This window comes from Pseudarthrobacter sp. HLT1-7 (assembly GCF_059383435.1).
Genome location: NZ_JBWZCH010000024.1, coordinates 1 through 43,634, shown reverse-complemented (window position 1 = coordinate 43,634; position 43,634 = coordinate 1). Strand labels below are relative to the sequence as shown.

Sequence of the window (43,634 nt, the reverse complement as noted above, 5' to 3'; positions counted from 1 at the left end):
CGGCGAATTCGCCGTCGCCCATGAAGAGAAAGCGAAGCAGGTGGTGACGGGTTGCCTTCGGTCCGGCAAAAGTAGATGTGCGGCATCAGGCCGGTCACGGCCGGATCTGCAGGAGGGCGGAGGCGATAATGTTGGGAACGACGGGTCCGTGGACTTCCAGGATCCTGTAGCCGTGCTGGCAGTAGAACGCAGCAGGTGTCGTTGAGTCCCATAACGGGTAGCCAGCGGATGTGACCATGACCTATGTGGAACGTCTAGCGGGACACATTGAGAGTCGATCTCAGGTGAAGGCGAATATCGGTCCATGAATCGCTCGCGAGAGCACGCGATGATTCGGACTCTGCATGCGTCGAAGGAGCCCGTTTGAACAACGCTCAGCGGATCAGCACGAAGCACGTGAACAGCAGCCGCACCCACAGTGACGCCCGCGACATGCTGCCGCTGGACGGGTGGCGACGAAGCCGGTTTAATAATGTGCGCTCGGTCCCCGAGCGTGTCAAGCGCCGGGTCCAAGCCATCCGCCGCATCATCGGACGCCTCGGTTTCGTGCATCCTGAGCGGGAGAACCACGGTTGTCCCGCTGGCCGACGGCATTGTCAGTGTCGGATGCTCGTGGCAGCGTGAGTGCATGGCGATCGAGGTGCGTGCAGCAACGGTGTTCAACGACGTGAAGACGATGGTGGGGCCCAAGCGCCCGGATGCGAACGTGTGTTGGTGCCTCAGCTATCGCATTCCATCGAAAGAGAACATCGCGCTGCGAGGGCAAGATCGCGGGGAACTCGTGCAGCGCTTGTGCCGGCAGGAACCGCCGCCCGGGGTGCTCGCCTATGAAGGCGACGAGGTGGTCGGCTGGGCTGCCGTGCACCCGCGAGCCGACACGGGCTTCGCGCGCAACCGAAAGATTCCGCACGTGGACGACATCGAGGTGTGGTCGGTCTGGTGCATCCGAGTGCGGCCGGGGCATCGCGGCAAGGGCATCTCGCATCGTCTGCTTGCAGGCGCCGTCGAATTCGCGCGCGAGCAGGGCGCTCCCGCGATCGAGGGATACCCGGTCGACAACAAGGGCAAGAAGGTCGACCTCACCATGGCATATGCCGGCACCCGCAAACTCTTCGAACGGGCGGGCTTCACGAAAGCGGCTGACACCGACTCGGTGCTGAATGGGTTCCCCCGCATCCTCATGCGTCTCGAACTGCACTGACGTCAGCGCCATGTGGAGAAGTTTCGGCTTGAGCCCGCGAGCGGCGTTACTGGGCTCGTCCTGCATCGCGCCGTCGATCTTCAGATCGGCGCCGGCCTCGGTAAGACCTCGCCGCCACGTCGAAGTCGTACTCCCGGAGCCGAAGCGGACGCGGGGTCGAAAGCGGTGAAAGTCAGCTCGGACGCGGCAACCCGAATACGCCAGAAATGGCCGAGATATACGACCCCTGTCCGGCACCAAGCGCGACAGGAGATACGGGTGCGGTATCGTCCGGACGTGATTCTCGAGCACAAATCCAGGATCCACGAACACCTGCCCTCCCCTTTCCCTTCGCCGGTGATCTCTCTCGCCGTTCATCGCATATCCGACGGCGGAGGACATGACCGACCTGAGAGAGCCCAGGGGCTCAGCCAACAATGCGCTTGTCACCGTTCGGTGACATAATGGTTGACAGCAAAGGGAGGACGCCATGAGATCCGGAACCAGCATCGACACGCCCGCGGCAGTCGGAGCGATGATCCGTGCCCGGCGCCAGGAACGCGGGCTGTCGCAACAGTCCCTCGCCGAGGCCGCTGGTGTGTCCAGGAAATTCCTCATAGATCTGGAGGCGGGCCACGAACGCGCCGAACTCGGCAAGACCCTGGCCATTCTGGCGGCCCTGGGCCTGTCACTGGAAGCCACCGACCCCATCCCCCGCGGCAGGGACCACGACCCGGCACGGCGGGACTACGCCCAAACCTTCACCGAGCTGATCGGCTCAGGCGACCATGAGTTCGCCATCAAGATGCTCGCCGACTACGCCTCCGCGTCCTTCAAAGCCGGACGACCGCTACTGCAGCGCAGCCCACGGCTCAAGGAGCCACACTGGTCCGCAGCCCTGGCCGGCATCACCAACTACACCGCGCACCGGCTCCACCAGCCCGCGCCGTCCTGGACCAGACGCATCAAACCCCTCAACGCAGCATGGATGCCCGCAGAGTCCTACCGGAGCATCCGCGAACCCATGAAGCAACTCACCATGTCTGAAACACCGCCGGAACTCGCCGCCATGAACGTCTTCATCCGCGAACGCAGCCTGGCCACCGCATGACCGGCGGAGAACTAAACGCCACACAGATCCGCGTTCTCCTCCAGGAACTCGGCCGGCGGCTGCAGGCCCGAGGCATCCACGGCGACGTCAAACTCGTAGGCGGCGCCGCGCTCATCCTGCAAGGAATCGGCAACCGCCCCACCGCCGACATCGACGCCAGCTACGCCGACAGCGCTGCCGTCAACGCCGTCGTCACAGAAATGGCCACCGTCAAACGTTCAAGGGCAGAACGTTCACCGTCTACAAGATGACCCGCTGCGCTTTGTGGCTCGGTAGGCGGGGCTCTGTTTCCGTCGACGTCGTTGATGCGAAGGTACGTTCCTTCGTTGCGCTTTATGAGTCGTCGGGCGGTCACTGTTCGGCTTCAACCAGACGATGGAGCCGTTGAAGGTCACCGCGTCCACGACGCCGCGATCAACCAGATGATCGCCTAGGTGTATCCGAATTCGGAGGCCTTACAGAGACGCCCATTTTTGGCCCCCGCGCCTGTGGTCGCCGGAACAGATCTCGGGTATGACTCATGGCGACTCTCCTCAGGTAATTTCCGCGGCCTCGCGGTAGCGCTGGAGTACATGCGCCGCATAGTCCGCGTGTATCAGTCTTGTTGTTCCGGTCTTCCACACAGGGAAGGCGCCGAGGAGCGCCGCGGCTGCTTGCCGCGCGGCGCCGTCAGCGACGTACTCTCCGGGTTCCGGAACGCTGACGGGGAGTCCGAAGACCGCCGCGACGACGTGCTGCACAGCTTCGGAGCGTGCGCCGCCGCCGACAAGGATGACGCGCCGGGCGGTGATGCCGAGGTCAGTAAGGGCTTTGAGCCCGTCGGCCAGGGAGCAGGCCACGCCTTCGACTGCTGCGCGGGCGAGGTTGGCCGGGGTGAAGTTGGCGAGGGTTACGCCGTGCAGTGATCCTGTCGCGTCCGGGAGGTTGGGCGTGCGTTCGCCTTCGAAGTAGGGGACGAGAACCAGGCCTTCGGCTCCCGCAGGTGCTGAAAGGGCGAGGTCCGACAGCCCGGAATGATCCACGGCGAGAAGGCGCGCGGTGGCATCGAGAACGCGGGAGGCATTCAGGGTGCAGACCAGCGGCAGGAAGTATCCTGTGGCGTCGGCGAAATTCGCGACCAGTCCGGAGGGATCGGCCACGGGCCGGTCAGCGACGGCGAACACTGTGCCTGAGGTGCCAATGGATACCACCACGTCACCCAGGCCGGCATTCACGCCCAGGGCTGCAGCGGCGTTGTCGCCGGCACCCGCGCCGATGAGGGCGCCGGAAGGTGTTTTCACTTTCGAGTCCAGAGGCCCCAGGACCTCGGGCAGAGCTGGGACCTGCCCGAGGAACCTTTCTAGGACGTCAGGTAAGTAGTTGCCGGTGGCGGGTGACCAGTATCCGGTGCCTGAGGCGTCGGAACGGTCAGTGCAGAGCGCTGCGATCCCTGCGATGCCGCTGCCGGGTCCATACCCGGCCAGGCGCCAGCTAAGCCAGTCGTGCGGCAGGCAGACGGCGGCCGTTCGGGCCGCGTTGTCGGGTTCGTTGTCGGCGAGCCAGCGAAGCTTGGTCGAGGTGAGAGAAGCGACAGGGACAGTTCCCGTCGCTTGTGCCCAATACACTTCACCACCGGCTTCGCTGATCAGTGCCTGCGCGGCGGCGGCGGAGCGTGTGTCGTTCCACAGCAACGCCGGGCGGACCACTCCCCCGTCGGAGTCCAGGCAGATCATTCCGTGCTGCTGGGCTCCGACGGAGATGGCGGTAACGTCGTCGATTCCGCCTGCCATTTCGATGGCATGCTGGAGGGCGGACCACCATGCCTCGGGATCCACCTCGGTTCCCTCTGGGTGGGGTGCCGAGCCTTGTCGGAGCAGGGCGCCGGTTTCGGCGTCCCGAATGACGATCTTGCAGGACTGGGTGGAGCTGTCCACACCGGCTACCAGGGGCATCGTTGCCTTCTTTCGAGTCGCGAAGTGTGACTACGAACGGGCGTCCAGGGCTTCGAGTGCCGCCCGTGCCCCGCCGCTGTGGAGGTCGTTCAGGGCCAGGGTATAGGCGGCAACGAACTCCGGACTGTCGATCAGGTCACCAAAGACCTCCCGGTCGGAGATGAACGCCAGCGGTTCCTCGCGCTGCCGCGAGGCGGCGGCCATCAGGGGCTCTTTCAGACGATCAACCACCTCGATGGGGTTCCCATGTTCATCGGTGCCTTCGTCATAGCGGGCCCAGCTCGCCACGATCGCCGCCGAGCGGTGAATCTCTCCGTCCTGGCCGAGGTTGATCCGGATGACGGGAAGCAGCCATTTGGGGATCCGGTCTGAGCTTTCGGCGCACAGTCTGGCCAGGGTGTCCCGGATGTGTTCGTTGGAGAACCGCTCGATCAGGGTGTGCTTGTAGTCGGTGAGGTCGATGCCGGGGACGGGCTGGAGCGTGGGTGTGGCTTCCTTGTCCATGTAATCGAGCAGGAATTGGGCGAACAAAGCGTCCTGGGCGACTTCGTGGGCGTAGCGGTAGCCGGCAAGGTAGCCGAAGTAGCACATGCCCTGGTGGCTTGCGTTCAGCAGCCGAAGCTTCATCAGCTCGTACGGTTCGACATCCTCCACGAGCTGCACTCCGGCCTCTTCGAAGGGAGGCCGTCCGAGGCTGAAGTGATCCTCGAGCACCCATTGCTCGAACGGCTCGCACACCACGGGCCAGGCGTCCGCAAATCCGAATTCCTTGGCGACGGCCGCGCGGTCGGCGTCGGTGGTGACCGGTGTGATCCGGTCCACCATGCTGTTGGGGAAGGGAACTTTCTCCGCGACCCAGGCCCCAAGCTCGTGGTCCTTGAGGTTGGCGAAGGCGGTGAACATCTTCCGGGCCACGTCGCCGTTGCCTTGGATGTTGTCGCAGGACATCACGGTGAACGGGGCCAGCCCGCGGGCCCGCCGCCTGGCCAGGGCTTCCGTAACCAGACCGAACGTAGTGCGTGGCGCAGTGCCGGGCTGGAGGTCATGGATCACCTCGGGGTTCTCGGAGTTGAAGTCGCCAGAGACGTGGTGGAAGTTGTAGCCGCCCTCGGTGACGGTCAATGAGACGATGCGAATTGCCTCCGAAGCCATCTTTTCGATGACGGCTTCGGGGTCCTCGGGGGCGAAGAGGTACTCAATGATCGAGCCGATGACGCGTCCATCCCGGGTTCCGTCCGGGTTCTTCACCACGAGGGTATAGAGGCAGTCCTGGTTGTCCATCACAGCCTTCATGCGGGCGTCTCCGGGCAGCACCCCCACACCGCAGATGGCCCAGTCGTGGGCTTGGCCGGCCTTCATCAGCCGATCGAGATACATGGCCTGGTGGGCGCGGTGGAAACCACCGACGCCGAAGTGGACGATGCCCGCGGTCAAGCCGGTGCGGTCATAGCCGGGTGTGGCCAGGCTCGCGGGGGCAGTGGCTGCGGTGCTGTTGTTCAGGGTTTGCATGATGTCAGTGCTCCTGGGCTGGTGATGGGGCGGGCAGCGGACCGAGCTCTACCGATCGTGGTGGATTCGCACCCGGTCGTGAGCAGGTGATCGCTGCGGCGCGGTTGGCATAAGCGGCGAGTGCGTGCAGCTGATCCAGGGTCAGGGTCTGCAGTCGTTGCCTGCCGTCCACCCCGAGCGCTTCAAGTTGAGCGAGCCCGGAGAGAAGCCCCGCCATGAACGAGTCGCCGGCCCCTACGGTATCTGCCACGCTGACGGGTTCGGCTGCCATCTCCACCCGCCCCTTCCGGGACAGGATGACAGGGCCGGAGGCGCCGCGCGTCATGGCGACGACTGCCGGCCCGAGCTCCAACCAGACCTGCAGGGTTTCCTCCGCTGTCCGGTCCGGATAGAGCCAGCTCAGGTCTTCGTCGCTGGCTTTGACAATGTCGCTGGCCGCCACGAACACCTCGGCCTGGTGGCGGGCTGCGGCCGCATCAGGGCTGATCGCGGGCCGGCAGTTGGGGTCGTAACTGATAGTCGCGTGCTCGCGGGCTGCCTCCACGAGGGTAAGGGTAGTCAGGTTCCCTGGTGGGAGCATAGTCGCGATCGATCCGGTGTGGACGTGGGTGGAAACATCGACGGCGGCCAGGGCAGGCAGGGAGGCGCCGTTGATCTCCCAGGTGATGGAAAAGATGTACTCGGCGGCGCCATCGGGACCCAGCGTGGCGAGGGCCGTCGACGTCGGGGTGGCTCCGCCGTTGATCACGTGGACGGCGTTCGAAACTAGGTGCTCTTCAATCAGGAGCCCGTACCGGTCTGCGGCGAAGTGGGTCACCAAGTTGGTTGATAAGCCGAGGCGGGCAGCCCCCACGGCCACGTTCAGGGGGCTTCCGCCGGGGTGGGACGCGGTTGTCCCTGCCGGGCGGGGGTCGGTGATGATGTCAACCAGGGATTCGCCGATGACGGTCAGGACGGTTCCCCTCTGGGTGGGACGGGGATAGGAGGTGGGGATATTTACTGACATGGCTGCTTCCTTGCAGTATTTCGAATCGTTTAGGACCAGGGGACAATTCGGTCCGCCTCGGAGCGGGTGGCCTCAATTAGTTGGGCGTTGGTTTCATCGCTTCCGTGCGCCCACGCTTCGGCGACGGCCCGGTCCTTGCCGAACAGGACGTGTCTTTCCACCAAACGGGACAGGCGCAGGGTAGCCGGGGTGTCCAGGAACCACACCTCGTCCAGCTGCGCTCGGACCGTCCGCCATCGTGGCTCGTCGGCCAGCAGATAGTTTCCCTCCGTGATGACGAGCGGGACGGAAGCAGGGACCGCGATGGACGCGGCCACCGGTTCGTCTATGGAGCGACGGAATTCCGGTGCGTAGACTACCGGTTCGTCCGCCCGGGCCAGGCGCTGCAGCAGCGAGAGGTATCCGCCGACGTCGAACGTGTCGATTGCGCCCTTGCGGTCCTTCAACGGCGTCCCGTCGATGACCCTGTTGCCAAGGTGGAAGCCATCCAGTGGAACCACGACCGCTGAGCCGGGGCCCAGGCTTTCGCGGAGGCAGGCCGCGAAGGTGGATTTTCCCGAACCAGGCGCACCTACGATACCCAGTAACCTCCTTCTTCCCGGGGCAATGCGCAGCCGAAGGTCCGCCACTGCCTGTTGGACCTGCGGTGCAAGGAGGGCTTGGTCCCCGGGTAACACAATATTACCGACCCTTCTCAACGGCCGGGATAGACGACGGCCTTGAGCTGGCCGGGCTGCCTGCCCGCCTTAAGCGCGTCTTCGGAGTCGGCGAGGGCGAACCTGCCGGTGACCAGGATGTCCAGGTCCACCTTGCCGTCGGCGATGAGCTGGATGGCCAGCGGCCAGGTATTGGTATAGCGGAACACGCCGGAGAGCCAGATCTCCCGGTTCTGGATGTAGGAGACGGGCAGTTCGACGTCGTCGGCCCCCAGCCCCACCAGGATGACCCGCCCTGCGGGTCCCACGGCTTTGATGCCGGAGCGGACGGCCTGCGGCGCTCCGGAGGCATCGATGAACGCGTCCACGTCCAGGCCTTCACCGCTGTCGGTCCTGGCGTTGAGTGCGTGGGTGGCGCCGTGTTCGAGGGCGAACACCAAGCGGTCTTCGGCGATGTCTGTGATGTAGATTTCGGTGGCACCGTAAGCGCGGGCGGCCTGGGCGGCGATGATGCCGATCGGACCGGCCCCGGCGATCAGGACGCGGCTGCCGGGCTTGATGCCTGCGCGTTCGCAGGCCCAGAGGCCGACGGAGAGCGGCTCGATGAGGGCGGCCGCCTCGTCGCTGACGCTGTCCGGGATGTCGTACGCGAAGTCACCCTGGATGGTGACGTATTCGGCGAACGCGCCGTCGATCGGCGGGGTGGCGTAGAACTCGATGTCGGGGCACAGGTTGTACCGTCCGGCTTTGCACTGCTGGCACGTGCGGCAGGGCCGCTGGGGCTCGACGGCGACCCGCCGGCCGATGCGGGCGGGGTCGATGGCGCTTCCGACGGCGGCGATCCGTCCGGAGAGCTCGTGGCCGAGGATCAACGGGTGGTCCACGACGTACTCGCCGATCCGGCCGTGCTCGTAGTAGTGGACGTCGCTGCCGCAGACGCCGACGGCGGCGACCTGGACCAGGACCTGGTCGTCGTCGAACTGCGGGACGGGCAGGGTTTCCATGGCCATCACCCCTTGGCGCTTCAGGATGGCGGCGCGCATGGTGGCCGGCAGCACCGGCTGTCCGAGCGACTGGGACTGTGCGGTTGATGTTGTCATGAGATTAGTCCTTGAAAATTGGGCTGGAGTGAGCCGGTTACTTGACGGCGCCGAGTGATAGGCCCTGTACAAGTTTGTCCTGGGCGGCGAAGCCGGCGAAGAGCACCGGGAGCGAGATGATGACGGCTGCTGCGCAGACTTTGGCGAGGAAGAGGCCCTGGCTGGAGACGAAGCCGGTGAGGAAGACCGGGGCGGTGCCGGCCATGACGCCGGTGAGGACGCGGGCCAGGAGTAGTTCGTTCCAGCTGAAGATGAAGCAGATCAGGGCGGTGGCGGCGATACCGGGCATGGCCACGGGCGCGACGACCTTCTGGAGAGTGAGGAGCAGGCCGGCGCCGTCGATCTGGGCGGCTTCGAGCATTTCCACGGGCACTTCGGCGAGGAAGGAGCGCATCATCCACACGGCGATGGGCAGGTTCATCGAGGTGTACATCAGGATCAGGAACCAGATGTTATCCAAAGCACCGACGTTTTTGGCGAAGAGGTAGAGCGGCAGGATCGCGGCGACCACGGGCATCATCTTGGTGGAAAGGAAGAAGAACATCACGTCGGTCCACTTCTTCACCGGCCGGATGGAGAGCGCATACGCGGCCGGGATCGCCAGGACCAGGACGAGCACCGTGGAGAGGATCGAGGCGGTGGCCGAGTTGATCAGCGGCGGCCACGGGCTGACTCCGGAGCTTGCCCCGAAGAACTCTTTGTAGGCGTCGAGCGTGAGGTTCGCGGCGAGGGACGGCGGGTTGGTCGCGGCGTCAGTTTCGGAGTGGAACGAGGTCAGGATCATCCAGAGGACGGGAGTGGCGAAGAGCAGGGCCAGCAGCCAGGCCGCGATCCCGGCGGCCGTATTGTTGCGGGTGGGGTCCATGCGGGACTTGCCGCGACGGCGTGAACCGGTGTTGAGGGCTGTCGGTCCGGGGACAGATTTCCGGGGTACGGCCGGGGTGAGGGTGCTCATCGTGCTGCCTCCTTCTTGAAGAGCGAGAATACGGTGCGGAGCGCGAAGGTGGCCACGACAATGGTGCCGATGACCACTACGACGCCGGCGGCGGACGCCAGACCATATTCGTTGGCGAAGTAGAACGTCTGGTAGATGGTGTACGGCAGGTTCGCTGTTCCCAGGCCGCCCGAGGTGAGGGTGAAGACGGCGTCGAAGTTCTGCACGATGTAGATGGCCCCGAGCAGGCCGCCGAGTTCCAGGTATTGGCGCAAGTGCGGCAGGGTGAGGTGGCGGAAGATATCCCACGGGCTGGCTCCGTCCACCTGCGCGGCTTCAACGGTGTCCATGGGCCGGGACTGCAGCCCGGCGAGCAGGATGAGCATCATGAACGGCGTCCACTGCCAGACGAGCGAGACGATAACGGCCATCAGCGGCGCCTGGGACAGGAAATCCGGCTGGGGCGGGGTGTCACTGCCGAAGAGTGACCAGATCCACGTCAGGGTGCCGTTGATCAGGCCGTAGGTGGGGTTAAGCAGGGCGTGCTTCCAGATGAGAGCCGCGGCGACCGGGACCACGAGGAACGGTGCGATCAGCAGCGTCCTGGCCAGGCCGCGGCCGATGAACTTCTTGTCCAGGAGCAGGGCCAGGCCGAGGCCGATGACCAGGCTGGTCAGGACAACGGAGACGGTCAGGACGATCGTGGTGAAAATCGCCTGGCGCAGATCGGCGTTCGTGAGGACCTGGATGTAGTTATCGAACCCGGCGAAACCGGTCTGGTCCGGGCGGAGGCTGTTCCAGTTCAGAAACGAGATGATCAGGGTCACCACGAACGGCAGCTGGGTGACGATGATGAGGAAGATCAGGGCCGGCAGCAGCGGCGCACGCCGTGCCCAGGCCAGGGCACGTTCACGCGACCTGGCGGTCTTGGAAGGTTTAGGTGCGCTGTGCCCGGCACGGGCGGTGCGCGCTGTTGCTGTAGTCATGATGGACTCCTGGGGTGCTGTGGCCCGCCCCCGGGGGCGGGCCGCAGCACCGGGTGGTGGGGTTGCTACTTGGCTTTGTACTTGTCGCCGATTTTCTGTGCGGCTTCCTGGCCCTTGGCCAGTGCGTCCGCCACGGAGCCCTGGCCGGCGATGGCTGAGCTCACACCCTGCGAGACAGTCGTGCCCAGGTCGGCGAATTCGGGGATGCCGACGAACTGGATTCCAATGGCGGGACGTTCCTGCACGCCGGGATTCTTCGGATCGGCGTTCTCGATTGCGGAGCGTTCCGCCTTGAAGAACGGCGCGGCCTTCTGGAACTCGGCATTCTCATACGTCGAGATGCGCTTGCCGGAGGGAACCTTGGCCCAGCCGAGCTTCGAGGCGACGAGTTCCTCGTACTTCTTCGAACTGGCCCAGGCAATGAACTTTCCGGCAGCATCCTGCTTCTTCGACGCTGCCTGCACGCCCCAGGACCAGGTCCACAGCCAACCAGCGGATTTGGTGACCTTCACAGGAGCCTGGGCGTAACCGATTTTCCCCTTGACGGGGGACGCGTCGGCTTCCAAAGCGCCGGCCGCGGAGGTGGCGTCGTACCACATGGCCACTTTGCTCTGGCTCATGTTGGTCAGGCATTCGGTGAACCCGGCCTGGGCGGCTCCCGCTTCACCGTGCTTCGTCACGAGGTCCACGTAGAACTCGGTCGCTGCCGTGAATTCCGGGGCGTTGACCTTCGCGTTCCAGTCCTTGTCGAACCAGGTGCCGCCGAAGGTGTTCACGACCGTGGTCAGCGGGGCAAAGACCTGCCCCCAGCCGGGCTGCCCGCGCAGGCAAATGCCCTTCATCCCCGGAGCCGCGCCATTTGCCTTCGCGGCAAGCGCCGCGACCTCGTCCCAGGTGGGCTTCTCCGGCATGGTCAAGCCCTTGGCATCGAAGATGTCCTTGCGGTACATCAGGAAGGAGGACTCACCGTAAAACGGCTCCCCGTAGAGTTTGCCGTCCTTGCCCGTCAGCGACGCGGTGTAGGCCGGAAGGATGTCGGCCTGGTTGAACGCCGGATCCTTGGCCACATTGTCCAGGGGTGCCAGCCAGCCGTTAGCGGAATAGAACGGGATCTCGTAGTTGGACAGCGACGCAATATCGTACTGCCCGGCCTGGCTGGAGAACTCCTGGCTGATCTTGGCCCGGACGTCATTCTCCGGCAGGACCGTGTAGTTGATTTTAATGCCGGTGTCCTTCGTGAAGTTATCCGCCGTGAGCCGCTGCAGATCCTCCATCTGGGGATTATTGACCATCAGGACATTGATGCTGTTCTGATCCCCGGCCGCCGCACCGCCTCCGGCACCGGAACAGGCAGTGGCGCTGAGTGCCACGCACAGGGCACTTGCGGCTAACGAGGCAACGCGTATTTTTGCGCGCATTAAGGACTCCTTTGTTCTTCATGGGGGTGCAATACTGCCCCACACGACTGCTGTGTCGGTTCGGGGCCGAAAGCGGGACGAGGGCTGGGAGCCGGTGCCGCGCTGTGGTTCCTCAATAGTAGGTCTGTGGTGTGGGACACAACTAGCGCCGTGGTTGCTACCTTCTGATACTAATTTTCCTGGCAGGTAGACGGCCGGGCGCTACCCTAAAAGAAGGCAGTCAAAGGTCTGTCCTTATTTCATAACCCAAGGGCACGGAGAACCTCCATGAGTGCGGCGGACACCAACGACGGTGCAACAGCCCGGCTTGCCGAGCGGCTGCTGGGCATGCGGGCCAACCGGGAGGTCATCCCGGAAGACCCGGACCATTCTGTCCGGTGGCACGAGCACGACTATCCCAGCCCGGTCGCACGCTGGAATTACCACCCCGAATACGAGCTCCACCTGATCCGGAAAGGTACCGGAAAATTCATCGTGGGCGACCACATTGGCACATTCGAAGCCGGACACGTGGCGCTCGTGGGAGCGGGGCTGCCGCACGACTGGGTCAGCGACCTTGAGCCAGGAGAAGTTATCCCGGGCAGGGACGCCCTGATCCAGTTCGACGGGAAATGGGTGGACCAAGCGGCCGCGATGCTTCCGGAACTGGCCGAGATCAGACCCTTATTGGAACAGTCCTCGCGAGGGATCGAGTTCCTGGGCCAGACCGCCAGGGCGGCAGCCGCATCCATCGATGCGATCGGCCGATCCACTGGCCTTGATCGGCTGCACCACCTATTCGGGCTGCTTGCGGTACTTGCACGGGCACCACAGGAGGAACGGCGCTACTTAGCCGACGAATGGTTCAGACCCCAGCTGGACGTTCAGGCCGCAGCCGTGGTGGACATCGTCCTCGAGTACGTCTTCAACAACCACGCCGGCAGCGTCAAAATGTCCGAGGCTGCCACACTGGTTGGAATGTCGGAACCAACATTTTCGAAATACTTCAAGCGTGCCACCGGCCAGAACTTCAGTGATCTGGTCCGCAAACTGCGGCTGGCCCACGCCCGCCGCCTTCTGCAGCACAGCGACAAAGCCATCTCGGAGATCTGCTACGACGTCGGCTTCTCGAACCTCTCCAACTTCAACCGGCACTTCCTCAACGACGCAGGCGAAACACCCAGCCACTACCGCCTTCGGGCGCAGAGGTGACGGTCCCGCAAACTACTCCCCCGAAAGGCTCGCCGTCTGGTGCCGGTCAACGATCCTCATCCCCGGCAAAGGAACGGGCCAAGGCGTCCAATCGTTGCTGTCATGCCGTTTCCCCCCGCATTCCTGCATGAACAGGTATCAGGGCGGAAATTCCGGACCGGCCGCAACCCTGGGTCGATCTAAAGAAGAATCAGCAAAATCATGTGTACGCGGCCTTGGCCACCATGAAGTGGTGAACGCGAAAAACCAAACGGAAGGACGGACGAGGATGAACACCCACAAGGGACCCCGCAGGGCGGTACCCGGTCTGAAGTAGAGAGCCCCTCCCACACACAACCGAATGGGCCGTTTCCGGGACCCCACACACCTGGAACATCAGATCAGACGCGAGAGTGTGCACAATGTGCACACGAAAAAACACCAAAAACCCCGCTGACCTGCGGAAACACTGTGCCCGAGGTGGGACTCGGACCGGGCTCCAGCCCTTGCAAACACTGGGCTCCCGCGGAAACATGCGGAATCCGGGCCAGTCCGGCACCGGTACGACCCGATCCGACGCCCGGGGTGTGCACATTGTGCACAGCCGCCTTGGCCTCTCTTGGCAACTCCGAAAAAGCCGCCTCGTACGGTGTCATGACACTGCTCTTCGGGGTGTCATGACACCACGTAGACTTGGCTGTGAAGGTCAAACCCTCTGATAGTCAGGAGCGCGCCATGTCGGCAGGGACGCCACGGCACACCATCCGCGTCAGTGATGACCTGTGGAACGAAGCCCACCGCAAAGCAGCGTGGGAAGGCACGTCCGTGTCCGAACTCATCCGCACCCAGCTCCGCGACTATGTCTTGGCCCCGGTCGAGCACCGCCACACCATCGCGGACTCCCTCGTGTACCTGGTCCCGGACGCTTTCGAAGACCTTCAAGGCCCCGCCACCGGATCCGTGGACCTCCCGCTCCACCTCGACTGGGGACCAGAAAGAACCTACAACGTGTACGACGACGGCAGCTGCTCAGTTTTGTACCAACTCACCCTTCAAAATTCCGGGTCCATCGAGGAAATCTGCCGCATCGTCCAGGCAGAACGGCTGGCCGCCCTGTGGCCGACAATGATCCTGCCTCCACGGTGCCGGCAGCTCTGGGAAACATCCTTCCCCGAACTACCCGCCTACCACGAAGCGAAAGAGCACCCCTCGTGGACCACTCTCAGCGCGTAGCAGCAAAGCTCGCCCTTGGTGTTCTGGCAGCTGATGGCTTCCTCCTCGCCGGCGGCCAAGCCCTGATTGAACACGGCATCACCCAGCGCCCCTCGGAGGACATTGACCTCTTCGCCCTGCACCGCCGCCACACCCCGGCAACCTTCGCCGCATCGGTACAGAAGATGACAGACGCGCTCGAAGACTCCGGATACACGGTCCAGATCACCCGACAGTACGACGAGTTCGCCAGCGTCACCGTAGGACATGACGAGGAAGCCGTCGTCATCGATCTTGGCCTGGACTGGTGGGAGAACTCACCCGCCATCATCGATATCGGACCAATACTCTCCCTGAAGGACTCGGTTGCATCCAAGCTGCTCGCCGTCTACGGCCGGGGGTACGCCCGCGACTACCTCGACGCCTACTCCATCATCTCCAGCCGACGCTTCACGCACCAGGAGCTCATCAGGCTCTGCCAACGTCGAGACCCGAACCTGGACCTGCCAATGTTCGCGGCATCCATCGCCCGGCACCGGGCCCTCCCAACCACAGAATTCACCAAATACGGCCTGCCGCCCCGTGAACTCACCACGCTCAGTTCCACGCTCCTCAGCTTCGCCGAGACAATTCACAAAGTCACCCAAAACCCCAGCGCAGCCCATAACGCCGCCGACCTCATCGGGCCGGGAAGCGCAGAAACCGGCCCGGAGCTGCTCTAGCCATGGCCAATTCCGGCTGCCACTGACGGACTCTGCGCAGATGAACCCGGGTGATTCCCTATAGCTGATCCATGCCTGACCTTTAGGTTTCACCCCGCACCGAAGACGGTGGCTGACCGGCGACTCCGTCTGCGGAGTCAAGGACTCCCTGAAAAATCGCTCCGAACCCCCAGCCCGCCGGACGGCCGCGATCTGGGCGACCGAGAATGGGCCCGCACCCGCTTAGACGCCATCCTCGACCTCGCCGAGGTCTAGAGTTGCCCGAGGGCCGGGGTGTGCACATTGTGCACACCCCGTTTTGGCTCAGCAGCCGGGTGTGGACTTCGTTCTAGTCATGTCCTCAGCACAACGCCGGGACATGAGGAGGTGAAGGCCAACCACAGCCATCAAAAAGGTTAGAAAGGAGGCCCAATCACCCACATCCCAGCAGCGGAGCGCCCCCCAGCCAGGGCTCTGAACCCGCCACCCACACAACTTCACAGGCCACCGCAGCGGTCAGGCACCAGGCCGCGACAAGAGTCAGAGGGGCCCGCGGAGGGCCAATGTCCACACAATAAAAGCAAAACCCCTCTGACCTGCGGAAACACTGTGCCCGAGGTGGGACTTGAACCGGGCTCCAGCACTTGCAAACTCGCCACTCCCCCGAAAACATGGCCATTCCGAGCCAGTCCGGCACCGATACGGCCCAGTCCGAAACCCAAGGTGTGCACAATGTGCACACCTTCTGTTACGCGCATTCCGCTGGTCCTTCCCTCCCTGGCCAACTGGCAGACGGGGCAGCAAACACCCTTCGTGTTGTTCATCCGTGTGGGGGCCAGGGCCTTGGACTCGGAACCCAGGCGCCGGGTCCGGCAGCCGGGCAAACGCGGACGAAATTCCGGCCCGGTTTGCGGCTTAGTGAAACATTCAAACAACACAGTGATGCCTCCTTCATCGTGCTCATGCTGCTCGGCCGGATCGATGACGTGATGAACATTTCCGGCCACCGGCTCTCCACCGCCGAAATCGAATCCGCCCTGGTCAGCCACCCCGCGGTGGCAGAGGCCGCCGTCGTGGGCGCCGCGGACGAGACCACCGGCCAGTCGGTCGTCGCCTTCGTGATCCTGCGCGGCGATGCCGTGGACACCGGGGACGCGATCGTGCAGGAAATCCGGAACCACGTCAGCAAGGAGATCGGGCCAATCGCCAAGCCCAAGACCATCCTGGTGGTGCCCGAGCTGCCCAAGACCCGCTCGGGCAAGATCATGCGCAGACCTAAATAGCATCAGATTCCAGGACAGACCCGAGAAACATCCGTAGGCAGTTCCGTTCGCCTGCGGGTGCGCATATGCTCGGCACACAGCTACCGCCAGCGGGAGCTGCATACTGGGAACAACCAGAGGATTCACCTTCGAAGGAGAATGATCATGGATGCGGAAGCCAAGGTTCTTGTCGGTGTGGACGGTTCGGAATCGTCCATCCAGGCGCTCCGTCTGGGGGCGCAGCTGGCGCCGGCCCTGAACGCCACCATTGTCCCTATTGCCTGTTGGGATTTTCCGGAGATTTACGCCGGATATGTCCCACCCGATTTCGCCCAGTTTGAAGCGGCTGCGGCGAAGACCCTTGCGGACGCCTTGGAAAAGGCGTTCGGTGAGGAGACTCCGGAAAGACTGACCTCGCAACTGGTCCGCGGACCGGCTGCGGCGAAGCTCGTGGAAGCGGCGGCCGGCGCTTCATTGCTGGTGGTTGGACGCCGGGGCCATGGGGGTTTCCTGGGCATGCACCTCGGCTCCGTGAGCTCTGCATGTGTTGCCCACGCGGACTGCCCCGTCTTAGTGCTGCATGCCGAAAGCAGCCACCGCTCCCATCATCTATGGAAGGGCTCCAAGGCGAAAGGACAGACCCCCGAAAAAGCCGGGATTCCGCCTCTCAAGCCGTAAGACACGGCTTCTGACAGGACCCGGGTCCCACTCATTTCGCCGCTCCGTCCACTCGGTTGCCGGATTGGTCGAACTCGTGGTCCAGCCGATAACCGGCGCCTCTGTGCTCTCCTCGCCGTTGGCGGAAAGCGACAGCGAATACCGGATCCACGTGGTGTCCTATGGCCCGGAAATCCCGCGCTCACCTGTCCTGTCGAGCATGATTGACGCTGAACTCGTGCTCTGCGGGAGCCAGTCCCGCGCAGCTTCACCCTCGCCCTCCCCCGATCCGGCCGCGTGGGCGTTCACCGACGACGTCCGTCGCCGGGAATCCCCGACGACGGGCGACCCGCGCCTTCTCTTCCGGTCAACCACCCCGCCCATCGCGGCATCCCGAATCCTCGGGTGTGGACAATGTCCACACCTCGTCTGGCCGGACAAACCATTCACCCGTCACTCCCCCAGAGCCTTAGGAAGCAGCTCATCGAGGAAAAACACTGAAAAGACTTCCCTCTGGTCATGTCATCAGCCCAACCTTCGGACATGAATGAGTGATGGCCAACCTTCGGACATGAATGAGTGAAGGCCAACCACGGTCACCCCAGATACTCAGAAACGAGGCACGAATGACCCCACATCCCAGCAGGCGGAGGGCCCGCTAGCCAGGGCACTGAACCCGCCACCCACACAACTTCATAGGCCACCGCGGCGCCAGGTACAGCCCGCGGCAAAAGTCAGAGGGACCCGCGGAGGGTCAACGTACACACATTAAAAGCAAAACCGCCTTTGACAAGGGGAAAACACGTGCCTGAGGTGGGACTCGAACCGGACTCCAGCCCTTGCAAACGCTGGACTCCTGCCGAAACATACGGAATCCGGGCCAGTCCGGCACCAGTACGACCCAGTCCGAAGCCGAATGTGTGGACAGTGTCCACACCCCCAATTCTCCGCATCAAAGGCCTACCGCAAACTGCCGCACCTCGAATCGAAGGGGCGCGGTTCTTTTTGTCCCGAGAAAATTGATCCATCCGGAGGAGTCCATGCGTGGCCGCAAGCGGTCCCGCCCGCGCTCGATACAGGAGTCCTGCGCCGGCTGCGCCGCACTCTTGGGCGCTGGTATCTTCCTAACGATTCCACCTCTCTCAAGCCCTTTCCATAGCCAGGTCGGCCGACAGCCGCATGACCGGGGTGGGCATTCCACTGGTGGGAGGCCTCGACGCCCTGCCAGAACAGGGGCCCCTCCGGGGCCGTTCGACTGAGTCGCGGCGAGTAGCCGGCGCCCCGAAATGCTGCCAGTTGCACTTAACGGCTGAGGGCCCCGCAGCGCCTGGCCGCGGGACCCTGAGTGATCCATAACAGGGAACCTGCCCCTGTCTTCCTCTACAGTTTAGTCCTATGGCCGCAGCGCACCAAACACCGATCGAACGCGTCCTCCAGCATAGGATCAGCCCGGAGCGCCTCGCACCATACATCCGAGAAACACCAACCCTGCATGAAGCCATCCGGCTCTACCGGTGGAACATAGATGTCTCAGGCGCCGTCTACGAAGCCCTACACGTTTTCGAAGTCGTCCTACGCAACGCGATTGACGAGCAGCTCTGTAGTTGGAACGCCACCCAGCCCGAAACTGAGAGTGGACGACTGCATTCTTCCGACTGGCTCCTCGATCCAAGTGCACTGCTGCTCCGCATCGCCGGGCGCGACATCCCCGATGCCCGACGTCGCGCACTCAAATCCACCACACGCAGGCCAGAGGGCCAACGTGAACCACTACATGAAGACATCCTTGCCGCAATGTCCCTCGGAACCTGGCGCTTCATCCTGCCCGGGCGCCACGACGCCGGCAAGCAACGACTCTGGGACGAAGCGCTCCACAACGCTTTTCTCCATCTGCGCAGGACCCCGCGAGAGCTCGAACGCGCAGTCGAAGGCGTCTATCACCTGCGGAACCGGATAGCCCACCTGGAACCGATCATCAACAGCAACGTCTCAGCCCAACTGGTCAACATGCGGACCGTCATCGGCGCCATCGATCCACAGCTACTGTCATGGTTCACCAGCACAGAACGCATCAGCAACACACTCACCGCGCGCCCCTCCCCCGCAGCGCGCACACAGCAGGCAAAACCGGGCTGAGAAAAGGGTTGCGCGGCACCCACCGCGAAGCCGGCAACAAGGTGAACGGAACCAAACGGGAGCAAGTCAAGCAGCCGGAAATGCCGCACGCCCAACGCCCCAGAACTCGGAATGATCGCCGCCGAATCACTAGAAGTGAAAGCGGCCCGGAACATCCCGGGCCGAAAAACGGACGTGTTAACCGACGCGGCCTGGCTGGCCCAGCTGGGCGCGCACGGCCTGCTCCGGGACGTGACCCGGGCCCGGTCCATCGCTACTCGGGACCGGACCCGGGAGATCCAGTGCTTGGAGAAGTTCCTGGAGGGCTCGGGGATCAAGCTTTCCTCGGTGGTCTCGGACCTGACCGGGGTTTCTTTCCGGGCGATGCTCGAAGCTCTCGTCATGGGGGAAGGGGACCCGGAAGTCCTCGCCGGCCTCGCCGGCCTCGCCAGCCTCGCCAGGGGAACCCTGCGCTCGAAAATCCCGGAGCTCGTTGACGCACGTTTGAGGATTTCTTACCGGGCAGCTCAGTTGAAACGCGGACCGAAGGCTATGGCATCCAGATCATTGGCAGGTACCGTGGCCCCATGAGGGACAGGAGGCTGCTGATCATGTGCGGGACGACAGAGTTCAAAAACGCCCCCGACCACTACGAGACGGAAGGCTGGCGCCGTGCGGAAATTGATCTACGGCATGAATCTGACCCTGGACGGCTACATCGCCGCGGCCGGCGACGACATCGGCTGGGGCGGGCCGAGCGAGGAACTGTTCCAGTGGTGGCTCGACCAGGAGCGGGCTAGCGGCCTGTCGCTGTTCGGGCGCAAGCTCTGGGAGACGATGAGTTCCTACTGGCCGACCGGCGACCAGCAGCCCAACGCCACCCCGGCGGAGATCGAGTTCGCGCGGAACTGGCGGGACACGCCGAAGGTGGTGTTCTCCTCGACGATCGACAAGGTCGACTGGAATACCCGCCTGGTCACCGGCGACGCGATCGCCGAGATCACCCGGCTCAAGGTCGGGGACGGCGGCCCGATGAGCGTCGGCGGCGCAACGCTCGCCGGTGCGGCCATGCGGGCCGGGCTGATCGACGAATACGCGCTAGCCACCTATCCGGTCCTGGTGGGCGGCGGCACTCCGTTCTTCACCTCGCTGGACAGCTGGGTGAACCTGAACCTGGTGGAGACGCGGACGTTTCCCGGCGGCGTGGTCCTGACCAGGTACGAGACGATGCGCTGAGCGCGATTCCTCCGCGCGGTCGGGGAAGTACTCCACCACCAGCGGCCCCACGTCAACGGGCAGCAGATTGTCCGGAATGTGCCTGCGCCCCGGCGACATCAGCCTTCAACAGAAACGGTTGCGCCACAATATGGCCCATCGACGCATCGAAGTCCGCGAACAGCAAACGCGCCAACTCCATTGCTGCTCGCCCAGCATGCGTTGACACCGGGGAGGCAGAGATCGTCTGGATCTAATTGAGGGCAACGTGGCCAACTCCCACCGCCAAAACAGCGAGGACAGCGACATTGGATACCCAGAAGCCGGATGCGGCGATGACGGGAAAAATGATGGCTGCGGCGGCGGGTTAACTGGTGGGAAGGCCATGGCAGCAGGGCCCACCGGATACGTACAAACCCGCCCTCGAAGCCGGCCCCGGCTACCGCCTGGCAAGGCTCAGCGACCAAATGATCTGCTCCGGATCAGTTGCCATGTCATGCCGTTATTCCGGACCGGCCGCAACCCTCGGCCGATCTAAAGAATTTTCAGCAATTCATGTTCTAAGCGATCCTAGCCACCATGAGGTGGTGAACGCGAAACCCAACGGAAGGACGAACGAGGATGAACCCCCAGACGAGACCCCGCAGGGCGGTACCCGAGCTGCAGTAGAGAGCCGCTCCCCCACACAACCGAATAGCTCTATCCGGGACCCCACACACCCGGAACATCAGGTCAGAGGCGAGAGTGTGGACACTGTCCACACGAAGAAGCACCAAAAACGCCTCTGACCTGCGGAAACACTGTGCCCGCGGTGGGACTCGAACCGGACTCCAGCCCTTGAATATCCGCCACTCCCCCGGAAACATACGGAATCCGGCGCAGTCCGGAACCGGTACGACCCGATCCGAAGCCCAGGGTGTGCACTTTGTGCACACCCCCTTTTCCCACCTTTTGGACCTCGCTGTACGGGCACGACGACTGCCGTCGCGGATCGCTCTGAGTCGCTTCGTCAGGCGATTTGGATTCGTTCGTCGCCGAGCTCAACCTCAACACGAAGCCGGCCACCGAGCGCCTCAACGTATTTTCGCAAGGTATCGACCTGGGCACGATCAATGTCACCGTGCTCGATGCGGGACACCCTGTTCTGGCTGACATGCAGGCGCCCGGCCAGCTCGACCTGCGTCAGCTCAGACGCCTCGCGGAGCTCCCGAAGCCGGTGGGCCCGGACCTCGTCGACCATGCGCTTCTTGTGGGCATTTACAGCTGCACGGTCAACCGGACGCTTGGCCGGTAGTTCCTCCATGGACTTCGCCACTATGTTCCTCCTTTCAGAATCCTCAGATGATCATCGAACAAGTCATCAGCAACCGGAATGTTCGTCTTGTACCACTTGCTCCAGTTGCCCGATTTGTCCCCCGCGACAAGCAGGATCGCCCGCCGCTCCGGGTCAAAGGCAAACAGAATCCGCAGTTCCGACCGCCCGCTCGATCCCGGCCGCAACTCCTTCATGTTCTTATGCCGTGAACGAACCACTGTGTCGACCAATGGAGGACCAAGTTGAGGTCCGCGCTCGGCGAGAAGCACTAGTAGTACTTAGTTAGGTCGGCGTGGCGGCTTTTATTTCCTGATCGATCCTGTTAATTTTCGAGGCATGAAACCCGATGAGCTTGCCGAGACCAGGACTGAGTTGGAAGCGTTCGTGGGGGATGTGTTCGCCTCCCTTCCACGCGCGGATCAGCGGAACAAGGGGAACCTGTACTTGCACGGTATGATGCTGGACGGCCGGCGGAAGTCCATGCAGCCGATGGGCGGCCGGCTAGGGATTGATTAGCAGCAGTTGCAGCAGTTCGTCTCGTCCTCACCGTGGAAGCCCGAGCCGGTACGCCGGGTCATGGTGCGCAAAGCCGTCGAAGTGATCGGCCCGGACGCGTGGGTGGTTGACGATACCGGGTTCAAGAAGGACGGCGGCTCCTCGCCGTGCGTTGCGCGGCAGTATTCGGGCACTCTGGGCAAGATCGGCAACTGCCAGATCGCTGTCAGCATCCACGCAGCCACCGACCAGGCGTCCTGCCCGCTGGGCTGGCGACTCTACGTGCCCGAAGCCTGGGATGACACCTTCGCGGAAACGAACGCCCAAGCCGAAATGATCGCGGCCCGCCGGGCCAAGGCGCAGATCCCCGAGATGCAACGCCATCGTACGAAGTGGGCGATGGCGTTGGAGATGATCGACGAACTCGGCGCCTGGGGCTACCGGCCTCCGATCATGGTCGGGGACGCCGGCTATGGCGAGATCACCGCGTTCCGGTCCGGGCTCAGCGAACGGCAGATCCCCTACATGGTCGCCGTCAAGCACTCGACGACCGCGCACCTCCAAGAAACCCCCATCGGCGTGGCTGATTACGCCGGCAAAGGCCCCCGCTCCAGCCAGCGCCGCTACCTGGACGCCCCCACATCGCTGAAAGACCTCGTCATGAACGCCGGCCGCCGTGCATCACATCAGGTCACCTGGCGGCACGGCACCAAGTCCACCACCAGCAACAAACTCGCGTCAATGACCTCCCGGTTTATCGCCCTGCGTGTCCGGGCAGCCAACCGGGACATCCCCCGAGCCGAGGACGGTTCCCTCCCCGCCGAGTGGCTGCTTGCCGAATGGCCCAAAGGCGCACCCGCACCCACCGACTACTGGCTCTCCACACTGCCGGAGACGACACCGCTGAAGGAACTCGTCCGGATCGCGAAAATCCGGTGGCGCATCGAGCACGACTATCGCGAACTGAAAACCGGTCTCGGCCTCGACCACTTCGAAGGCCGCACCTGGCTCGGCTGGCACCACCACGCCACCCTCGTCACCGCGGCCCATTTATTCATCACCACACTGCGCCTGACACGCCCAAAAGCGCCTGGGGCAGCCTGAGTCTCTACGGCATCCTCCGCGAGCTCCAACACCTCGTCGCCGCACGGACCGGATACTGCCCCTACTGCCAACCGCGAGGCCCAACCTAACTAAGTACTACTAGACGGAGATGTATTACCAGCACTCTTTCCCCGCCAGGCTTGCGGCCATGACTGCAGTCATGGACTATATCGAGGACTGGTACAACCGCCGCAGGCCCAACCGAAGGGCCGGCCGCGTACTACCGGCCACAGCTCGCGCAAATCACCAGACCGCCGACCACGAACCCATGGCCGCCTAACCCGGTGAGCTGCAGCGGAGATCTCGGACAGTGGGCCCTCATAAAATGAGGGTCTACCGAAAGTAGAGATCAATATGACCGCATCACAGAAGCGATTTACCCAGGAGTTCAAGGACGAGCTGTGCCGCGAGGTGATCACCACGTCCAAGCCCATCAAGGACGTGGCCCCCGCGTACGGCGTCGGCCCCGAGACGCTCCGCAACTGGCTGGTCAAGTACCGCGAGGCCAACGGCGGGACCGAGGCGGATCTAACGGTGTCGGAACGGGCCCGGTTGAAGGAGCTCGGGCGAGAAGTTCAAGAGCTGCGGGCGGAGACCGCCTTCCTGAAAAAAGCCAGCGCTTACTTCGCCCGGGAGCAGCGGTAGTGAGCAAGTACGAATTCATCGATTCCCAAAAAGCTGAGCCCGCCAATATGAATCCGGTGGTAAAAAGGTGCCACTGGTTGGCCGTCTCGACGTCCGGTTTCTATCACTGGGCCACCCGTCCGCAATCGGCCACGGCAGCCCGCCGCCAGGCCCTGACGGCGCGGATCCAGCACTTCTTCGAGGACTCCGAGGGCACCTACGGGTACCGGCGCATCCACGCCGATCTCTCCGCGGAACAGACCGAGTGCTCACCCGAGCTGGTGCGGCAGATCATGCGCCACCACGGCCTGGTGGCCTGTCAGCCACGCCCGTTCCGCGTCACCACCGAGGCAGCAGCGGGCATACCCGACCTCGTCAACCGGGACTTCACCGCCGACCGCCCCGGGGTGAAGTTCGTCGGCGACATCACGTATATCCACACCTGGCAAGGACTCGTTTACCTCGCCACCGTCATCGACTGCTCCGCGCTCGGTTGCCGTCGGCCCAACGAAGTCCACTATAGTTATCAACAGCCAGCCTTGGCAGCGTAGAAGAATCCACTAATTCCGCTGTCATCCCCGCAGCAGCTCAATCTTAGCCAGCGCGGCAGCTTCGGCCATTTTCACGTTCATCGTGCGGTGCCCACCGCGGCAGCCTCAAGAAGCCAGGTCCGGGCACCAGCACCGATGCCAAGGAACTCCGCCTCCGCGGCGCTGCGGGCCTTGACCATGTAGTCGCCCGGGATCCGGGCCGGTGATCCGGGAAGTGCGCGTCGTTGATCGCCGGGCTCCGCCCGGTTGCACCCGAAGGTGACTGCCATGATGAGGACAGGGGAGGTCCGGATCACCTGAGCTTTGCCGTATCCGCCCGCACCGACCTCGACACTGCCGTAACGGTCCTTGACGAGCTCGGCATTGCGCATGGGGAAGTCAAGGACATCGGCGCCGGTTACATCCTGGAATTCAGGGCCCCCGACAACGTGGCGCTTGAACTCTTCGCCCCTGCCTGAGATGTGTCCGACCTGAGGCGTGCTGGATGCGCTGCCTAACCGCGTATCGCTGTGCCGTCGGGCCTTTCGCCAGATGACCTCTGGCCAGATATGTTGCACCCCTTTACAGTGAAGTCATGCTGCACTCAACCCGGCAAGGCTCCGGTAAGCCACTCCTCCTGATCCATGGGCTCGGTTCCAGTCTTGGTAACTGGAACCCGGTAATCCCGGCGCTGGCCGCTGAACGCGATGTCATCGCCGTCGACCTCCCCGGTTGCGGCGAATCCGCGCCGCTGACCGGCGAAACCACCATTGCCACGCTGACCGATGCCGTCGAAGCCTTTATCCGCGACGGGGAACTGGGTGACCTTGATCTGGTAGGCAGCTCCATGGGCGCCCGGATGGCGATGGAAATGGCGCGGCGAGGGCACGCTGGCACCACGATCGCGCTGGACCCTGGTGGATTCTGGAATGACCGCCAGGCAGCGATCTTTGGTGCAAGCATCAAGGCATCCGTCGCACTGGTGCGCCGCATCCAACCGGCGCTCCCCTTCCTCACGGGCAACCCAGTGGGCCGCACGGCCCTGTTGGCTCAGTTCTCCGCCCACCCCTGGAAGCTGCCGCAGGATCTGGTCCTGCATGAGCTTCGCGGGTTCAAGACATCGACCAGTCTGGACCCGGCCCTCAACGCGCTAATTCACGGACCCCGTCAGGAAGGCGCACCGGCCGGTTCACTCAAGGGCAAAGTGGTCATTGGATGGGGGCGGAAGGACAAGGTCACCGCTCCCAGTGAGGCGGCGCGGGCCACGGAGCTGTTCCCGGATGCAACGCTGCACTGGTTCGAAAACTGCGGTCACTTCCCGCACTGGGACCAACCAACGGAAGCGGCGCGCCTGATCCTCGATAGCACCGGCTGAGCTGCGGCTGAGCGCCGGAGCGGAACCATTTACGTTGAGTTGGCTTCAGAAAGGTGGAACCTGCGACGGCTGGGGATGATGCCCCGGTCTCGGGAGGCATCGACGTCGCCGGTCCCGAATTGGGGAACCGGCTTCACCTGGACCGCCGCCGCTAGGGCGTGTCTCCCAATAGGGTGCTCCAGATGACGACGGCGTGCAGGACGGTCGCTGAGCAGTAGGTGAGGGCCAGTTTGTAGTAGCGGGTGGCCAGGGAGCGCCAATGTTTGAGGGTGTTGAAGCTGCGCTCGATGACATTGCGCCGTTCGTAGGCGTCCTTGTCGTAGGTGACGGGCCGTCCGCCGGCGGAGCCTCCGCGTTTCCGGTTAGCTTTCTGGTCGTCCTTTTCGGGGATGACACATTCAATGCCCCGCCCTGGCAGGTAGGTCCTGATCGCTTTGGATGAGTAGGCTTTGTCAGCCATGGCCCGGTCCGGGCGGGAGCGGAACCGCCAGGGACCTTCCCGTTCGACCTTGAGGGCGGCCATGAGGTGTTCAAGCATGGGCGAGTCCCCGCACTGGTCTGGACCCAGGAGTAGCACAAGGGGGCGCATGTTGCCGTCAACCAGGGCGTGGATCTTGGTGGTCAGCCCGTCGCGGGAGCGGCCGATGGCGATCATCAGGCTCATCGAGCGGATTCATGTAATTCGACAGGTCCCCCTGTGTGGCGGGGAAGGTTCGTGCCGTGCTGGTGGGCACGGTTCACCGTGGAGTCCACCGACACCTCCCAGTTGATCAACCCTTGAGTATCGGCGCGGGTCAGCAACGCGGCCAGTGCCTGATCCCAGATCCCGTTGGTGCTGTTGCGCTGCGAATCAGGATTTGGCACTACAACGTGGGCATTCTGAATCTGGTCCACGGGCTTAAGGAACGCTGCGTGGCGTCGGGATCCTTGCGGATCCTCTGGCTTGTGATTGTTAGCGGAACGTGGCGGTTAGATCACAGCGCAGAGGGCGGTTTCGTCCCGTTAGAGAATCTACTCTCAACAGTTGCTCTTGAATGGATCCACGAGGTCTGCCGGACCTCGTGGACTATTTGGCCAGGAACTGGATCAGTGCTTCGTTCCATTCGTCGGAGTGGCTTACGTTGCATCCGTGGGGGGCTGCGGCGATGACGCGCAGTTCACTCCCGGGCAGGGTTGCGTGTGTGCGCTGACCGGATCCTTCGAAGGGTACGATGGCGTCGCCGTCGCCGTGGAGCACGAGCGCCGGCACGGTCACTTTGAGCAGGTCGTCACGGAAATCGGTGCCGCCAAAGGCGGCCATGCACGCGAGGGCCGCTTTCTTATCCGCCTGCTTGCACAATGCGAAGGCATCCTGGCGCTGTTGTTCGCTGACCTTGAGTTCTCCGTTGACGGAGAAGAACTCGCGCGTGAATCCGTCGTAGAACTCGTCTTCGTCCCTGGTAAGGTCCGCTGTCATCTTCGTGGCCGCATCCTTGGTCAGGGGCCCCTCGGGGTTGTCGCCGGTCTGCATCAGGTAGGGCGGGACCGCGGACGCGAAAACGACGCTGCGCAGCCGTTCCGCTCCGTAGAGGCTGAAGTAGCGGGCTACTTCGCCGCCGCCCATGGAGAAGCCGACCAGGGTGACGTCATCGAGTTCCAGCTGCTCCAGCAGGGCGTGCAGGTCCTCGGTCAGCGTGTCGTACGTATAGCCAGTCATTGGTTTGTCGCTGCGGCCGAAGCCGCGCCGGTCATAGGTGATGACCCGGTATCCGGCGTCTTGAAGGGCCGGCACCTGGGCCTGGAACGCTTCCCCGGACAGCGGCCACCCGTGGATCAGGACCACCGGACGACCCGGCCCTCCGGTGTCATCCACATGCAGGTTGGTGTCCTTGAACAATCCGTGATGTGCAGTGATTTCAGTCATGACTCACCCTTCGATGCTCGTACCGTGCCGGATGGGGCCAGCCTACACAGACCGGAAGCATGATGTCTTTCACATCAGAAAACTATCTCCGGACAACATGGGCCCGGTCCGGGCCGGTTATTCCGCGAGTCCCCGTCGGGCAGTCCGTAAGGGCGGGGGTGACGAATAGGGTGTGTGGGGTAGTTTCCTGATGGACGCGCCGTCCGGCGGGTGGCGGACCATACCCCTTTCGAAGGGGATTTTTCATGAAAACCACTACTCGTATTTGGGCCTCAGCCGCGGCAGTTGCGCTGGCGGGCATTACCGGGTGCGCTGCTGAGGGCGGGGGCGCACCCCCCGCGCCGCCTGCAACCAGTTCCGCCGCCTCCCCAGCTGATGGGTCGGCGCAGGCGTCCGAAGGGGTTATTACGATCAGGGGCTTCGCGTTCGAGGTCCCGGCGTCGGTGCAGCCGGCGGGGATGGTGACGGTGACGAACGCGGACAGCGCCCCTCATACCCTGACCGCCAAGGACGAGGGCGGGTTCGACGTTGAGGTCCCGGCCGGTGCAACGGTGAGCTTTAAGGCTCCGGATTCCCCGGGTGAGTACGGGATCATTTGCAGCTTTCATCCGCAGATGACCGGGACGCTGGTCGTGAAATGAGCCGCCAGGAACTACAACCGACCAAACGGACACGCACCTTGTGGGTGCTGCGTGTCGGTGTCGCGGCCGGTCTGGTGGTCAGTGCCGTAGTCCATGTCCAGCTCGCCCCGGGCTATCAGCAGGCAGCTCCTGGCGGTCTCGGGCAGGGGACCCTGTTTCTGATCCAGGCAGGAGCCGCGGCCCTGGCCGCGGTGTTCGTCCTGCTCAAAGGGTCACGTGCCGCTTTCGCGGCTGCCGCGGTGGTGGCGTTGTCGTCCCTGGGTGCGGTCATTCTTTACCGGTATGTCCAGGTCCCCGCTGTTGGGGCGCTGCCTTCGATGTATGAACCGGTCTGGTATGCCGCCAAGACCATTACGGCGGTCGCCGAAGCGGCCGCCGGGGCCCTGGCGGTGGCCGGGTACGCCCTGCTGCACAAGACCCGGCCCGGATCAGGGCCGGCTGCCAGGGGCCGCCGCCGCGGAGCTTCAACTGCTTGACCCGGGCCGGTTTGCCGGCCCGGGTCAGGCACCCCTGGTACCCGCCCGGCCGCGGTCTGCCACAGAACATGTGAGCTGGGTCACATCTTTAGCCATCCTTGTCCGGTAGTGTTCCGAAGTACGGGGCCCCTTTCCTGGGGGTGCCTAACATCACACGCGCGTGTATGAGGAGATTATTCCGTGAATAAGACACTTCGCTTTATGGCAGTCCCCACCCTGGCCCTGGCCGCCCTGGCCCTTTCCGGTTCCCCTGCGATGGCAGCGGACCAGTCCTACCAGTCCACTTTGGGCCAGCTCAACGGCAGCGCCGGCTCGGGCAGCATCACTGTTGATGTCAAGGGCAACCAGGCCCACGTTGTCCTGAAGGTTTCGGGGATGCCCGCGACCTTTATGGACGCTCCCTACCCGCACGTCCAGCACATCCACGGCGGCAAGCAGGGCATCTGCCCGGCCCCATCCGCGGATAAGGACGGCGACAAGGTCATCTCCACGACCGAAGGGGATCCGTTCTATGGGCCCATCGTGACCACCCTGTCCACCAGCGGTGACACCAGCCCCGCAGCAGGCCTTGACCTCAAGGTCGGCGGCCAGGGTGCTGCCTACACCGTTGACCGCACGTTCGAGCTGAACGCCGAAACCAAGGCAGCCCTGGACGCCGGCACCGCGGTTGTGGTCGTTCACGGTCTTGATCCCGCCACCCTGAGCGCCGCAGGACAGGCCGCCAAGTCCGATCTGGCCCCCACCCTTCCGCTGGCCGCCACGTCCCCTGCCCTGTGCGGGACCTTGAAGGCCGGCCAGATGAAGGTGCCGGCAGGCGGAGCTGACACCGGTGTCAGCCAGAAAACCGGTACTGACACCGGTGCCCTCGCCGTCGGTGGCGGCCTGGCCCTGGTCGCCCTCGCCGGTGGAGCCTACGTTGTCCGCCGCCGCACCGCCGGTTCAGCGGCCTAAGCACCGGCTGACCGGATCACTACTGTGAGAACCAAGAATCCCGGCCGCCGCGGGGGCCTCCGGGCCACCACGGCGGCCGGGGTTCTGCTCCTGCTGGCCCTAACCGGCTGCGGTGCAGGAAACAGCGGAACGCTGGACGTCGGCTCCCCACCTTCCGCTTCAGCGGTACCCTCCGCGGCAACCACCCCCGCCGCACCCGGTTCCGCAGTACCGGCACCTCCCGCATCGAGTCCGGCTGCCGCTCCTGCCGTGGCAGAGCCCGCGGTGCTGGCACGATCCGAGCCGGTGACCCTGGAAATCCCGGCCATCGGCGTGCGAACCGACCTCCTCAAGCTTGGACTCCGAGAGAACGGCTCCCTGGAAGTACCCCCTACCGGAAGCGGGGCACCGGCCAGCTGGTACAACGGTTCCCCCTCCCCCGGGGAACGTGGCCCCGCCGTAATGCTGGGCCACGTCAACGCACTCGGCGGCGGCACCGGAGTTTTCGCTGACCTCCGAAAGCTCACCCCCGGAGCTGAGATCAATGTCTCCCGGATCGACGGTACCACCGCGGTGTTCACCGTTGACCGCGGCGCCCAGTACAGCAAGAGCCAGCTCCCCACCCTCGAGGTCTACGGCAATACCCCCGGCGCTGAGCTCCGGCTTATCACCTGCGACGGGTACGACCCCGCCACCGGGCTCTTTGATGACAACTACGTCATCTACGCAAAACTCAAAGTCTGAACCACGGAACTCCCGCTTTTTCCGGAAGCGGCAAATGGCGCGAATGGACTGGACATGAAACACCGAAAGCACGCCCTGGCTGCCCTGGCCGTCACGTCGCTGCTGCTCTCCGGCTGCGCAGCAGCCGCCGGATCCGTCGCACCGGCCACCCCCGCAGTCCTTCCCTCGTCGTCCTCAGCTGCCGCCGAATCAGGGCACGCCGACGCCCACAGCCACGGCTCCTCCCCATCCCCGGGCGCGCCCCAAGCTCAGGGCCCCAGCGACGCTGCCCTGATGGTATGCGGGGACCAGCCGATGGACAGGCTCACATCCATCCTGGATCTGGACTCGAAACCGCACACAGTCAATAACTGGGCCGACAGCACTTTTACCTGCACGTACCACCTCAAAGAGGGTGCCCTGAAGATCTCCGTCAGGGAAGCGAAAGATCAGGCGTCGGCACTGACATACTTCGATGCGATGCAGGCCCTGGCAAAGGACGCCGAACCCATCGAGGGTCTGGCGAACCTGGGCTTCCCGGCCTACGAAACCGCTGACGGGTCAGCCGTTTTCCAGAAAGACAGCTTCGTCCTTCAGGTGGATGCTACCGACCTGCCAGCGGCCCTGGGACCGGAGAGCATCAGCCGGAACGCCCTGGCCTACCAGCTTTCGACCACCATCCTGGCCTGCTGGATCAAACACCCCTGACACACCCCCGCCGCAGATCACTACAGCAGGGCAGACGGAAGGTTTCATCATGAAGGCGAACACCAGAACACTCAGGGCCCTCGGACTGGCGGCAACAGTAATCGTGCTGGCTCTGTCCGGCTGCGGCGCCCCCGGCACGTCAGGGTCCGGCACGTCAGGGTCCGGCACGATAGCAGCACCGACAACGACGGAACGATCAACCTCAGCCCTGCCTGCCACCACTGAACCTGTTCCCTCGACCTCCAACCCAAGCTCTTCACCCGCAGCGCCTTCGGCGGAGATACTGATCAAGGGCTTCAAATACCAGGGTGCGGACACCGTGAGCCCCGGAGCGACAATCAGTGTCACCAACGAAGACATTGAAGCGCACAGCGTCACCGCTGACACCGGTGCCGCATTCGACGCCATCATTAAAGTCGGCACCGGCACCTTCACCGCCCCGACCAAACCCGGGACCTACCCCTACCACTGCAGGTTCCACGGCAACATGAAAGGCAGCCTCACCGTGAAGTGACACTTCGCGTGATGTGCCTGTCGTATGGCCCGAACCGTGTTGGCCCTTGCCGGCAGGGCCCGATAACTGACGTGAGTTGCTGAAAACGTCCCGACTCCCTACGCTCTACGCTCTACGCCATGCTCAGGGACGGAACCCTTTACCAGCCCCGCAGCGCCGCCACCTGAAGCCAGATTCTTCAAGCGGCAGACTCAGCACGAGGATGCTTCCGCCTGTCATGCCAGTTAACCAGTTAGAGACCGGCATGTGCCGGTCTCTAACTGGTTTCCCTCTGCCTAAGAAATCTGTGGTGCAGCATCCGGACTGATACGAAAGTACGGTGGGTCAGGCTGCGGTGGTCGGGGTGATGGTGACGTTGAAGCCGAGGCTGTTGAGTTATTTGATGGCGTTGTTTTTGGCTTTGATCGGGTCCAGCCGGGGTCGGCGTAGCATTCACCGTTGGCGAGCAGGTGTCAGGCGGCGGTGAGGATGGAGTGTTCGATCGCGACGATGGCTTTCATCGGTCCGCGCCGGGCGGAGATGCGCCGGTATTTGGCTCCGAGGTAGGTGTCCTTGCTTCGGGACGCGGACAGCGCCGCGGTGCCCAGGGCGGCTTTGAGGTATTTGTTGCCGGGCAGGATGTGAGCGGATTTGATCCGGCCGGCTGATTCGTTGGAGCCGGGACAGACAGCGGTCCAGGACGCGAGCCGGCCCGGGGTTTCGAACACGGACATGTCCGCCCCGGTTTCGGTGATGATCACCTCAGCGACTTTGAACGAGACTCCGGGGATGGTGGCAGGAACAGGTCCGCCGTTTCAAAGACTGCCAGGTCTCCTCCGGTGGCGCCGAGGAACTCAGCGGTGAGGACGGGGCCGAAACCGGGCATGCTCAGCAGGACCGGTGCATGGGAGTGTTCCACCACCCGTTCGGAGATGAGGGCATCCAGCCGGCCAGTTCCTGTTGCAGGTCAAGCGGCATGAACGAGAACACGAATGGGTTGCTGCGCCCGTACTTTCCGAAATACTCGGACCTGTCCATTTACACTCCCCAGCACTTGGCAGATGTCGCCTTGGGCCTCAACAACCGACCGCGGAAAACCCTCAACGACGAAACTCCCGCAGAGCGCTTTGCTAGGCTCCTAACCACCCACACCTAACCGCCGAGTGTTGCGACGATCGTTAGAATCCACCCCGCCACAAAGGACCTGGATGAAATTGACATACACACATCCTATGAAACAAGAACGGCACATAACGCCCGCACCCGTGCACACTGACCCCTGAAGTCCTCAGTGTCGCCCATGGGTTTGCAGAACCGTTGGTTACTAGAATCATTGGTTCCTAGAATCATTCAGTATTCATACTGCAGCGTGGGAATTCCCGACGGCCGGGCCGCCCTGGCGAGGAAAGGGTTCTTCCATTGCCTGCCGGAGCTTGATGATGCTCTCCCGAATCCGGCTTTTTACCGTGGGCAGGGGCACGTTCAGGGCTCCAGCCACTTCGCGGTACGTGAGCCCGCCAAAGAAGGCAAGATTGATCGCGGCTTGCTGCCTGTCAGAGAGCGAGAGCAGGTGGCCTCTGATGTCAATCGCCTCAAAAATTCTGGTCACTTCCTCTGCCACCTCGTCGTGGCCGGCAGCGTAGTTCGCCAAGGTATAGCGTGCCTGCCGGTTCCAGCGGGATTGTTCGGCCCGGACGTGGTCCACCGCTCGGCGCCGGGCGATGGTCAGCAGCCATGCCATCGCCGACCCGCGTACCGGATCAAACCTCTCGGCTGTGTTCCACACCTGGAAGTAGACCTCCTGGGATGTGTCCTCGCTGAGTTCCCTTGAGATGAGCACCGCGCGGATCTGGACAAACACCGCGGCGCAGGTAAGGGCAAAAAATTCCTCGAAGGCGTCGTTGTCGCGCTCGGCAATGCGGCCCAGCAGCCCGGCCAACGCCGCCAGGTCCAGGCTCCCCGGCGGATCCCTGTTCTCTTCAGGGGTCACAAGGGACGCCTCGGATGCGGGTGGGGGTGGCACTGCCATGATCGGCCCTTCAGGGTCGGAGTGAATCTTAGGGGCCGGGCCGGTGCCGGGAAACCAGCCCCGGGAAAGTACATCAGAACGCAGCCCTAACCGGAGTAGGCGGTGCGGCCTGACCTCCGTGCCGGGCGATGAGGGAAACGGCCATCCCTTTGGCCCGGGTGACCGCTTCCGTGTCTCCCTCCACCGCGGAGACGACGGAACCTTTCGTCAGGAGCAGGCTGGGCTGGCTGGTGAGGATGTAGTCAGCCGCGGCTGGCCCTCTCATGCGCAGGCCCGGGCGGATGACTCGCCTGGCGATCCTGCACCTGGCGGGCATTTCCCCCTCGCGCATAGCGGTCCAGAAAGCCGGCGAGGAGGCGGGGAGTTCCCTGCGGAGCAGACACCAACTGATGTATACCCCGTAAACTTCGTCGTCGGTCAGGCTCTGGCCTGGCTCGGCAGAGGCGATGGAATCGGCAAGAAACAGTGAATAGAGTGACGCAGTCATGGTCGACCTTCCGCCCCGGAGGGGCATGCCAGCGGAGTAGGGGATGGCAGATCTCGATGTACCTGAGGTCCAGGCCTGGCGCATCCGGCACCGGGTCCATCGAAGGTGCGGCGCGGCCGCCCCGAGCGGCTGCGAGGGCTGAAGTGCAGCCGGCCCGGTGTCCGCGCCGGTGTCCGGGCACACATTCTTTACTCATCCGGTGTCTGGCTGGCCGCGCTCTGGCGGCCCTGAGTTAGCTGTCCGATAGTTCAGGGAGTCCGCGACGTCCAGAACTTCCAACGCCGTCATGTGGGCTGCGGTGGCGACGTCACGGATGGGCATGCCATGCGTAACCGCCCACGCCACGGCTATCTGTAATTCCGGAGCGGCATGTTCATGTTCAAAATCCGAGGGGGTGGTTCTGGCAGCGGCCTCTTCGACCGCCCGAATGGCATCGCCAGTCATCGCCATCGGCCCCCCGCTCCGGCAAGGACTGGTGGCCCTGGAGTGACTCGCCGCCGGTGCCATGGGTGACGTCGCCGTTCCGGGCAGCGCGCATGGGATTTCGCGACCTGGCACGCTCAACGGAGGATCCCCGGGACACGGCAGGTCGTCGCCAGTGATGCTATGCGCGCAGGTCCATGGTGGTGTGCTGGACGGACACGTCGCGGAGAACGCACGGCCTCCTGCGGACGTGCAAGGAAACGGCAATGCAGAAGGGCATTGAGTGTCTGGGTGCCTTCGATGTGAGGGTTCCTCCCTGGAAAACTGCGCCTAAAAGAAAGGGCGCTGCCAGGGTCCGGGGCAACACTCACAGCGTAGGCGAAGAACTGCGGGTTGGAAAGCTCGGGCGCGCCCGTAGTACGAAGCAGTGTAAGGGCCGCACTTGGGGCCCTTTCGGGCGGGGGTCCCTTTAGCGAGCACCAGGCGCATGGTGCGAGGAGGGGCGTCGGCCTGGAGATGGGGCGGATGACAACGGCACCCCGTGGGTCATTCGTGGTGGCTGCGGGCGCCTCCGTCGGATCCTTCCGGCAGCACGGGCGAGAATGGCGGGAACCAGGTCGCGGGGGTCTGCCGTCGCCGGGCTAGAGGCTGAGCGTGCGGTTGATGACGTGCGTTGCCGTGTCATGCAAGCCCTGGTTGTTCGCGCGGGCAAAGTCGCGTAAGCGTCGGAAGGCCTCTTCCATGTTCACTCCCGCGGTGTGGGCAATGACGCCCTTGGCCTGCTCGATCAGGACCCTGCTGTTCAAGGCGCGCTGCAATTGTTCGTTGACTAGGGCCGATTCACGGAACGTGCGTTCCTGCAGGATGCTGATCGTCGCGACGTCGGCCAGGGCCTGGCCGATGGCGGAGTCCTCCCGGGTCAGGGCTCCCGGGTGCTCACCGAAGAGGCCCATGGCGCCAATGGTCTTACCGTGAACGCGCATCGGGACGGCGTGCACGGAACGGAAACCCTGTGAGAGCGCCGCTGTTTGGAATTCGGGCCATTTCCCGTTTAGGACGCGGATGTCCTCCACCTCAACGGGCGTTCCTGTCTGGTAGCACTCCACGCAGGGCCCGGATCCGGCCCGGAGTTGGAGTATCTCAACGAGCTGGCTTCGTTCGCTGGTGGAGGCCAGGACCTGCAGTTCGCCGTGCGGATCGGCAAGGAGCAGACCAGCGGCAGCGGCGTCCAGCAGATCGATGGACACTTCAACGAGGGCATGGAGTAAATCCAGCACATCGTAGTCAGCAACCAGCGTGTCTGTGATCCTCACGAAGGCGGCGCTCACGCGCTCGGCGCGGCTTGTCGTCACCATGATTCCAGTTTACTCCAGCCCGTCGTTGTCGCGTTGATCATTCCGGTGGGTAAAACTCAGGCGGCCCAGTAGAACCTCATCAGCGGTGTCACGCAAGGTCACGGAGTTGGCGAAGGCATGTGCGCGCAGTAGCAGCAGGGCATCTGCCGCGCTGACCCCGGATTGAGCCAGCACCATCCCCGTTGCCTGGTGAATTTCCCGCCTCGACATCAGGGCAGCATCCACGGCCGGGTCGGTGTCAGCGGACTTCACCGAAAGAACATGGCGAAGCAGCTCCCATGCCGTTTGACGAGCGAGCACCCCTGCGGCTGCATGGTCGGTATGACTTAGGATTCCCGGTTTCGTGCGATAAAGTTCCACGACGCCCAGATCCATGGCGCCGATGGTCAGCGGGAAAACAAACAACGCGCCGACCTCCGTGTCCTGGACAGCTTTGCTAAAAACGGGCCAGGAATACGGATGAGTGTCGTGCACGTCCGGGACCAGAACCGGCAGGCGCGTACGAAGAGCCTCCCCCCGTGGTCCTTCGCCCAGATCGAACTGCAGCTCATCAATTCGGGCGGCCAGCGGGTCGCTCGCACACACCAGGGTTTCCGGTGCGGCCCCGCCAAACATGGAGACGGCAGCACCTGTTACCTGCAACTGCCTCAGAAAGGGCGTGCACAGGTCCGCGTCGACCGGCGGGGTAGCCGGCGAAACTCCTGAGTCAACCACGGGACATGCTTCGCGGGAATCGGGCAGGGGCTTCGGCGGCAGGTGCACTATCCATGGCGAGCCTCACATCCCCGTATTCTCATGGTCCGGCAGCGTGCCGGAAACTGCTTCTCACCGCTAAGAATAACGCCCGTCGTGCCCGGTTCGCAGGTCGAGCTGCTTTCCGGGCAGAACGGCCCGCGTCCCGGGCCAGTCCCGGCAGATACCTCGAGTGTAAAAAATGGCACTTCATGCTGAGGGGTCGCGTTCTCACCGCGGTGCGGCGTCGTGTAGAACGACCGGGGCGGCGGCGGCCTTATCCGGCTGGCGTTGGGCATTGGCCTGACTGCACGCTTCGATAAGGTGCTCCAGCAGTCCCCGGTCGGGGGACCCGAGACAGGCGGCGACCCATGTCCGCAGCCGTTGCCTGTTCACTGCGAAGCGCGGATCGGGATCGGGATCTTCGAGAATGGAATCGATCACTTCCCGGGCCTGCGCCACGATGGAAGAATTACCTGCGGCTGACGGCAACCTGTGCGGAACGCTGACGCCAACAGCCTCCCGTCGCGATGACATGTCCCGGGTGAGATGCTGTACTACCGGATTGGTCGCCCGTTTCAGGGTCATCCCGATTTCGGACCGTGGATCCGGGTTGCGGGGAATTGAAATTTCAGACATTTGGATGCTCCTGGACGCTGAGTCGGTGGGCAGCCGGGGTCCGGGGCATTAAGCAAAGTTTATCCCCGGAATAGCGCCTCTGGACAGCCGCCGCACTGGATTCAGCATGCGCCCTGGCACTGAGCCTGCTCGGACACAGCCGGAGGCTTTCCAACCGGTAGATGCCCCCACTTCAGAGCCCGGTGCCACGACGGGTCCCCACGGGATTGTCCTGCCCGCAACCCGAATGGGGGCAGGCGGGACCGCCGTCTCACGCATTCTGGTCGGGCGCGGCGAAACCTCGGAAGGCACCTAGCGGATCCGAAACCCGGCCCACCCCGGACCGGTCCAGCCCGCGTTCTTTGCCGCCCGACGCGGCTGGCGTTAGGGCCAGCCGCAGCGTCGGAAACCGGATTCCGGCGGGGTCATTAATGTTCCCTGCGGCCATAATGAGGGTAGGCGGTGACACGCCGAGGGATTCGAACGAAGGTCTGGTGCGAACGGTATGCGTTCTTTTGACAGCATGTTCACGTACTCCAGCGCGCTGGGGGCCAGTGACTGCACCGCGGGGACGTTTCTCTTCGATGCCGTGACCGGGCTGATGACGTGGTCCGATGCAATCTATCGGATCCACGGATACCGGCGGGGAAAAGTCGTGCCCACCCTTGAACTCGCCCTGGCACACAAGCACCCGGACGACAGGGCGAAAATACGGGAAATGAACGCCGGTCTCGCTCAGGCCGGAGGGCACTTCTCCAGCTACCACCGCCTCATTGACTCCCACCAGCGCGAACACACGGTGCTGGCTTCCGGGGAGGCCGTCCTCAACGCGACCGGCGGGCTCTTCTCCATCGCGGGAATCATGGTGGACCTGACCTCAACGGTCCGCTCCGAAACAGCACGGGCCACCAGGGATGCCGTCGCCGGAGCCGTCCGCGCCCGCGCCGTCATCGAAAGAGCCCTGGGCATTCTTATGGGACGGCTCAGCATCAGTGCCGATGCAGCCTTCGCCCTGCTCTGCGTCCACAGCAACCACACCAATACAAAACTGGCCGCCATAGCCTCCGAGCTTATCGGCCTCGCCGAAGACCCCCGCAACGCGGCCGCGCTCACTACGCTCGTCCATGACCTACAACGCCATAAACTCATGCCCCTGCGGTATGCCGGACAAGGTCAAGCAGCCGGCCTCTCGTGAATCGTAGGAACATCGTGTCGGTGGACGGGTTGCTGCACTTCACTGCAGGCATGGAAGCCAGCGCCCGGAATATCACGACCGCTGGACCGCCCAGCGCCATGTCCACACACCCCCGTCCGGACAGGTCTTCCCTACCCGCCGATGGCCCCTGACGCCGGTGGCGCCGAGGACGGGTCCGAAGCCGGGCATGCTGAGGCGGGTCCGGGCGTGCCGGGGTTCGGTGACCTTCTCTCTGATCAGCACATCGAGCCCGGCCAGTTCGTTGTTCAGAGTGATGATTTCCTGGGCGAGGGCGGCGACATCGGCTCCTCCAGTGCTGGGCCGGGACGGTGGTGTGCTGGGATTTCGCAGCATCGACTGCGGCCTGGGCGACCGCGGCGGACGAGCGGGTACCGTGTTTCTTCAGCCACGCGTACCACCAAGGGCTCAACGCCCAACGACTGCCGGAATAGCCAAAAAGGGCAGCTGAACCACCTTTGGAGCATCAATCGCGTAGTTTTGGTTTCTTCGGACGGCCGTGTCTCCGGTCCCTGGCGCGGACGGCTAGAGATGCTCCAGCTCGGGGCCGGGAGTGGCCTGGTCCGCGGTGGCTTCGGCTTCGACGGCGCGTTTGATTGCCCGCTTCTCGCGGCGGCGGTCGTTGAGCAGGCACAGGCCGATGGCGGCGAAGAACAGGGCCAGCATGGGGCCGGCTAGGTAGAACATGCTCATGGCGTCCGCGCCGGGCGCAGCCATGGCCGCGAACAGACAGACCAGGAACACCGTGATGCGCCAGCTCTTGACGAGCTGCTTGCCCTTGACCAGTCCGGCCAGATTCAGCCCGAACAAGATGACCGGCAGCAGGAACGCGATGCCGAAGGCCAGCAGCAGCCGCAGGACGAAGGACAGGTAGATCTGGGCACTGATGAAGTTCGAACCGCCGGAGGGGGTGAAGTCCGTCAGCACACGCACCGCGTTGGGGAGCACAAGCCAGGCCAGGAGCACCCCGCCCACAAACAGCGGCACCGCGGCAGCAACGAAGGACAGCGAGAGCCGGCGTTCCTTCTTGTGCAGGCCCGGGACGATGAAGGCCCAGAGCTGGTACAGCCAGACGGGGCTGGCGACGATAAGTCCCAGGAAGACGGAGACCTGGATCATCAAGTCGAAGGAGCTCGCCACGCCGTCGAAGTTCAGCGTCGCCTGCCGTCCTTCGTGTTCGTTCAGGTCACGGATCGGCTTGATCAGCGCCGCGAGAAAGGGCTGATAGACGAGAAAGCCGACGACGGTCCCCAGCACGACGGCGATAGCGGCCCTGAAGAGCCGGTCCCGCAATTCCTTGAGGTGTTCCAGGAGCGCCATCCGCCCCTCGGGATTAGGTCGACGGCTCATGGCCACTGCCGCGGCATCTCAGATGCGGTTCGGCGACCGAACGCCGGGTCCGTCTGCGGTGCGGCTATCGGTGACGGTGGACTTCGGGCCGGCGGCCACGGGTCCCTTGAACGGCCCCGAGCTGGCCTCGGCACCCGTGGTGCCGCTCTTCTTCATTTCACGGACTTCAGACTTAAAGATCCCCATCGACCGGCCAAGGTTCCGGGCCATGCCCGGCAGCTTCGGGGCAGCACAAAGCAGCAGAACAAGAACGATGATGATCAGATGCCAGCCCTCAAGCCTCATAACGGGAAATCCATTCCTGTGAGTACTTCCTGCGTCTGGCTGAAGCAGTGTCGCGCCGCGACCGCGTGCGGCCGTGGACCGGGAGTGCCCGTGCGGGCAGACCATAGTCCAGTCCCCGGCCGCGGCCACCGATACCAGACCTGGACCCTGCTGCGGAGCCGTACGGGCCGGACGCAGGTTCCCGGTGACCTCGCCTGGCTGATCATGACAGCAAGGGTCAGTGATCAAGCCCCGGGCAGCCAAAGCGACACGTGGGTCAGACCGGGCGCTGCCGTGGCCGAACGCGTGCCGTTCCGCACGGGGGGGACGAACCTCCCGGTCAGGGAAGGCTGCCGCCCCTGCGGCCTGCCTGCCCTGACCCCGGCGTTTCTACTGGTGGTTCTCGGTGTTAAGAGCCGCCGGCGCCGGCGCTGGTGTTGATTTGGCCGTTGACGCCCTTGGGGAAGAACCCGCCTTCGCGTACTGCCTTGGGGGTCAGGTAGGCGATGTTCAGGACCTGTCCGGCGCTGCGGCTGAAGGCGATGCCGTTCGCGTCCGTGGGGACGAGGTTGGCGGTGTCTTTGGTGCCGATGCCCTGGTCGAGGTCGGTGGATCCGTCGAGGCTGTCCCGGGCATCGGAGATGGCCTGGACGGGCATCTGCAGATCCCGCGCGTACAGAGTGGTCCGGATGATGCCGGCGTGGTAGGCCTCGACAGCGAGGATACCGGCGGCGGCTTCGAGGTAAGTTTTGTTATCGATCAGCGGGGCCGCTCCCTTGTAAGCGGTGACGCCGACGTCCTCGAAAATGAATGCGCCCAGAAGGAAGCTGATTTCATCGGCGAAGGGGTTAAATTTCTGGCCTGCCTTGATCAGGCCCGCGGCCTTCGCCGCGGCGGTGAAGCTGGCTTCCAGATCAATCTGGGGCCGGGAAACCGCCGCTTTGCCCAGTGCGGTGCGGAGGAACTTCACATGGGATTCTTCATCTGCAGCAATTTCTTTGGCGTATTTTTCGATCAGGCTTCCGGACTTGAACGGGACCTTGGCTCCCCCGGTGACACCACCCTTGCGGCCCTTGCCGTCCGTGAGCCCGTCGCTCAAGCCCCTGCCCGTGACGGCACGCAGGTAGAACTCAGCCTCAAGGTATTCCAGGTTAAGGGCGAAGTTCAAGATAGCCCCGTCGCTGGGCCCCTTGCCGGATTTTTCTGAATCCTCTGCTTCAGATGATGCGTGGGCCGGTGAGCCGGCGGCGAGCAGGGCAGCGGCGCCGCCGATGCCGGCGATCCCGGCGGCCCGGAACAGGATGCGCCGGTCCAGCGGGTCTTCGGCGCTGCGGCTCATTGCATCGGTGATGAATTTCTGGTCGAACATCGGTGTGCTCCTGTCATGAGTGCATTTTTGAGACCATGACAATTCGCAGGGTACTCCCGCCGGGCGGCGGCCGGAAGAGTCAGCGCGAAACTGTGGGTTCCCGGGGCCGGGAATCGCGTCAGGTTTTCCGTTCAGTTTTGCTGTTCCGTAGACCGGCCCCCTCACCGCGGGACGCAACCGAGCCATACCCAAAGGTCGGGATAACGCGTCGGCATAATCCGTCCGAATCGGCGCCCAGGATGGGGGAACGGGACCGCGGCGGTGGCCTCTCTGACGGCCGCGAAACCCATTTCTGTGCCATGTTGATCACCGAGCGGGTTTCCGTCCGGCCGGTCGCGATGTCATTGATATCAAGGGTGAAACAGGACTCGCCCTGGTAGCTGGCGCCCTCGTGGCCGACCCGATCGATCTCGACGAACCCGTGATCCCATGGTCTACGGCGGCCGGCTCCGTCGAAATAGGCTCCCGCGAGAACCAATGGATACAGCCGGCGCAAATAGGAGAACGCCGCGGCCATTTAGGAGGCGCAGATCGGTGAATGGGCGGAGTGTCTGATGCGCGCCTGCCCCGTATCATCCGCCGACCCAAACCCCCGACGACCGTCTGGGTCGGCATCACCCAGGTCGGATGTGCTTCTCTCACGAAGGTGAGGCGGCATACTCCCATACAATATGTGCCATGGAGTCCGCAGTGCTGTGCCCGGAGTGTTTTCACATTCGTCCGGACCTAGGAACCCCTCCGCTGAAGCGCTTGCGCGGACTCGGGCCGGCCCTGGCGGGGCGATGCCCTGTGCTGGTCGAAGCAGAGGAATCCGTCGGTGGTATAGCCGGGCCCTGCTGGTGCGCCAACGAAATTCACAGGGAGACTGCCCGGTTGCCCGGACGCGGAAAACACCCCCGGCCCCCGTCAAGGAAGACAGGCACGGGGGCGTCATAAATTCCCACCCACTTCGGGGGGATGTCGAAATCAGGGGACCGGGCTGCGGCCTCCTCTGAGGCGGTGGGCAATCGCTGCCTCACCGGCGTGTTGCCGGGAATCGGATTCCCGGGTTTTCTGAGCCCCGGCCAGATATTCGGAAGACGGCTTGGACGGTCGGAGGTGCAACGGGGAAGTCTGCCCGTTGCGCCCCCGGCGGGTCAAAGCGGGTGGGAGGTGGCCGGGTCCAGTGCGTGCAGCACGGCGCCTGTCACGATGCCGTAATCCAGGTGCGGGATGATGTCGCTGGCCCAGTCCGCAGGAGACCAGGTGCGGGGATCGGTAATTCCCAGAACGGTCATAGGGCCGTTGCTGCCGATCAGTGCGCCGGCCGCCGCAATCAGTGACGAACCGAGGAGTCCTGGCAGGTATCCGGCCTCCCGGGAAAGCCCGAGGACCGCCCCGACGCCGGCGCCGACGACCAGTCCTGTCAGCGGGCCGAGCCCGGCTAGCTGGTTCGTGCGTTCCTGCTCGTTGCGGGGATCCTCACGCCGGAGACGTCGGCCAGTTTTTCCACGGTGACCTCGGGCGTGCTGCTGGCGGGGCGGGCCCGCCAGATCATGTCCAGGTAGGTGAGGGTGTTCAGGGGTGTGGTCCCGGCGGAGCCAGCTGCGGCCCCGGAGGCCAGTGCGCGGAGGATTTTCATGGCTTCGGGGCAAGTCCGAGTTGGGTGAGCATGCCCAGTTGGTCGCTGCTTCCCCAGCGCTCGACGAGTTTGCCGTCTTCGAAGCGTCCGATCTGCATGCCCCGGATTTTGAAGGTTTGGCCGGTGGGCGGGTGACCCATCAGCGGCCCCTGATGTGTCCCGGTGATCGTGTACGCGAACGCGACGTCGTCGTCGGTGGCTGTGAGGTGTTCGACGTCGAGGTGCAGATCCGGAAAAGAAGAGCGCAACCCTGTGAACAGGTCCTTGAATCCCTGCGTGCCCGGTCCTTGTCCCGGTGCCGGGTCGTGGTCGACACAGCCGGCCGCGACGACGTCGTCGAATTCTTCGAGTTTGCCGCTGTTTACAGCGGCGCCGAAGCGCTCCTGGGCGTGGATATTGGCGTCCCTGGTCATGGATCCTCCGTGTGTGGCTGTCAGGCCGGTCCGTGCGGAACGGTCCTTTGTTGTCATCTGTCATCCTGCACGCTGGTCTGCCCGGGAGCAAGGGCAGTGGCAGCGGTTTCGGCCGGGCTGCCTCAGTCCGGGACTCCCAGCCGGCGGGCCCGGGGGGGGGTGTCCCTATGTTTTTTGTCAAGCGGTTTGGGGAGCTTTTTCCTCGTAGAGTGTGTCGTTGCGTAGCATGGCGTGGATGACGTCGCAGCGGCGGCGTGCCAGGCAGATGACGGCGGCGTTG

Annotated in this window: 46 protein-coding genes and 7 pseudogenes; 24 read left to right on the top strand and 29 right to left on the bottom strand. The window is 63.8% G+C overall.

What is annotated here, in order from left to right; translation table 11 throughout:
* Positions 1-94 precede the first annotated feature (94 nt).
* Positions 95-238 carry a hypothetical protein gene (locus AC50X6_RS17780; RefSeq protein WP_494967477.1) on the bottom strand — a complete coding sequence of 48 codons (144 nt, stop codon included), beginning with the start codon at positions 236-238 and terminating at the stop codon, positions 95-97.
* Positions 239-628: 390 nt separating this feature from the next.
* Between AC50X6_RS17780 and AC50X6_RS17775 the strand changes: the two genes are divergently transcribed.
* The 3 genes from AC50X6_RS17775 to AC50X6_RS17765 all read left to right on the top strand — a co-directional run bounded on the left by AC50X6_RS17775 (position 629) and on the right by AC50X6_RS17765 (position 2,542).
* Positions 629-1,201, top strand: coding sequence for a GNAT family N-acetyltransferase (locus AC50X6_RS17775; RefSeq protein WP_494967476.1), 573 nt, complete (start codon positions 629-631; stop codon positions 1,199-1,201).
* Between the two features lie 469 nt (positions 1,202-1,670).
* Positions 1,671-2,291 (top strand): helix-turn-helix transcriptional regulator, encoded by a 621-nt coding sequence (locus AC50X6_RS17770; protein ID WP_494967475.1) that lies wholly within the window; start codon positions 1,671-1,673, stop codon positions 2,289-2,291.
* Positions 2,288-2,542: a DUF6036 family nucleotidyltransferase gene (locus tag AC50X6_RS17765; RefSeq protein ID WP_494967474.1), complete on the top strand. Its 255-nt coding sequence runs from the start codon at positions 2,288-2,290 to the stop codon at positions 2,540-2,542. Before AC50X6_RS17770 ends, AC50X6_RS17765 begins: the two co-directional genes overlap by 4 nt.
* Positions 2,543-2,824: 282 nt before the next feature.
* Here AC50X6_RS17765 and xylB read toward each other — a convergent pair whose 3' ends face one another.
* From xylB to AC50X6_RS17725, 8 genes are all read right to left on the bottom strand, one after another.
* A complete protein-coding gene (gene xylB, locus AC50X6_RS17760; protein ID WP_494967473.1) occupies positions 2,825-4,222 on the bottom strand; it encodes a xylulokinase in 1,398 nt (465 codons plus the stop codon).
* 30 nt (positions 4,223-4,252) lie between these two features.
* The gene (locus AC50X6_RS17755; protein ID WP_494967472.1) at positions 4,253-5,731 is read right to left on the bottom strand and encodes a mannitol dehydrogenase family protein; all 1,479 of its coding nucleotides are present in this window, start codon (positions 5,729-5,731) and stop codon (positions 4,253-4,255) included.
* 4 nt (positions 5,732-5,735) lie between these two features.
* On the bottom strand, positions 5,736-6,737 hold the full coding sequence (locus AC50X6_RS17750; RefSeq protein ID WP_494967471.1) for a carbohydrate kinase family protein: 1,002 nt from the start codon (positions 6,735-6,737) through the stop codon (positions 5,736-5,738).
* Positions 6,738-6,766: 29 nt separating this feature from the next.
* Complete coding sequence (locus AC50X6_RS17745; RefSeq protein WP_494967470.1) at positions 6,767-7,414, bottom strand: nucleoside/nucleotide kinase family protein; 648 nt, start codon at positions 7,412-7,414, stop codon at positions 6,767-6,769.
* A 17-nt stretch (positions 7,415-7,431) separates the two neighbouring features.
* Positions 7,432-8,493, bottom strand: a complete 1,062-nt coding sequence (locus tag AC50X6_RS17740; protein ID WP_494967469.1) for an NAD(P)-dependent alcohol dehydrogenase — start codon at positions 8,491-8,493, stop codon at positions 7,432-7,434.
* A 37-nt stretch (positions 8,494-8,530) separates the two neighbouring features.
* Positions 8,531-9,448 (bottom strand): carbohydrate ABC transporter permease, encoded by a 918-nt coding sequence (locus tag AC50X6_RS17735; protein WP_494967468.1) that lies wholly within the window; start codon positions 9,446-9,448, stop codon positions 8,531-8,533.
* On the bottom strand, positions 9,445-10,413 hold the full coding sequence (locus AC50X6_RS17730; RefSeq protein ID WP_494967467.1) for a carbohydrate ABC transporter permease: 969 nt from the start codon (positions 10,411-10,413) through the stop codon (positions 9,445-9,447). Before AC50X6_RS17730 ends, AC50X6_RS17735 begins: the two co-directional genes overlap by 4 nt.
* Positions 10,414-10,478: 65 nt before the next feature.
* A complete protein-coding gene (locus AC50X6_RS17725) occupies positions 10,479-11,831 on the bottom strand; it encodes an ABC transporter substrate-binding protein (RefSeq protein ID WP_494967466.1) in 1,353 nt (450 codons plus the stop codon).
* Between the two features lie 267 nt (positions 11,832-12,098).
* Between AC50X6_RS17725 and AC50X6_RS17720 the strand changes: the two genes are divergently transcribed.
* The 8 genes and pseudogenes from AC50X6_RS17720 to AC50X6_RS17685 all read left to right on the top strand — a co-directional run bounded on the left by AC50X6_RS17720 (position 12,099) and on the right by AC50X6_RS17685 (position 20,184).
* Positions 12,099-13,022, top strand: coding sequence for an AraC family transcriptional regulator (locus tag AC50X6_RS17720; RefSeq protein WP_494967465.1), 924 nt, complete (start codon positions 12,099-12,101; stop codon positions 13,020-13,022).
* Positions 13,023-13,736: 714 nt separating this feature from the next.
* Complete coding sequence (locus AC50X6_RS17715) at positions 13,737-14,234, top strand: hypothetical protein (RefSeq protein WP_494967464.1); 498 nt, start codon at positions 13,737-13,739, stop codon at positions 14,232-14,234.
* On the top strand, positions 14,213-14,935 hold the full coding sequence (locus AC50X6_RS17710; protein ID WP_494967463.1) for a nucleotidyl transferase AbiEii/AbiGii toxin family protein: 723 nt from the start codon (positions 14,213-14,215) through the stop codon (positions 14,933-14,935). The genes AC50X6_RS17715 and AC50X6_RS17710 overlap by 22 nt, the downstream gene beginning before the upstream one ends.
* Positions 14,936-15,873: 938 nt before the next feature.
* Positions 15,874-16,188 (top strand): annotated as a pseudogene (locus AC50X6_RS17705) (AMP-binding enzyme); the annotation flags it as partial.
* A gap of 153 nt (positions 16,189-16,341) precedes the next feature.
* Positions 16,342-16,854, top strand: coding sequence for a universal stress protein (locus AC50X6_RS17700; protein ID WP_494967462.1), 513 nt, complete (start codon positions 16,342-16,344; stop codon positions 16,852-16,854).
* A gap of 1,374 nt (positions 16,855-18,228) precedes the next feature.
* Positions 18,229-18,969, top strand: a complete 741-nt coding sequence (locus tag AC50X6_RS17695; protein ID WP_494967461.1) for a hypothetical protein — start codon at positions 18,229-18,231, stop codon at positions 18,967-18,969.
* A gap of 144 nt (positions 18,970-19,113) precedes the next feature.
* Positions 19,114-19,449 (top strand): annotated as a pseudogene (locus tag AC50X6_RS17690) (IS110 family transposase); the annotation flags it as partial.
* A gap of 171 nt (positions 19,450-19,620) precedes the next feature.
* Positions 19,621-20,184, top strand: coding sequence for a dihydrofolate reductase family protein (locus AC50X6_RS17685; RefSeq protein WP_494967460.1), 564 nt, complete (start codon positions 19,621-19,623; stop codon positions 20,182-20,184).
* 988 nt (positions 20,185-21,172) lie between these two features.
* Here the strand turns inward: AC50X6_RS17685 and AC50X6_RS17680 are convergent.
* Both AC50X6_RS17680 and AC50X6_RS17675 read right to left on the bottom strand, forming a co-directional pair.
* A complete protein-coding gene (locus AC50X6_RS17680; protein WP_494967459.1) occupies positions 21,173-21,478 on the bottom strand; it encodes a helix-turn-helix domain-containing protein in 306 nt (101 codons plus the stop codon).
* Positions 21,478-21,747 (bottom strand): type II toxin-antitoxin system RelE/ParE family toxin, encoded by a 270-nt coding sequence (locus tag AC50X6_RS17675; RefSeq protein ID WP_494967458.1) that lies wholly within the window; start codon positions 21,745-21,747, stop codon positions 21,478-21,480. The genes AC50X6_RS17680 and AC50X6_RS17675 overlap by 1 nt, the downstream gene beginning before the upstream one ends.
* Before the next feature lie 67 nt (positions 21,748-21,814).
* Here AC50X6_RS17675 and AC50X6_RS17670 point away from each other — a divergent pair.
* The 3 genes and pseudogenes from AC50X6_RS17670 to AC50X6_RS17660 form a co-directional block, all read left to right on the top strand.
* Positions 21,815-23,077: pseudogene (locus tag AC50X6_RS17670) on the top strand (IS701 family transposase).
* Between the two features lie 109 nt (positions 23,078-23,186).
* On the top strand, positions 23,187-23,357 hold the full coding sequence (locus AC50X6_RS17665; protein WP_494967457.1) for a hypothetical protein: 171 nt from the start codon (positions 23,187-23,189) through the stop codon (positions 23,355-23,357).
* A 74-nt stretch (positions 23,358-23,431) separates the two neighbouring features.
* Positions 23,432-24,183 (top strand): annotated as a pseudogene (locus tag AC50X6_RS17660) (IS3 family transposase); the annotation flags it as partial.
* 108 nt (positions 24,184-24,291) lie between these two features.
* On the opposite strand, the pseudogene AC50X6_RS17655 reads toward AC50X6_RS17660, so the two are convergent.
* Positions 24,292-24,490 (bottom strand): annotated as a pseudogene (locus AC50X6_RS17655) (IS21 family transposase); the annotation flags it as partial.
* Between AC50X6_RS17655 and AC50X6_RS17650 the strand changes: the two are divergent.
* Both AC50X6_RS17650 and AC50X6_RS17645 read left to right on the top strand, forming a co-directional pair.
* Positions 24,477-24,710 (top strand): VOC family protein, encoded by a 234-nt coding sequence (locus tag AC50X6_RS17650; protein ID WP_494967456.1) that lies wholly within the window; start codon positions 24,477-24,479, stop codon positions 24,708-24,710. The pseudogene AC50X6_RS17655 and the gene AC50X6_RS17650 overlap by 14 nt on opposite strands.
* Before the next feature lie 116 nt (positions 24,711-24,826).
* Positions 24,827-25,606: an alpha/beta fold hydrolase gene (locus tag AC50X6_RS17645; protein WP_494967455.1), complete on the top strand. Its 780-nt coding sequence runs from the start codon at positions 24,827-24,829 to the stop codon at positions 25,604-25,606.
* 151 nt (positions 25,607-25,757) lie between these two features.
* On the opposite strand, the gene AC50X6_RS17640 is transcribed toward AC50X6_RS17645, so the two are convergent.
* From AC50X6_RS17640 to AC50X6_RS17630, 3 genes are all read right to left on the bottom strand, one after another.
* Positions 25,758-26,270: an IS5 family transposase gene (locus tag AC50X6_RS17640; protein WP_494967454.1), complete on the bottom strand. Its 513-nt coding sequence runs from the start codon at positions 26,268-26,270 to the stop codon at positions 25,758-25,760.
* On the bottom strand, positions 26,267-26,500 hold the full coding sequence (locus AC50X6_RS17635; RefSeq protein ID WP_494967453.1) for a hypothetical protein: 234 nt from the start codon (positions 26,498-26,500) through the stop codon (positions 26,267-26,269). Before AC50X6_RS17635 ends, AC50X6_RS17640 begins: the two co-directional genes overlap by 4 nt.
* Positions 26,501-26,672: 172 nt before the next feature.
* Positions 26,673-27,509 (bottom strand): alpha/beta fold hydrolase, encoded by an 837-nt coding sequence (locus AC50X6_RS17630; protein WP_494967452.1) that lies wholly within the window; start codon positions 27,507-27,509, stop codon positions 26,673-26,675.
* 245 nt (positions 27,510-27,754) lie between these two features.
* On the opposite strand from AC50X6_RS17630, the gene AC50X6_RS17625 reads away from it, so the two are divergent.
* The 6 genes from AC50X6_RS17625 to AC50X6_RS17600 all read left to right on the top strand — a co-directional run bounded on the left by AC50X6_RS17625 (position 27,755) and on the right by AC50X6_RS17600 (position 31,501).
* A complete protein-coding gene (locus AC50X6_RS17625; RefSeq protein ID WP_494967451.1) occupies positions 27,755-28,150 on the top strand; it encodes a cupredoxin domain-containing protein in 396 nt (131 codons plus the stop codon).
* The gene (locus tag AC50X6_RS17620) at positions 28,147-28,626 is read left to right on the top strand and encodes a hypothetical protein (RefSeq protein ID WP_494967450.1); all 480 of its coding nucleotides are present in this window, start codon (positions 28,147-28,149) and stop codon (positions 28,624-28,626) included. Before AC50X6_RS17625 ends, AC50X6_RS17620 begins: the two co-directional genes overlap by 4 nt.
* Before the next feature lie 180 nt (positions 28,627-28,806).
* Positions 28,807-29,577 (top strand): hypothetical protein, encoded by a 771-nt coding sequence (locus AC50X6_RS17615; RefSeq protein WP_494967449.1) that lies wholly within the window; start codon positions 28,807-28,809, stop codon positions 29,575-29,577.
* Positions 29,578-29,601: 24 nt separating this feature from the next.
* The gene (locus AC50X6_RS17610) at positions 29,602-30,300 is read left to right on the top strand and encodes a sortase domain-containing protein (protein ID WP_494967448.1); all 699 of its coding nucleotides are present in this window, start codon (positions 29,602-29,604) and stop codon (positions 30,298-30,300) included.
* Positions 30,301-30,354: 54 nt separating this feature from the next.
* The gene (locus AC50X6_RS17605) at positions 30,355-30,987 is read left to right on the top strand and encodes a hypothetical protein (protein WP_494967447.1); all 633 of its coding nucleotides are present in this window, start codon (positions 30,355-30,357) and stop codon (positions 30,985-30,987) included.
* A 49-nt stretch (positions 30,988-31,036) separates the two neighbouring features.
* Positions 31,037-31,501, top strand: a complete 465-nt coding sequence (locus AC50X6_RS17600; protein WP_494967446.1) for a cupredoxin domain-containing protein — start codon at positions 31,037-31,039, stop codon at positions 31,499-31,501.
* A 386-nt stretch (positions 31,502-31,887) separates the two neighbouring features.
* On the opposite strand, the pseudogene AC50X6_RS17595 reads toward AC50X6_RS17600, so the two are convergent.
* Positions 31,888-32,274 (bottom strand): annotated as a pseudogene (locus AC50X6_RS17595) (transposase); the annotation flags it as partial.
* Positions 32,238-32,366 carry a hypothetical protein gene (locus AC50X6_RS17590; protein WP_494967479.1) on the bottom strand — a complete coding sequence of 43 codons (129 nt, stop codon included), beginning with the start codon at positions 32,364-32,366 and terminating at the stop codon, positions 32,238-32,240. The gene AC50X6_RS17590 and the pseudogene AC50X6_RS17595, both read right to left, overlap by 37 nt.
* 87 nt (positions 32,367-32,453) lie before the next feature.
* Here AC50X6_RS17590 and AC50X6_RS17585 point away from each other — a divergent pair.
* A pseudogene (locus AC50X6_RS17585) lies at positions 32,454-32,636 on the top strand (transposase); the annotation flags it as partial.
* Between the two features lie 201 nt (positions 32,637-32,837).
* Here the strand turns inward: AC50X6_RS17585 and AC50X6_RS17580 are convergent.
* The 5 genes from AC50X6_RS17580 to AC50X6_RS17560 form a co-directional block, all read right to left on the bottom strand.
* Positions 32,838-33,470, bottom strand: a complete 633-nt coding sequence (locus AC50X6_RS17580; protein WP_494967445.1) for a sigma-70 family RNA polymerase sigma factor — start codon at positions 33,468-33,470, stop codon at positions 32,838-32,840.
* A 112-nt stretch (positions 33,471-33,582) separates the two neighbouring features.
* Entirely contained in the window at positions 33,583-33,996 is a 414-nt protein-coding gene (locus tag AC50X6_RS17575) for a hypothetical protein (protein WP_494967444.1), read from the bottom strand.
* A gap of 1,064 nt (positions 33,997-35,060) precedes the next feature.
* A complete protein-coding gene (locus tag AC50X6_RS17570; protein ID WP_494967443.1) occupies positions 35,061-35,774 on the bottom strand; it encodes a GAF and ANTAR domain-containing protein in 714 nt (237 codons plus the stop codon).
* 9 nt (positions 35,775-35,783) lie between these two features.
* Positions 35,784-36,488, bottom strand: coding sequence for a GAF domain-containing protein (locus AC50X6_RS17565; protein ID WP_494967442.1), 705 nt, complete (start codon positions 36,486-36,488; stop codon positions 35,784-35,786).
* A 249-nt stretch (positions 36,489-36,737) separates the two neighbouring features.
* On the bottom strand, positions 36,738-37,145 hold the full coding sequence (locus tag AC50X6_RS17560; protein WP_494967441.1) for a hypothetical protein: 408 nt from the start codon (positions 37,143-37,145) through the stop codon (positions 36,738-36,740).
* Positions 37,146-37,629: 484 nt separating this feature from the next.
* Here AC50X6_RS17560 and AC50X6_RS17555 point away from each other — a divergent pair, with 484 nt between their 5' ends.
* Positions 37,630-38,319: a PAS and ANTAR domain-containing protein gene (locus AC50X6_RS17555; RefSeq protein WP_494967440.1), complete on the top strand. Its 690-nt coding sequence runs from the start codon at positions 37,630-37,632 to the stop codon at positions 38,317-38,319.
* Positions 38,320-38,391: 72 nt separating this feature from the next.
* Here AC50X6_RS17555 and AC50X6_RS17550 read toward each other — a convergent pair whose 3' ends face one another.
* The 7 genes from AC50X6_RS17550 to AC50X6_RS17520 all read right to left on the bottom strand — a co-directional run bounded on the left by AC50X6_RS17550 (position 38,392) and on the right by AC50X6_RS17520 (position 43,411).
* On the bottom strand, positions 38,392-38,673 hold the full coding sequence (locus AC50X6_RS17550; protein ID WP_494967439.1) for a hypothetical protein: 282 nt from the start codon (positions 38,671-38,673) through the stop codon (positions 38,392-38,394).
* A 189-nt stretch (positions 38,674-38,862) separates the two neighbouring features.
* Positions 38,863-39,657, bottom strand: coding sequence for a twin-arginine translocase subunit TatC (gene tatC / locus AC50X6_RS17545; protein WP_494967478.1), 795 nt, complete (start codon positions 39,655-39,657; stop codon positions 38,863-38,865).
* A gap of 48 nt (positions 39,658-39,705) precedes the next feature.
* Positions 39,706-39,972: a twin-arginine translocase TatA/TatE family subunit gene (locus tag AC50X6_RS17540; protein WP_494967438.1), complete on the bottom strand. Its 267-nt coding sequence runs from the start codon at positions 39,970-39,972 to the stop codon at positions 39,706-39,708.
* Between the two features lie 388 nt (positions 39,973-40,360).
* Positions 40,361-41,320 (bottom strand): ferritin-like domain-containing protein, encoded by a 960-nt coding sequence (locus tag AC50X6_RS17535; RefSeq protein ID WP_494967437.1) that lies wholly within the window; start codon positions 41,318-41,320, stop codon positions 40,361-40,363.
* A gap of 1,136 nt (positions 41,321-42,456) precedes the next feature.
* Positions 42,457-42,597 (bottom strand): hypothetical protein, encoded by a 141-nt coding sequence (locus AC50X6_RS17530; RefSeq protein ID WP_494967436.1) that lies wholly within the window; start codon positions 42,595-42,597, stop codon positions 42,457-42,459.
* Positions 42,598-42,743: 146 nt separating this feature from the next.
* On the bottom strand, positions 42,744-42,941 hold the full coding sequence (locus AC50X6_RS17525; RefSeq protein WP_494967435.1) for a hypothetical protein: 198 nt from the start codon (positions 42,939-42,941) through the stop codon (positions 42,744-42,746).
* Entirely contained in the window at positions 42,938-43,411 is a 474-nt protein-coding gene (locus tag AC50X6_RS17520; RefSeq protein WP_494967434.1) for an ester cyclase, read from the bottom strand. The genes AC50X6_RS17525 and AC50X6_RS17520 overlap by 4 nt, the downstream gene beginning before the upstream one ends.
* Positions 43,412-43,634 lie beyond the last annotated feature (223 nt).

Bases quoted from the DNA above. Each gene is read 5' to 3' on its own strand.
- AC50X6_RS17780 (WP_494967477.1), bottom strand. From the start codon at position 238: ATGGTCACATCCGCTGGCTACCCGTTATGGGACTCAACGACACCTGCT.
- AC50X6_RS17775 (WP_494967476.1), top strand. From the start codon at position 629: ATGGCGATCGAGGTGCGTGCAGCAACGGTGTTCAACGACGTGAAGACG.
- AC50X6_RS17770 (WP_494967475.1), top strand. From the start codon at position 1,671: ATGAGATCCGGAACCAGCATCGACACGCCCGCGGCAGTCGGAGCGATG.
- AC50X6_RS17765 (WP_494967474.1), top strand. From the start codon at position 2,288: ATGACCGGCGGAGAACTAAACGCCACACAGATCCGCGTTCTCCTCCAG.
- xylB (WP_494967473.1), bottom strand. From the start codon at position 4,222: ATGCCCCTGGTAGCCGGTGTGGACAGCTCCACCCAGTCCTGCAAGATC.
- AC50X6_RS17755 (WP_494967472.1), bottom strand. From the start codon at position 5,731: ATGCAAACCCTGAACAACAGCACCGCAGCCACTGCCCCCGCGAGCCTG.
- AC50X6_RS17750 (WP_494967471.1), bottom strand. From the start codon at position 6,737: ATGTCAGTAAATATCCCCACCTCCTATCCCCGTCCCACCCAGAGGGGA.
- AC50X6_RS17740 (WP_494967469.1), bottom strand. From the start codon at position 8,493: ATGACAACATCAACCGCACAGTCCCAGTCGCTCGGACAGCCGGTGCTG.
- AC50X6_RS17735 (WP_494967468.1), bottom strand. From the start codon at position 9,448: ATGAGCACCCTCACCCCGGCCGTACCCCGGAAATCTGTCCCCGGACCG.
- AC50X6_RS17730 (WP_494967467.1), bottom strand. From the start codon at position 10,413: ATGACTACAGCAACAGCGCGCACCGCCCGTGCCGGGCACAGCGCACCT.
- AC50X6_RS17725 (WP_494967466.1), bottom strand. From the start codon at position 11,831: ATGCGCGCAAAAATACGCGTTGCCTCGTTAGCCGCAAGTGCCCTGTGC.
- AC50X6_RS17720 (WP_494967465.1), top strand. From the start codon at position 12,099: ATGAGTGCGGCGGACACCAACGACGGTGCAACAGCCCGGCTTGCCGAG.
- AC50X6_RS17715 (WP_494967464.1), top strand. From the start codon at position 13,737: ATGTCGGCAGGGACGCCACGGCACACCATCCGCGTCAGTGATGACCTG.
- AC50X6_RS17700 (WP_494967462.1), top strand. From the start codon at position 16,342: ATGGATGCGGAAGCCAAGGTTCTTGTCGGTGTGGACGGTTCGGAATCG.
- AC50X6_RS17695 (WP_494967461.1), top strand. From the start codon at position 18,229: ATGGCCGCAGCGCACCAAACACCGATCGAACGCGTCCTCCAGCATAGG.
- AC50X6_RS17665 (WP_494967457.1), top strand. From the start codon at position 23,187: ATGTATTACCAGCACTCTTTCCCCGCCAGGCTTGCGGCCATGACTGCA.
- AC50X6_RS17645 (WP_494967455.1), top strand. From the start codon at position 24,827: ATGCTGCACTCAACCCGGCAAGGCTCCGGTAAGCCACTCCTCCTGATC.
- AC50X6_RS17640 (WP_494967454.1), bottom strand. From the start codon at position 26,270: ATGAGCCTGATGATCGCCATCGGCCGCTCCCGCGACGGGCTGACCACC.
- AC50X6_RS17630 (WP_494967452.1), bottom strand. From the start codon at position 27,509: ATGACTGAAATCACTGCACATCACGGATTGTTCAAGGACACCAACCTG.
- AC50X6_RS17625 (WP_494967451.1), top strand. From the start codon at position 27,755: ATGAAAACCACTACTCGTATTTGGGCCTCAGCCGCGGCAGTTGCGCTG.
- AC50X6_RS17620 (WP_494967450.1), top strand. From the start codon at position 28,147: ATGAGCCGCCAGGAACTACAACCGACCAAACGGACACGCACCTTGTGG.
- AC50X6_RS17605 (WP_494967447.1), top strand. From the start codon at position 30,355: ATGAAACACCGAAAGCACGCCCTGGCTGCCCTGGCCGTCACGTCGCTG.
- AC50X6_RS17600 (WP_494967446.1), top strand. From the start codon at position 31,037: ATGAAGGCGAACACCAGAACACTCAGGGCCCTCGGACTGGCGGCAACA.
- AC50X6_RS17590 (WP_494967479.1), bottom strand. From the start codon at position 32,366: ATGCCCGGTTTCGGCCCCGTCCTCACCGCTGAGTTCCTCGGCGCCACC.
- AC50X6_RS17575 (WP_494967444.1), bottom strand. From the start codon at position 33,996: ATGACTGCGTCACTCTATTCACTGTTTCTTGCCGATTCCATCGCCTCT.
- AC50X6_RS17570 (WP_494967443.1), bottom strand. From the start codon at position 35,774: ATGGTGACGACAAGCCGCGCCGAGCGCGTGAGCGCCGCCTTCGTGAGG.
- AC50X6_RS17560 (WP_494967441.1), bottom strand. From the start codon at position 37,145: ATGTCTGAAATTTCAATTCCCCGCAACCCGGATCCACGGTCCGAAATC.
- AC50X6_RS17555 (WP_494967440.1), top strand. From the start codon at position 37,630: ATGCGTTCTTTTGACAGCATGTTCACGTACTCCAGCGCGCTGGGGGCC.
- AC50X6_RS17550 (WP_494967439.1), bottom strand. From the start codon at position 38,673: ATGCTGCGAAATCCCAGCACACCACCGTCCCGGCCCAGCACTGGAGGA.
- tatC (WP_494967478.1), bottom strand. From the start codon at position 39,657: ATGGCGCTCCTGGAACACCTCAAGGAATTGCGGGACCGGCTCTTCAGG.
- AC50X6_RS17540 (WP_494967438.1), bottom strand. From the start codon at position 39,972: ATGAGGCTTGAGGGCTGGCATCTGATCATCATCGTTCTTGTTCTGCTG.
- AC50X6_RS17535 (WP_494967437.1), bottom strand. From the start codon at position 41,320: ATGTTCGACCAGAAATTCATCACCGATGCAATGAGCCGCAGCGCCGAA.
- AC50X6_RS17530 (WP_494967436.1), bottom strand. From the start codon at position 42,597: ATGACCGTTCTGGGAATTACCGATCCCCGCACCTGGTCTCCTGCGGAC.
- AC50X6_RS17525 (WP_494967435.1), bottom strand. From the start codon at position 42,941: ATGAAAATCCTCCGCGCACTGGCCTCCGGGGCCGCAGCTGGCTCCGCC.
- AC50X6_RS17520 (WP_494967434.1), bottom strand. From the start codon at position 43,411: ATGACAACAAAGGACCGTTCCGCACGGACCGGCCTGACAGCCACACAC.